Here is a 57,671-nt window from a genome sequence, read left to right on the forward strand (position 1 = left end):
GGATAACCAAAGGATCTTTCGGTTGAATGAGGTAATACTGCATGATTATTCAGCGCCTCCAATATCAGTTGCGGTTTTAGCGCTCAGCCAGCGAGCTAAGATAAGTTGATTAGCGAGTTCGTCTAGTGAATGACGCGAGGCTTGTGAACAAAGTTGAGATTTGAGTGTATTGACGGTCTTTTTTTCTATTTCAGTGATTTCTTGAGGCGTTTTTCCTGGCTCTTCGCAAGTGACGGCAAAATTTGCCCGCGCTAACATCCGATTAAGCTCACTGTCGCGAATACCACTAAGATCGTTCTCGCTATAAGTCCACTGTAATCGCTGCGCCATTTCACGTACCTCTTGCATAATGCGAGTCGGCATCCGGCCTTTGGCAAAGGCATCGGTGAAATCGTCAAGGGCCTTTAACGTCTCGTCATCATCCCAACGGCAACGCCATGTGATCTCATAACCAGAGCGAATCCCCAAATGTATGGCTAGTGCATTACGTGGTTTTTGCTCTTTATTGCCTTTAGCATGTTTTTCCGCATTAATGGCTCGCTGGCGCAATTGACGCATCGGTTGTACAAAATGACCAATCGCTAAACCAACGGATAAGGTTGGATAGGGCGTTTCATTCAGTTTCAACTCTTTTGCGATAACCTCCATCCTTTCTTTAAAATCATCGGATAACTGTTTAGCACACTTCATTGCTTGAGCTAACGGCACAAAGGCCAATACATCATCACCACCAGCATAGATGCCATGGCCACCGTGATCTTGTAGCGTCTTACGCACACTGGTAGCAAATTTATGCAGTGCTTTAGAAATCGCTCTCGACTGCTCTTGGTCTTTAGCCTTAGAGAGTAATTCGCCCATCCGATCGCCATCGGCTTTAAGCAAAACGCCATAAGGCACCGGGGAAGATGTAATGTCCTTGAGTTGTTGTTGCAGCTTCTCTTTCACCTCTTGATCAATATCCGCTTGTTCCAGACGGCTTAAAAAGAGGTATTCCCCATCGAAAGGAAAGTCCTGGTAAAGTCCATCATTGCCATTAACCGGAGTAACATGGCCAGATGCTAATAGCGGTTCATAAACAGAACGTAATGCTTGAAGCTGCTCTGGGTTTAAGCTTACAAGCCAGCTATGGGCAACAATGCGGCTAAAAGGGGTAAACTGCTCCAAATTACCCGCTCGGCGTTTTACCACGCCTAATGCGTCTAGCTCTTCTTCATTGGTCAGGCCCAGGTAGCGTTTTTTTCGTTTTACTTCCTGCTCACTGATTTTTAACTCTTTTTCGGCATTCCACGCGGTGAGTTTGTCAGTGACGGTATTATTGGCACCATCCAAAGTGGATTTGTGCAAGGCTCCGGCTTGGTCTTGCATGGAGCAAAAATTGCGTGTCAACTTGCGAGCGTGCAACAGTTGACCAAGGCGTGTTGAGGCATCCTGATAGCAGTGATTATCGAGCGATACCCAGGCGGAAAAGATTTCCAGCGCATCTTCTTGCTGTTGCAGCCAGCGGTTTCTGTCAATGCCTAGGTTTTGCAATTCGTCTTGGTTTAATACGTCAGTAAAAATACCCTTGAGACGAGCAAAAGCGGCCTCTTTAACCTCTTCAATCTGTTGCTTTAATTGTGTTTCAGAGTCGGCAGAGATGACCGCCCGAATCACATTGGCAATATTGGCTTTAGGCGTGTCATCCTCATCAGATTGAGGCTGTAGTTCTCTCTCTGGGTTTTCAGGGTTGGGAAATATCAAACAACCATTTTGCGTTTGATGCAGCTTAAGTGCCACGGCACGGGCCACTTCGGATAATAACCATGAGCCACACCAAAGATCCTGCGCTCGCCTGCCTGCTTCTATCAAACTTTGTACCGGGCCAATACTGATGGCCACTAAATAATCCGTCATTATTGTCCCTTCTCAAAAAAATCTAAAAATGCCGAAAGCGGATCGTTAGCTCTTATCTGACCATCCTGCTTTATCATCGGTTTGATGGTTTTTGCGAGTCTATTTCTTTCGTCTTTAGCACTGGGCCAGTGGCTTAGAGGTTGAGAGTAATTATTGCTTTTATGCTTAGGTAGTTTTTCAAGGTTTTTAATCTCTAGCTGCTGTGTTAATGCACTCTCCCATTCGGGTAAGAGCAACGCTGCTGAGAGCCATTTACCGGATTCGTCTAGATATGGACGAAGAATCAGTGGACTGGCCATTCGTTCATTATTCTTACCCAAAACACCTATTGTGTGATCTTCTGGCTCAGTCGAATCTGTAGAATCTTTAGAGTTTTGAAAGTGAAAAATAATCGGAAGCCCAAAAGCCGCACGTGGAAATAAATTGGTATTTGTACTCCTAGGTTTATGTCTTTCAGAATAGCACCCTGACAAGTTACGAATAGAATCAGCTTCTGGCCAACGACTTTGACCCACTGGTGACTTAGAATCATCAGCCTTTGGATTACGGCCAATATTTTTTTCTTGGCGAAAATCTCGTAATTTATCGCACCCTAAACGCCAACAGGCTATGGCATCATCAGATCTCGACTCAGCAAGCAGGACCAACTTTCCACCTTTATCTTCAACTTCATTAGGGTTGACAGGGGTAACTTTATTGCTTTTGTCATTAGCGGTTACTTTAATCGCTCCTAACCCGCGTCGAGTTCGCGAGCCTACACCACCAAAGCTTGCCCACCAGCGGATGGCTTTTTTTACCTCACAGATTTGTTTTTGGCTTAAAGGTTTTCTAGCATAGGTGTTAAAGCGAACCTCTAAATCAAAACGCAAACCAGGTTTCGCTATCTTGTTAGGTTCCTCTGCTATTTCCTTTCCACGATTAATTAACTTCCCTTGAGCAGAAAAAAGCGCATAAGCATGGCAAAACTGGCGATTAGGCGTAGGTACACTTTTGTATTTGCTTGGATCTGTACGATTCCGTTCGTATTCAAAAGCAGGTATTTCACCATTGAACTTAACATTGGTGATCCTAATTTCCACTCCACTGGCTATCGCACCTTTCTCACCAATGCCACCCCAAATTGCTTCTTCTTCTTTACGCATATCTTTAGGATTAGCGAACGGACCATTAGCAATCCGCCACCAAAAACGTAACTGCCCACGAATGGCACTCGCACGGATCGGCATATCTGTATCAACTTCGCCAGCAATTACACCGCCGCCATACATGGGAGTGACCAGTTGACATGAATAGCTTTCCCATTCGTCTATAACCTCACTATTTGAACCATCAAGTTTTTCTTTCAAACTTTGCAGATCAATCGTTGTATTTTGTCTTCGCATTGCATGATTCCATTCTGCTGGATTAAAAACCAAAGGTGATAATTGATATCCTTTAGGCAGCCTTATACCGAACGTAACATTGATTAATAAAATAATAGTTGTTTATCAATAAACTACATTGCATCAAAAATACCCCTCCTTATCTAGCTGCCTGAGTAATGGTTCGAGGGTTAAATTGATATTGATCTGAGGCCATTTTATGCCGTCGTTCTTGAACGGGGTACATGGACAAACTCCATATGCCGATGGATTAAAAATAAGCACAGAGTAGCACAACCAATAAGATTGGTTCATGTGTTTCGTGAGCTGCCTATGCGGCAGTGAACTTATATTGCTCAAGGTGGAAATGATTATGATGGTTTCTAAGCTGCCTGTGTGGCAGTGAACCAATACCGCCGTCCGGTAACACAGCCCAAAGCTTTCTAAGCTGCCTGTGCGGCAGTGAACAAGAAACACCCTGTTATCAGTCGTTTGATGCATTTCTAAGCTGCCTGTGCGGCAGTGAACGCAAAGCTGCCCTCCTCGTTGTATACCCCGTATTTCTAAGCTGCCTGTGCGGCAGTGAACATAAATCACCCCTGGCTGTATTGTCAGGTATTTTTCTAAGCTGCCTGTGCGGCAGTGAACCGCAACTTATCCAGATTCCGCACTTTGGATAATTTCTAAGCTGCCTGTGCGGCAGTGAACGATACCATCGGTAATGTGTTTAGTGGGTTATGTTTCTAAGCTGCCTGTGTGGCAGTGAACTCCACGTTTGCCCCTCTTGTGGTCGCGGTGAATTTCTAAGCTGCCTGTGTGGCAGTGAACGTATGGGAATTGATACCGGAAGATATTCGTAATTTCTAAGCTGCCTGTGTGGCAGTGAACGAAAATCGAGACGTTTTGCATCTTCCCGTAGCTTTCTAAGCTGCCTGTGTGGCAGTGAACAGCGCACCGCATAACTGCCGCTTTGCTTTGACTTTCTAAGCTGCCTGTGTGGCAGTGAACTAATCGTTGACCATGTCGATAAATGGCTGGCTTTTCTAAGCTGCCTGTGTGGCAGTGAACGAAATAAAAATTAGGGCCAGGGTGGTTAGCTTTTTCTAAGCTGCCTGTGTGGCAGTGAACTCCATTATAGGTAGGGACAAAGATAGCGCTATTTTCTAAGCTGCCTGTGTGGCAGTGAACAAGAGGCTGGAGTTTTCTTTTCCAATCATTGTTTTCTAAGCTGCCTGTGTGGCAGTGAACGAGCACTTATTATGCTTTGTGCTGTGGTGTCTTTTCTAAGCTGCCTGTGTGGCAGTGAACGCCGTGGCATTAGCATTTAAACGCGAAGATGCTTTCTAAGCTGCCTGTGCGGCAGTGAACATTCCGCTTGATGACCATGAAGGGCTTCACCTTTTCTAAGCTGCCTGTGCGGCAGTGAACGAAAACGGCAAACCTTTGCCGGTATCCGGAGATTTCTAAGCTGCCTGTGCGGCAGTGAACTTTGCGACGCTATGCCAACGACGCCTTCGATATTTCTAAGCTGCCTGTGCGGCAGTGAACAGAAAGGCTTTCAAAAAGCTTGTCACCTCGTATTTCTAAGCTGCCTGTGCGGCAGTGAACAAGTCGGCGTTATTCTCTGCATTCACTTCATATTTCTAAGCTGCCTGTGCGGCAGTGAACGTAATCATACTTGTTACCGCCTGCAGGGGGACTTTCTAAGCTGCCTGTGCGGCAGTGAACATGAAATTTGTCGCTACCTTGCTGACTTTGAAGTTTCTAAGCTGCCTGTGCGGCAGTGAACAAAGAGTTGGCGGCGTTATTTTCTTCCAGTCATTTCTAAGCTGCCTGTGCGGCAGTGAACATTGCAAAAACCAACATTCAACAAGGCTTTATTTTCTAAGCTGCCTGTGCGGCAGTGAACGAGATGGAAATAAATATTGATTTTGATGCACTTTTCTAAGCTGCCTGTGCGGCAGTGAACCAAAAGCTCATTTGCGCATTGATGAGGACTACTTTCTAAGCTGCCTGTGCGGCAGTGAACTCCCCCCGGTTGTAACCTACTCTTACTCTGGTTTTCTAAGCTGCCTGTGCGGCAGTGAACAAGCACATCCGTGTAATGATCCCACCTAATGATTTTCTAAGCTGCCTGTGCGGCAGTGAACAAAGTCGAAGATCCTGCCATGTCCCAACATCGTTTCTAAGCTGCCTGTGCGGCAGTGAACCTCCGCGCTATCTGTCGTCGTGATGACATGCCTTTCTAAGCTGCCTGTGCGGCAGTGAACCGACTTAAAGAGCCATCAACTTGGCGCGGCTTTTTCTAAGCTGCCTGTGCGGCAGTGAACTTCTTTGCACTGTCAGGCCTTGCTCTTACACATTTCTAAGCTGCCTGTGCGGCAGTGAACGCAGACGCCCGGTAGATGCTAAGGTGCCTGGTTTTCTAAGCTGCCTGTGCGGCAGTGAACATCTATGGAAACGTTGCTGGGCAGCGTTAACCTTTCTAAGCTGCCTGTGTGGCAGTGAACTTATGGGCGGATACACACCCGGAGTTTAAAAATTTCTAAGCTGCCTGTGTGGCAGTGAACCTACACAATAAATATAACCGATTACCGGTTAGTTTCTAAGCTGCCTGTGTGGCAGTGAACGTGTTTAGCGCCGGGTAAATGTTTGCTTCCCATTTCTAAGCTGCCTGTGTGGCAGTGAACGAGTTGTGGCCGTGTTTTTCCCCCGCACGTCCTTTCTAAGCTGCCTGTGTGGCAGTGAACCTGGGGGTGCACGTATCAACGCTGGGTTTATGTTTCTAAGCTGCCTGTGTGGCAGTTAACTATCTGACCGAACGATCCGCAATTGGGTATCTTTTCTAAGCTGCCTGTGTGGCAGTGAACGCGCTGATAGTACGAATGTGGCAAGAAATATTTTTCTAAGCTGCCTGTGTGGCAGTGAACTTCTGCGCACTCATGGCTTTGATCTGATACGTTTTCTAAGCTGCCTGTGTGGCAGTGAACAGACTACGCGAGCTTGAGCGACAGATCGAGGCTTTCTAAGCTGCCTGTGTGGCAGTGAACGCTGTGTTCCAATCGTGGCGCTGTGATATGTTTTTCTAAGCTGCCTGTGTGGCAGTGAACCTGATCGCAGAGATGCGGCAGAACCCCATTGATTTCTAAGCTGCCTGTGTGGCAGTGAACGCGTCCCGTGCTGCGGAAAGATCTTCGTCACTTTTCTAAGCTGCCTGTGTGGCAGTGAACTAAGCACAAGGGAAATAGCGCCATTGGCATGGTTTCTAAGCTGCCTGTGTGGCAGTGAACACGTCACCGGCGGAAGCCTGGGGCGCAACCAATTTCTAAGCTGCCTGTGTGGCAGTGAACTTCGCTTGACGCTACCCCACCGGACACGGGAGTTTCTAAGCTGCCTGTGTGGCAGTGAACCTTCACGGGGAGAAGGTGGAGACGTTCGGTACTTTCTAAGCTGCCTGTGTGGCAGTGAACGTGGTAGTAGCCGCGGGCCAGGTTTTGAGGCTTTTCTAAGCTGCCTGTGTGGCAGTGAACATCCTGGCCTTAATAGCGTTGATGTTTGCCATTTTCTAAGCTGCCTGTGTGGCAGTGAACAAGACCAAGGCCCAACAGCACCAAGCCCAGCATTTCTAAGCTGCCTGTGTGGCAGTGAACAATGACCCGCGCCGCCTGGATAAGTTCGGCGGTTTCTAAGCTGCCTGTGTGGCAGTGAACCCTAGCCCAAGGGCCCATAGATGCTCACACGTTTTCTAAGCTGCCTGTGTGGCAGTGAACTAAGCCCAAAGGACCATGCTTGCCCTCGTCACTTTCTAAGCTGCCTGTGTGGCAGTGAACGCCGCAGTTGTGCGGCTCTCGTGTATCCGCCGTTTCTAAGCTGCCTGTGTGGCAGTGAACTCCGCGAATTCGTCAATGCCGCCACCGGTCCATTTCTAAGCTGCCTGTGTGGCAGTGAACTCCGTGCCGACGGCGATGCGTTCGGTGGCGCATTTCTAAGCTGCCTGTGTGGCAGTGAACAAAGCGTAATCGTCCACCTTAGCGCCTGTTTTTTTCTAAGCTGCCTGTGTGGCAGTGAACCAACTTATGGCGCAAAGGCTCGGCATATCGTTTTTCTAAGCTGCCTGTGTGGCAGTGAACTGCTTAACTTCAAATCGTCGTTTGAATTAGTATTTCTAAGCTGCCTGTGTGGCAGTGAACTCAAAGCGGGCGACGGAATCAAAGCGGGCGACTTTCTAAGCTGCCTGTGTGGCAGTGAACATAACCTGCATGACTATCAGATTATTTTAAATTTTCTAAGCTGCCTGTGTGGCAGTGAACTTTTATCTCCTGGGGCAAATGGCTTGCGTTGCTTTCTAAGCTGCCTGTGTGGCAGTGAACATGACCCGCGATGAAAGTTTTACGACATTATCTTTCTAAGCTGCCTGTGTGGCAGTGAACCCGCTATATATCGCCGGTAGCAACTGATTAATTTTCTAAGCTGCCTGTGTGGCAGTGAACGAATTTTAAAACAAAAGCCGGCGCAATTCGTTTTTCTAAGCTGCCTGTGTGGCAGTGAACCACTACTATAAAGCCGAGTAGTTTACTGTAAATTTCTAAGCTGCCTGTGTGGCAGTGAACTGCCGGTATTAGAACAAGCGATATTAGAATCATTTCTAAGCTGCCTGTGTGGCAGTGAACTGGCAAGAGCAAGGGCACCACGTCCGGCGCTTTTTCTAAGCTGCCTGTGTGGCAGTGAACTTTGCGCGTGGCTGAAAGATAAGGGCATCGGATTTCTAAGCTGCCTGTGTGGCAGTGAACCCGCCGCAGCGGTGATTGGCTCTCGTTATGCTTTTCTAAGCTGCCTGTGTGGCAGTGAACATTATGTCAAATACAGCGAATTGGTCATATACTTTCTAAGCTGCCTGTGTGGCAGTGAACACCATGATTTTTTCGGGCAACTCAATCTCAGTTTTCTAAGCTGCCTGTGTGGCAGTGAACTCAAGCGCAAGAAAATCGGCCTGTGGCTTAGTTTTCTAAGCTGCCTGTGTGGCAGTGAACATGAGCCCGATCAACTGTACTATTTCCAACGTTTTCTAAGCTGCCTGTGTGGCAGTGAACGCATCTCTCAATCTCCAAATTAACGCCCGAAGTTTCTAAGCTGCCTGTGTGGCAGTGAACAGATGCAAACAGAAAAATATACCGATCAGCACTTTCTAAGCTGCCTGTGTGGCAGTGAACAACCGTGTTGATCGGCTTTCCGCTGATGGCCTTTTCTAAGCTGCCTGTGTGGCAGTGAACAGGTTTCAAAAGAAAACGGACTTACTAATCCGTTTCTAAGCTGCCTGTGTGGCAGTGAACTAATCTCTCCGCACTTAAAACATTTTTTCATTGTTTCTAAGCTGCCTGTGTGGCAGTGAACGGCGTGAGAAGCCAGAGGAAAATATGGGTGAATTTCTAAGCTGCCTGTGTGGCAGTGAACGAAATGAAAATCAACAAATCAGCATTGCGCGATTTCTAAGCTGCCTGTGTGGCAGTGAACCTGATAACCGGGTTTTGGATTCTTCTTCCACCTTTCTAAGCTGCCTGTGTGGCAGTGAACGAAGTTAATGCTGTACAGCCCCTATTCGAGGCTTTCTAAGCTGCCTGTGTGGCAGTGAACGATTCCTGACAACCACTGCCTATGGCTTTACTTTTCTAAGCTGCCTGTGTGGCAGTGAACTTTATTAAAACTCCGAGATTGGGGTTGAGTCTTTTCTAAGCTGCCTGTGTGGCAGTGAACGAATCGAAAACGATTACGAACCCATTAGCGACTTTCTAAGCTGCCTGTGTGGCAGTGAACGAGTACGAACATTTACCGGAACGTTTACAGGCTTTCTAAGCTGCCTGTGTGGCAGTGAACATGAAGGTGAATCCGGGGTTTGCCCTGAGTGCTTTCTAAGCTGCCTGTGTGGCAGTGAACCCACAACCCCATTAACTTTGCGAAAGCACGTATTTCTAAGCTGCCTGTGTGGCAGTGAACAATAGAATAAATCAATAAAAATAAGTTACAACAGGCGGTTAGGATAAAAATCGTCTTTTTACCTTGTTAAAAACCACCCATTGCAACCCATTGTATTTAAATCATATTTTTAAAGAGCAAAAATAAAGGGTTAAAACTTACCCTTTATAGCTGAGTTTAAAAGTGCGGTACGGTGGCAAATGCTGACTTACCATTCGCTTTGGCACTTAAGCCATAGCAATCGAACTGCCCATCCAACAATGCGCTTTGCGGATGCATTTCAATAAACAGCGGGAATTTGCTGTTTTTATCTGGCGAGCGCTGCTTGGTTTGCTGGCTGTGCAAGTAAATAAATGGCAAACGACATAGCTCTGTCGGTTTGCTTTTTTCAAGCTCAATTACGCATTCCGCTAGTGGTTTACCTGATTTGGCTGCCCATAATGCCGCTTTTTGCTGCATATCGCGTTCAATCCGCTCTGGCGATTTCACCTGTTTGCGCACAAAGCCCACATAGGTGACCTCACTGGGTACGGGTTTGATCCCTTTAACATGCACATAGTCATCCAACCGACTCAGCCATTGGTGAATGGCTAACTTTTCCAGTGCGGCTTGATCCTTGGCAAACAGCCGCAGCTTACTGCCGAGCGGAAACTGCGCTTGGCAATAATCAGGAAAACCCACAGCAACGGCAGACTGATTCACATCCACTTTGTGCTCAACCAGGGCAATGTGCACCTGTTGAAAAACATTTTGCCAAAGAAAGCCAAGCGAGATATCAGCATCCGGCAGTAAAGTGATTTCTTGGTAGTAGTTCATCACCGCCACCTATTTGTCACTTTCGCCAAATACACCACCACGCACTAACACAGCCATCACGTAATGCTCATCTTCTTCACGAGGTAAGGTTTCACCACGCGCCCACTTATCAAAGAAGGTGTAAAAATCCTGCTTGTCTTTCGGAGTACGGAACGCTTTCCCTAAATTGGTCACCGCGCCATAAGGCTCAATGGCAATCGCCCCTGCACTTTGCTCTGCTAGAGCATATTCAGGGTACCAAGTATCAATGGAACGCAGCGCGTTACCGATTTTTTGTGAGTGCATCGCCGCATGGTCATGAACAGCATAGAGAATTTTACTTTTCTTAGTTTTGCTATTGCCTTTATCCAGCACTAACTCTTCGCTCGGATAGACTTCTTGTGCTTTGCCAATTTTAGCGTAGCAATCAATTTGTAGCATCAGGTGATCAGATTCACTGGCCAGCGCCTTAGCAATGCGATCCGCCAAGCTATTGATCAGCGCATCATTATGATCAAAGTGACGTGTACTGAACTGTTTGGCATCAAACGTCCACGTTTGCTCCGCCCCTTTGTTGAGTGCTTTGACTTGCACTTCAATTTCCTCTGCACCAACTCGGTTACGCCATAAAAAACGTGCATTGGCAAGGTTGGTGGCGTAACGCTTCGCCAATTCAGAACAGCCATGTTTGGCAATGTACTGCTCAACGGCGGCACTATAGCTCTGTTTAAACAGCGCATTATTGCAAGCAGATGGTTGAGCTAAGCCACCTAAAATTTTCAGCGTGAAACGCAGTTTAAGGGTATCTTGATCTTGCCCCAGCGCACAGGCATCTACTCGCTGTAAGTTCGCCTTTTCGACTTCGGCATTTAGCTTAAGTGGGTCATTTTGTACTGCCGCTTTTAAACGATTAGAAATAGTGCCACGTACTGATTTCTCTTGCAGTGCTAGCGGGGTCGCTTGTTCTTTCGTCTCCCAGTTTGTGCCAAATAGGTAGCCATCCGATGTGACTAGTTTTTTTTCAAATGCCAATACAGATGCAGTGTCGTTATTTTTAGCCATGAGGTTGTTCCTTATTGATATTCGTTGATAGCGTTAACTTGCTGACAAAGGTAAAGATCGTTTTCTAAATCGGGGTGGTAATGCCAAAGTACGTCGTCGAGATGCTGAATTTTGTGTGTCATAACAAATTCACCGAGTGTGACCACGCTTTCGGCGAAGCGATGCGGCACAGAAGGATCACGCTGATTTTTCGCCTCACCTAATGGCGAAATGCCCTGAAAACCGGTTGCGATCGGCACAATCCAACCACTGGTTTTGCGCTGGCTACGCCAGACCACGCTCTCATCTTCAATTTGCTCACAACTGTGGTTAACGGTGAGATAACCAAGGAGTGCATCTAACGCATCAGCGCCTTGCTGCATCGCCTCAATCATTAAATCGCGTCGTTCGATCAACACATAGCCAGGCATTAATTTACGCAGCAATGCTCTGGTTTCTTGCGGGTTATCAATATCGACGGATTGATTAAAGGGTCGATCCATGCTCAGTACATCGCCCCCCGCCACTTTCATGGTGGCGATCACCGTTTGCAGTTGTTCTGCAAAATCTGCGTGCTGCACTTGAGCCTCATTGCCACTCCACTCAATCACTAATGAGATATCTAAGTGACAACGCGCTTCTTCAATAAATGCCGAGCGTGAACCATCCTTATCGAGTGGGTTCCCTGTCCCAATAATCGAATGGACAAAGTCACCCTCACCTTTGTGAGTTTGCATATCACAGCGGTGGCTGACGACGGCTGCGCTTTCTAGCATTAATTCTGGCAAACCTGTCTGATTCAATTTGCGCTCTAGAGCATGGACAAAGCCTAACCATGCGGTCATTGCCGGAAAGCCAATGGTAAAAGGGCTTGAGAGTGCATTAGCGTTGTGAATGTTAATATGCCGTAAAATCAACACATTCATCGCAAGTTCTCCTTATTGCTGGCAACGACTTTCTCTATTGCCAGCAGTTCTTGGTCTGCCAGCACCACAGGGTTGGTGATAACTTTGCTGCGGCTGTAGTGGTTTCTTAAGCTACGCGCAATGTGGAAGGTAATGTTGTTTAACCACTCATCCTCTTGCTCTCGCTGCTGCTCAAACTCAGGGTACAGCCAGATTCTTTGCTCCAATGGCAATTCGTTTGGCAATTCACCTTGGTACTCGGCAAGAAGCAGACGCACTTGCCACATTTTTTCAACCACCAGATCAATATATTGCTGAATGCGGTAATCGCGTCCATCACGGATATTGATGTTGTTGTAGTCAGTGTTATAGAGCCGATGCAATGCCTCCAATACCTCTTTAGCTTGCCAAGGAGTAAAACAGTCTTTGAAAAAATCGGTTTTCGGTAGCCGAATCTCTCTGGGTTTTAGATCCGGCGGAATAGATGCAAGTAGATGCGCTTTTCCGGCATTTTGGTTGTTGAGTACGCTAATGTTTTGAGGTTTTGTACCACCGAATCCTATGGTGGTTAGACCAAATATTTCTTGGTAACCAGCCGGATAAAATTGATTGGATTTTTTACACTCTCTCGCCTCTTTCACTTCTTCACCAAATCGAAGTGCATCAAGTCGTTTGCGCAATTCGAAAAGATGACCGGAATGAGTCAATAACGACAACAAGTGATATTCACCATCGGCTATCGGAAAATAGATTTGCTTAATCTTCGAGCTTGATACCGAGACTTGATCGGTACCGACCATTTTTAAAAAACCGTCGCGTAGAGTCTGGTAATCACAGGCGGGCACATTCAGCAACTGACACGATAACTCACTCTCCTGCTCAATATGGACGAGCAAAGAACGTTTATCACTCATTTCCAAGTTCAGGAACTTGTACACATCTAACGCAGCTGCGTTACCAAGTGCATCGGGCTCTACACTCACATTGCCAGAGCGAAGAAAACCATCGGTTCGCGGTTTGTTCTTGGCAATAATCGAGGAAACATAACCATTTTTATTTTTCCGAGCACTCGGGTGGCTGAATGTGCAGGGATGTGAGGCCACTGAGATTTGCCCTGCCCTTTTGGCTGCATCGGGGAGCCAATTGGCTAACAAAAAGTTCTGCTCACACTCCTGTTGTTTTTCATGCACTTCTGACTCTTGCATCTCTGCACTGACGTTTTTCTTAAGCCAAGCTTCTTTGCGCTCAGCAAAAAAGGCGGCTATTGCTGGATCTAACACGCTAATCTCCTCCATTATTTGACCTTAACCAACCCTAGCTGGTCGTTGTAACTGTATTGCTGACTTCCTTCACGGTAGATAAAACTAATTTCTCCGTATCGCACTGAAGTCGCAAACTCCTCTTCGGCACTTGGACTGTATTGACTAACTAGTTCGCTGTAATCTCGTTGTAACCAGAGTTTCTGCTGTTGCTCCGGCACAAGCGGCTGATGCTGAATCTTCAACGTGAGCTCAATCGGGCATAAACCGCCCTGCTCTTCACGCAGACAAAACTCGATACTGCGTGTTTTTTTGACTAAGTAGATCTGCACCGTTGGTTCACTTTTCCGAAAGCGTTTGAAGTATTGCGGCAATGCAGTGAGCCACCAGTAACCATGAATATGGCCGTGTAAATGCTCACACCAATAACGTTGAGGTTGGCTATCACGGCGGTTGCGGCTATATCTATCTTGGCGGCTAACAGTGCTTACCTCTGGTTTGCCAATTTGATCGGTCCCGAGTGTTTTTGCGGTGGCAAAGTGCTCTAAATCCGCCAAGTTTTTTTGTGGTTCTAAAGTCGCTCGCTTTTGAATGCGAGCAATGGCATTGACCGATTGCAACAGTGGTTTCTCATCGACCAACTGGGTTAAATCATGGGTGACTAGCTGGGTTGTTCGGTCTGTTTCATAGCCAGGGTGGTTAAATACTCGCTCTTCTTCCCCTTTAAAGCCTTTGACGTTGTACTGCATTAACCCAATGTTGGGCGCAATAATCTCCCCGTCACGATGCCTGCGCACACGGCCTGCCATCTGGATAATTGATCGGAAAGAAGAAGGCTCAATCACTGCCCAATCAAAGTCATGGTCGCGCCCCACTTCTTCCACAGGCGTCGCCACCAGTATAAAAATCAGATTTTTTGCACCACAGGCATCCAAATGGCCGCGAATAGTAGGATGGGCAAAGGCAACGGGTAATTCCCCCACTTTTTCTTTGCGCTTGAGAACCTCGTCAAGGTGCTTTTCTTGCTCATGGCGCAGCAACAGCACTTGCTGGCTGTGATAAGCCATACAACGAACTTCAATATCTTGTGGCCAATCACAACCGAGTAAATACTTGGTTAATTCGACGCAAGGCTGAATGTTGGCCACCCGTACCACACCAAAAGAAACCTGAGTTTGGCTTTCGGGATCTAACGTGAAATGATTCTGGTGCTTATCCAAAACCGCTTGTTTTACCGTTTCAAAATACTGCTTCTCAAGTGGCAAATCTGACTGTTTGAGGCAGGGAATAATCTCGGCTTTGCGTTTGGCGGTTTGCTGCTTGAGTTTCTCGACTCGCTTACTAATAAAGCCTTGTTGAAAAGCCTGGTAGGTTTCTAAGTCACTATCGCTGCTGCCCACCAACTCGGTATGCGTAGCAAACTCATCGATATAAACACAATTAATGCTGCTGGCTCGGTCGCGACTGGCCGCAAACACCGCCCAGCCCTGCCGATAAGCATTGTACAAACCTAGCGCCAAATCAGGCGGAATGGTTGCAGAGGAAATCATTACTTTGCGGCCAAGCATCGCCGCTAAGTGGACTAAGCGACCAATCGCGATCAGATCGTCGCCCGTAAAGTCGTCGATTTCATCAATTACCAAGTCCGACGACATTAAACGCAAGCAAGGCAGAATATAACGCCCACCCCGTTTGGTTTCGGTAGCAGCCATAATGTGATCAATGGTGCAAGCCAGTACTGGCGCATACAGCAGTTTCCGATCTTTCTCTTTGGTTAAAACAGTGGTGAGCTCTTCTTCAGGTAATGCACCTTGCCAATGCAGTTCATCTGTCTCTTCTTGCAAACTTTCCATCGACTCGGAGCCAAGCTCCGCTTGATTCAGTTCGATTTCCTCTTTATCAACTTGTTTACCCGTTTGATGTAATTCATAAATCGCTTTAGAACCGATTAGCACAGCCAAGTCGCAGTCTTGCAGTTTAAGTCGGTCTTTATATTCATCTCCGGTTTGCAAAGTCAGGGTGCGCAACCCAAGCGCGAGAATAAAACGCAGACTTTCGCGATCCTCGGACAATGCTTGCATAATTTTGGCGTTAGCCATGGTTTTCCCGCAGCCTGTACTTGCCATGTTGACGACAAAATAGCCTTGGCTTTTATCTTCGGTATGCTCACGCCACTCGATAATTTTACGCACTGCTTTGTCTTGCCAAAGAAACGCTTTGGGGGTGTTGGCCTTCGGTGCCAGCTCATTGAGTTCGATCGCTTTAAATGGCTCAGATTCAAAAAACGGCAGCAATTTCACCGTATTTACCGTCACTTTGGCGACATTGACTAAGTGTTCATCCAGCTTTTGTTTCCGTTTTTTAGTGCTGGGATAGGTATTCGCGTATAACTCACTGGCACTGTGCCACTGTGGATCATTGTCTTTTGAAGAGTAATAGTGATCGCCAAGCATCAAGCACAACCGAGCATGGTGCAAAATCACGCGCCAACTGCCGTCATTCATGGCATGGTCTAACAAAGGCAGGTGATGCAATAAATCTTTCGCACGGCGTTTAAGTTCAGTAAGCCAAGTTGGGGAGTTAGAAAGTAGCCCCAACGGAAATTCAAAGCACTTGGGGAGCAGCCTGTTGTATTCATCGAAGCGGTTTTCATAACCCCAAGCTGGGGTTATTTTTGCCAGTAAGTCGGCAAACGAAGCGTTACTCTTCTCACGCTGTTGAAAACACAGCTCTTGTTCTTTAGGTAGAGGTAGTCGGTGGTGAGAGACAATCAGCCAAGCAATCACCGCTGCTGCGGAGGGTAATTCGGCAAGCGCTTTCTCTCTTAGTAAAGAGAGGGGGTTAAAACTCGACTCCTCAATGCCTTGGTTAATCAGTGAATTCAACCAAACTTGGTCATGATTTTCGTTAGTGTGATTCGTCACAAACTGATGAAACAGCAAGCAAGATACCCACTCATGCCGCAGAGGATCGCCTTTATGCTTGGTTTTAATTTCTGGGTCTAATTTTTCCTGAAACAGTAAAGAAGCTTTACCCCAATCGTGTAGCAAAGCGGCCATGGCCGCGAGCGCTTTAATCAGTGGTAAATATTTCCAGTCACTTTCATATTCGCTGTTGAGCAAATCTTTCTCCGTGCTATTTACCGGCACCACACCCTCCGCATTAAATTTTCGCTTATTACCCACCACCCATAAAAACTGGCTGCGGGAGCGCGAGCGGATCCAGTGGCAACTAACGGCGGTGCTGCGGCTAGCGGTTTGGCGCAGCATTTTCTTCACTGTCAGCAGCCCTTCTTCGGTGATCAGGGTTTGCCAGGTGTTATCGCCAATCCGGTTGGCAAACGCATCCAACACACGGCGGGTTTTCTTCAGTGCGTTTTTTTCACACTGAGAGATGAAAGTGACCATCATAACGGGCTTACCTCGCACTCTTGCTCGCTTTGGCCTTGCAGCGCGACGCGTTTCACCGTGTCAAACATAAAATCCAGCGCTTTGTGTTCGATAAAGGCTTGTAGGATTTGTTGGCGAAACTCTTGTTCGCTGGCGTTTTCTTTGGCACAAACAAATGCCCACGGCAGCACGATGGCATCTTTGATTAAGTCAGCCACATCAAATACCAAAGCGCCACGGCGGGTTTTACCATGCATCACCGCAAAGCCATGGGGAATGCCCAGCACCCACAAACAGCTTGCCGCTAGGCCATAGGCTAAGTAGTTACCGTGGTTCAAAAAGTCGTTGGCTTTATCGGTGGATTTTTTGTCGGGTTGATGCTGGCGAGAAAAGCCCTCTTTACCTGTGTTGTTGGCCGCGTATTTGTATAACGCTTTGGTCAGTTGCGCTTCTGTAAGCAGTAAATCGGCAGGTTTGCTGGCAGCATCGGTGCGTTGGTGGAAGGTATCTAGCGATTTTTGGATCACCTCATCCTGAATATTGAACTTTTCTACAGCCAGCTCACGATCCGAGCGCCACACTTGTTGAAGATACTCTATCCGCGCGTTTTGAAATTGCTTAGCGGCGGCTAAGCGTTTTTCATCATCAAACCAAAAAGAGAGCCAGCCTTGCAGGTATTCGGTGGGGCGATATTCGCTTTGCGGCGTGAACCATTCCACTTCGGTCGCCATGTGCAGTGGTGTTCCGCCACCGCCGCAAAAACCCACCAACACCCCCGCGTGCGAGAGCATGCGCATCGCGGCTTGAGTGATCGAGGTGCCATTGCCCAGCATCAGCACGGTGGTATTGGCAATCGGAATATTGAAGTAGAGGTTTTCTTTGTCGGCTTCGGTTAAATACAGTACACGGCCATCTTTTTGCATCACGCGGCAATACTCCAAGTAATACATATTGGCGCGCTTTGAGTGCAGGATCACTTTGAGGTCTGAGGGGGATAAATCGTCCATTGATTGCTCCGTGCTTAGTGGTTATCCGTCTACTTTATGTACTTGTACCCAAAGCTCAATGCTGCACATTTATTCAGGTAAAGTGACTTTACCTCAACGCGGCTTATCTTTGCGTTAGCGCTCAAATAACCAGGGTTTGATGTCACGTGGGTTGACCAAAATCAGTTGCTGCGCTTCTGGAGTCCCTTCAAGATATTGGGTTTTGACTTGCATCTCTTTCAGTAGGTAATCGACTAATGCAGCACGGGTGGTAATGTGCAGTTGCCCGTTTTCCATTTGGTAGTCATGGACAATCACTTCCCTTTGCGCCTCACTCAAGCGAGGGTCGGGGGCAAAGATCAAATCAACCTGCGTATGCCAAACCCGATCATCGTCTTTAGTGTTCCCGGAAGCATCAAGCAATTCAGCGTCTCCACGACAACGGCTCAGCACCAAATCTCGGTAGTCCTGCGATTTTTCGCAGTAACCCCGTACATGCCAACGTAAGCCGGTTTTAACAACCGTATGCGGGTGAAAAATTCGCCCTTGCCACTCGGGATTAGAGAGTGAGACATACCCCAGTTCAACGCGTTTCTGCTGACGAATCGCTTCGGTTAAAGTGGCAACCACTTGTGGAGCAACATAACGCTGTGGGACGAAGCACTGTTCACCTAATACAGCGTTGAGTGATGGCTGAGGCGCATAGAATTGACCTGTGCTCAACCACTGCAAGTAGTGCTCTAGTGAATGCTTCGGGGCTTGGGAGAGATATTGCGCGGTAAATTGATAGGGTCCTGAGGCCATCTTATTTAAGCGTTCAGGATAACGCTCTTGGTAAACTCGAATATCCTGATAGGCCTGTTGACGAGTAATGGCAAACTGATCAACGAGATCCTTGTTGCGGATATAGCCTTGCCACAAGGCAAGCATTTCTAAGAATAGATGCCGTTCTTGAAGGGTGTGCATAGCCAAACTCAATCTGCCTATGGATTAAATATGAGCACAGAGTAGCATAATCAATAAGATTGGCTCATGTATTTCTAAGCTGCCTGTACGGCAGTGAACCCTGTCGCGCCCTGCTTCTGCTCATCCCTGTTGGCCTAACACACACGTCACCCTGCAATTTTAGATTGTAGAAGACACGACAAGATTCAGGCGTAGATTTGCCCAGCATAGGGATGCGATGTATTACTGGAAACGCGGGTTTAGGCGGTAGCCCTGCGGGCAAGTGGCGCGGCACTTGCCCGTGGGTATTATTGTGGCGAATTGTTTACTGTGGCGATTTGTTTATTGTGGTGAATTGTCTTCTGGCACTTTACGTGTCTTTAGTTTGAAACCAATCCAAAATACCAGTGCTACGCAGAGAATAGAGGGGATAAAGTTGGAACCTATCTGTGGAAATTGCACACGTATCATGGTGCTGTAGCCGAAAATACCTAACAGAAAACAAGCGGCAGCCAGTTTGGGCATTCCCTCCAACATCGGCTGGTTCAGATAGCGCTGATGCAGGCAATACACCGCCAGCACTAACGCAATCAATGGGAAGAGAGAAAACGGCACCACCGAACTAAATAGTGCAGCAAAAGAGCCGTTCATCGACAAACCAGTAATTAAAGCCAGCAATAATGTGCCATTCTCACAGTTTGGTTTTTCCATCGTTTTCACCTTGTTAATCTTGGGATACAGAGACTTTTTCCTGTTCGCGGCGATTCCAGTAACAGGCGCCTTTTGAAATCATCCGCAATTGCAACACTAATCGTTCTTCAAGCTGACGCCGTTGGCCACTATCAATATCCAACGCTTCCGCACCGGCACTGAACACAATGGTAACCATCGCTTCTGCCTGTGCTTCGGTAAAACTACGGGGCATATGGTTTTCCAGCTCAAGGTAATCGGCCAGTTCAGCAATAAAATGTTGAATTTCTCGTGCCACCGCAGCACGGAATGCCGCCGATGTCCCCGAGCGCTCACGCAGCAATAGTCGGAATGCATTAGGATTATTGCCAATAAATTCCATAAAAGTAGACACCGAGGTGCGGATAACGCTGCCACCTTTGGCAATACGCTGGCGTGCCTGGCGCATTAACTGGCGCAGCATCAGGCCGCTTTCATCCACCATGGTCAGCCCCAGCTCATCCACATCACGAAAATGGCGATAAAACGAGGTGGGGGCAATACCCGCCTCTCGTGAGACCTCGCGCAGGCTTAGACTAGCAAAACTACGTTCGGCACTGAGCTGGCTAAAGGCAGCCTCGATGAGCGACCGACGCGTCCGTTCTTTTTGTTGTGCTCTGATGCCTATATGCATATCCGAATACTTCCATTCTCTAAATCTCACCCTGCTGAACTGGCAATATAGCAAATTTATCATCGGCGCATTTAACAAACGCGCTTTATGCCCGCTAGATCCCAAGTTGCAACCTGCACTCAATCTGAATCAACTTGGGGATAGCCGCTCACAATGTTAAGATAAGGTTGTTTTTTTGTATAGACAGGTCACGCTAACATGCAACAAAACTATCAATTTGATGCCATTGTTATTGGCTCAGGCCCTGGCGGTGAAGGTGCCGCAATGGGGCTGGTGAAGCAAGGTGCCCACGTAGCGGTGGTGGAGCGATACAGTAACGTCGGTGGCGGCTGCACTCACTGGGGAACCATCCCCTCGAAAGCCCTGCGCCACGCAGTCAGTCGCATTATCGAATTCAACCAGAACCCACTTTACAACAACGCCCGCACACTCAGTGCCACCTTTCCTGATATTTTGCACCACGCAGACAACGTGATTAACCAGCAAACACGCATGCGCCAAGGGTTTTACGAACGTAACCAATGCAAACTGTTTGCCGGTGATGCTTACTTTATCGATGCCAATACCATCAGCGTAAAATATCAGGATGGCTCACAAGATATCCTTCGCGCTGACCATATCGTGATTGCCAGTGGTTCACGCCCTTACCACCCCAGCAACGTCGATTTTAAGCACCCCCGTATTTACGACAGCGATTCCATTCTGGAGCTGAACCACGAACCGCGCCATATCATTATCTATGGTGCCGGCGTGATTGGCTGTGAATACGCTTCAATTTTCCGTGGATTGAACGTAAAAGTGGACCTGATCAATACCCGTGATCGCCTGCTAGCCTTTCTCGATCAGGAAATGTCGGACTCTCTTTCTTATCACTTCTGGAATAACGGCGTGGTGATCCGCCACAACGAAGAGTTCGATCAGATCGAAGGTACCGATAACGGCGTGGTTGTTCATCTCAAATCCGGCAAAAAAGTGAAAGCGGATTGTCTGCTCTACGCCAATGGCCGCACCGGCAATACCCACTCACTGAAGTTGGAGAACGTGGGGTTAACATCCGATAGCCGTGGCCTGCTGAAGGTCAATAACCAGTATCAAACCGCAGTGCCCCATATTTACGCCGTAGGTGACGTCATCGGTTATCCCAGCCTGGCCTCTGCTGCTTACGATCAAGGCCGCATTGCCGCACAAGCCATTTCTGGTGGCGAAGGGCACGGGCATTTGATCGAAGATATCCCCACCGGCATTTACACCATTCCTGAAATCAGCTCTGTCGGGAAAACCGAGCAACAACTCACCGCCATGAAAGTCCCGTATGAAGTCGGTCGGGCACAATTCAAACATTTGGCGCGTGCACAAATTGCCGGGATGAATGTGGGTAGCCTAAAGATTCTGTTCCACCGGGAAACACTACAAATCCTCGGCATCCACTGCTTTGGCGAACGAGCGGCAGAGATCATTCATATCGGCCAGGCCATCATGGAACAGAAAGGTGAAGGTAATACCATTGCGTATTTTGTTAACACCACCTTCAACTATCCCACCATGGCTGAAGCCTATCGCGTGGCCGCACTCAACGGTTTAAATCGTCTGTTCTAAAACCGTGCTGAGATAGTGCTGCATATGCTCGCGAATCGCCTCGGCTAACTGTTCGTAGCGGCTACGTAACGGGGAGCCCGGGCGATACACCAGCGCAATGGTACGTTGCGGCTTCGGTTGGTCGCAATCCAGGTAACAAACACCATCACGTTCACGCTCGCGCGGCACCGCCAATGCGGGTAGCAAGGTAATGCCACTGCCTGCCGCCACCATATTACGCAACGTCTCTAGGCTGGTAGCGCGAAAGTGGGTATCTTCATCAGCCCCCGCCTGAAAGCAAAAGCCTAACGCCTGATCACGCAAACAGTGGCCATCTTCCAGCATCAGCAGTTTCTCCCCCGCCAAATCGGCCATCGCAACACGGTCACGCCCTGCCCAGGGGTGATCAGCATAGATAGCCAACTTCATTTGTTCATCAAATAAGGGGACTTCGATAAATGCTTCGGTCTCTTTTACCGACGCCAGAATGGCGCAATCCAACTTGCCGCTGTCAAGTTGCGCCAGCAATTGGTGGGTTTGCGCTTCATGCAGATACATTTCCAGCTTGGGAAAGGTTTTATGCAACAACGGAATAATGTGTGGTAACAGATACGGCCCCACGGTGGGGATCAAGCCAATATGTATTGGCCCGGACATCGCTTCACCCTGCTGGCTGGCCATTTCTTTCAGCACTTTCACTTCCCGCAGGATAGTACGCGCCTGTTCCACCAGCAGTAACCCCGACTGTGTGAATAACACTTTGCGACTGGTCCGCTCAAGTAGCATCACACCCAGTTCATCTTCCAGTTTACGGATCTGCCCACTCAACGTGGGTTGGCTGACATGGCACGAATCCGCCGCCCGCCGGAAGTGGCGGTACTCAGCCAAAGCGATCAGATACTCCAAATCACGAATATTCATGGTTTCCCCGCGAGTGATAGTTAATAGCGATAAATAGAATGATAACAAATGATTTTAACTATCAAAAGAGCGAGGCGAAAATCAAGAAGAACACGGGTGAGAATTCTCTCGCCTTAATACCAGGCCCCCACCACGCGTTTTTTTGCGTAATACGCAGCAGATTAATTGCCCAGCCGTTGCCGAACGCTTATTCAGCCGTCATTTTTATCCGTAGACTTTTATTGTGATACTAATATTGATACTATAATAAGGGTGTAAGGATGAAAGAACTTAGCAACATCATAGAGAGTCTTCGCCAACGGCAGGCCAATATCAAATTTCATGAATTGGTAAAAATCTGCAACCGTTGGTTTGGCGCTCCACGGATGAGTAGTGGTAGTCACAAGGTTTACAGCATGCCATGGCCGGGGGATCCTCGAGTTAACATCCAACGTGCGGACAGCGGTATGGCAAAGGTTTATCAAGTCAGGCAGGTGATAGCTGCATTAGTCAGATTGGAGGAACAACATGGAAATACATGAGCATTATACTTACCGGATCACCTGGTCAGCAGAAGACGGCGAATACGTTGGGTTATGTACAGAATTCCCTTCTCTGTCTTGGTTGGCTTCAACCCGCACCGCCGCGCTGGATGGTATTGAACAGCTAGTGGCACAGGTGATAACAGACATGGCCACCAACGGCGAAACACCACCGCAAGCGCTAGCAGAGAAAAATTTCAGTGGCAAACTGGTACTGCGCCTGACGCCGGAACAGCACCGGCGCTTGGCCACCAGCGCCATGGAAGAAGGCGTTAGTCTAAATCGCTATCTGTGCGCACGGCTTGCCGGATGAATCCCTCAAGGCAGCAATAGGCTGCCTCAACTCAGTTTAAAACAAACGCTTTTTAGCTTCGCTAATGGCACTGGCAACCTGTAAAGGAGAAACGCCGCCTTTGGCTGCTCGTTTATCCAAGCAGGATTGCAGCGACAGAATCGGATAAACATCATCGCCAATAACATTGCTGAATTTTTGCAAGTCAGCCAGCGGCAAATCTTCCAGCGGTTTCCCCTGACGAATCGCTTCTACCACTGCTTCACCAACAATATGGTGCGCTTCGCGGAACGGCACACCTTTGGCAACCAGATAATCAGCCAACTCGGTGGCATTGGCATAACCTTGCTGTGCCGCTTCCTGGCAACGAGCGCGTTTTACCTGAATACCATCCAGCACTAACGCCGCCATCTGCAAACAGTCCATCCAGGTGTCGAGCGCATCAAACAGCCCTTCTTTATCTTCCTGCATGTCTTTGTTATAAGCCAGCGGTAAGCCTTTGAACGTCATCATCATGCCCGTCAAAGCACCTTGCACACGGCCAGATTTACCACGGATCAGCTCCAACGCATCCGGGTTTTTCTTCTGTGGCATTAAGGATGAACCCGAGGTCACACGATCTGAAAGCTCGACAAATGCCGCTTCACCGCTATTAAAGAAGATCAAGTCTTCAGCAAAGCGCGACAGATGCACCATACTGATGGCCGCATTAGACAGCAACTCCAGGACATGATCACGGTCAGAAACACTATCCAGGCTGTTACGGGTAGCAGAAGCAAAACCCAGCCAACCCGCAAGCTGTTCACGGTCGATGGGATAGGCAGTTCCGGCCAAAGCGCCACTACCTAATGGGCTGACATCAAGACGTTTCAGGCAATCCTGCAGGCGAGTTTCATCGCGCGCCAACATCTCAACATAAGCCAGGCACCAATGGGCAAAAGTCACCGGTTGTGCACGCTGCAAGTGGGTATAGCCCGGCATCACGGCATCCTGGTTGGCTTCCGCCGTCATCACCAGCGCTTGTTGCAGCTGTATAATCGCCTGATGCAACTCACTGACCTGATGTTTACACCATAGTTTCAGATCCGTCGCTACCTGGTCATTACGGCTACGCCCGGTGTGCAGTTTTTTGCCCAGATCACCGACTTGCTCGATCAGCTTCTGCTCTACCCAGCTGTGAATGTCTTCAGCATCGCTGTTGAGGATCACTAACGGGTCGGCCTGTACTTCCTTCAATAGCACCTGCAGTGCCTGTTCAAGTTGCTGTTGTTCTGCTGCCGTCAGTACGTTGACGGTCACCAACGCCTTTGACCAGGCAACGGAACCCACAATATCCTGTTCCGCCAGGCGATAGTCGAAGCGCAGAGAATCATTGAGTTGTTTAAACCGCAGGTCTGCCGCCTGACTGAACCGTCCGCCCCAAAGTGCCATAATCTTGCCCCTGTTTAAGTCTGCGCAAGGGCGCAGCCTGTGCGCCCCTGATATTGCTATTAATGTGATTCTTTATAACCTGACGCACCAGTGACGAATACCGCCCATCGGTGCGCCCTTCTCATCGCAGATTAGCGTTTGTTCTCGTTCAACGCGCGAATACGTGAAGAGAGAGAGAATAAACGGATAAAACCGCCCGCATGGCTGTGATCGTAAACTTCGTCTTCACCAAAGGTCGCGAACTCTTCCGAGTATAGGCTGTTGGCTGATTTTTTCTGAATTGCCGTGACTTGGCCTTTATACAGTTGCAGCACCACTTCACCATTCACTTCTTCCGCTAACGCCTGTGCAGAAGCCTGAATGGAGCGACGCAACGGAGCAAACCAGCGGCCATCGTAAACCACATAGGACATTTCCAGGCCCAGCTGTTCACGCCACTTAAAGCTGTCACGATCCAGAACCAACTGCTCGATGCCACGCAGGGCCGCCACCATAATGGTGCCCCCTGGGGTTTCATAGCAACCACGGGATTTAATGCCCACCAAGCGGTTTTCAACGATATCAATACGGCCAATACCGTGTTTGGCACCCACTACATTGAGGGTTTCCAAACATTTGTATGGGCTCATCGCCACGCCGTTGACCGCCACTACGCAACCTTTTTCAACCGTCACCGTCACCTGCTCCGGTTGATCTGGTGCCTCCTGTGGGTCCACAGTCCATACCCAGCAATCCTTATTCGCGGCATTCCATGGGCTTTCCAGCACGCCCCCTTCCGTAGAGATATGCCAGGCGTTTTCGTCACGACTGTAGATTTTCTCCAGTGAGGCGGTAGTCGGGATATTACGCTCTTTCAGGTAATCCAGCAGCGCTTCACGGGAACGCAGGTTCCATTCACGCCACGGTGCCACCACTTTCAGTTGAGGTGCCAAGGCGGTATAGGTGGTTTCGAAACGCACCTGGTCGTTACCTTTACCGGTTGCACCATGGCACAGCGCATCTGCACCCACTTTCAACGCCAGTTCGACCTGAGCTTTAGCAATGATCGGGCGCGCCATTGAGGTACCCAGCAAATAGCTGCCCTCATACAGTGCCCCGGTCTGCAATACCGGATAAACATAATCACGGATAAACTCTTCACGCAGATCAGCCACATAGCACGCTGAAGCACCAGACTGTAACGCTTTCTGCTCAACACCTTCCAGATCACCACGCTCCTGGCCAATATCCGCCACAAAAGCGATCACTTCACAACCACCGTAGTTCTCTTTCAGCCATGGAATGATCGCTGAAGTATCCAGACCACCGGAGTACGCCAGAACAATTTTCTTGATACCTTGGTTTTGCATTGTGTTATTCCCTTTCAATTCTAAATTTAAGCGAGGATCCGGGTGCCAATCGACACACCATTAAACAAAGCTGGAAGTTGTTCAGCATTGCGCCAACTAGCGATATCCACAGGGCGGCCAAGTGTTCGTGCCGCGTCCAGAGCCGCATTGACCTTCACCACCATGCCATCGGTGATAATGCCTTCATCAATCAGTTGTTCAGCTTTTTGCGCCGTCATTTCTGCGATGCGCTGCCCTTTACCATCAAGAATGCCACTGACATCTGACAGCAGGATTAAATCAGCCCCTAGCGTGGCCGCCAGAGCGGTCGCCGCCTGATCAGCGTTCACATTCATCAGTTGGCCTTCGGCAGTAATACCGATAGAGCTGATCACTGGCAGGTAACCCGCAGTGAGCAACATATTGAGCAGCACCGGTGAACCCGGTAACGCTTGCCCCACATGGCCCAACTCAGGATCCAACTGCGTAACCGCCACACTGCCACCGTCTGCCAGGCTCAAGCCCACCGCGTTGATTTTGTGCTTCAGCGCCCATGCCAGCAGGGTTTTGTTGGCAGTACCTGCCAGCGCACCGGTAATAATATCGATTTGTTCAGGCGGTGTAACGCGCAAACCGTTCTTCTTCACCACCGGCAAAGAGAGCTGTTTCATTAGCTCATCCACCAGGCAACCACCGCCATGGACAATCACCAGCGGGCGCTGATGCTCCTGACGGTAGGTATCCAGCGCAGTAAACAAACGCTCCAGCGCTTCTTCACTGTCTAATAGCACACCACCTAATTTGATAATCAATGGATTCATTGCTGTGTACTCACGCTTATACTCTCTCTTACAAGTTGCCACGCGGTGTCACTGCCGTCAAAATTTCGGCGCCACGGTTAACGTGGCGACTTGGCGACAACTGAACGCCTATGGGGTAAATATTAGATTAATGACTGGGTTTCCGGGAACCCAAAACGGATATTAAGGCACTGCACCGCCTGCGCCGCAGCCCCTTTCAACAGGTTATCCTCTGCTGCCACGGTAATCAGATGTTCACCCTGAACAGCAAAACCGATATCACAGAACGGTAGCCCCACCACAGATTTCAGCGCTGGCATGCCTTGGTCATACAACCGTACCAGCGGTTTATCGTCGTAGGCCCCATGGTAAACCGCCGCCACATCTTGTGCGGTGACACCGGCTTTCAAGCGGCAGGTGATGGTGGCCAAAATTCCGCGCGGGAAACTCCCTAAATGGGGGGTAAAAATCACCGGCACCCCGAGATGAGTTGCTATCTCTGGCTGATGACGATGGTTAAACAGGCCATAAGGCTGAAGGCTCACTTCGCAGAAACTGGTGGCAACACTGGCTTTACGGCCCGCACCGCTCACGCCGCTGACGGCATTGATCACCGGCCATTGGGTCAGATCCAGCAGTTGTTTATCAATGAGCGGTTTTAAGGCCAATTGTGCTGCGGTCGGGTAGCAGCCAGGCACTGCAATCAGCTGTGCCTGTTTGAGTTTTTCACCCTGCCACTCCGCCAGACCGTAAACTGCCTGAGACAGCCACTGTTCATGCTGGTGTTGAAAACCATAATATTGACTATAGAATTGGCTATCCTGTATACGGAATGCACCGGAGAGATCGAACACTACGCAACCCGCTGCCAGAAAGATGGGGGCGATGTCATGGCTCACCTCATGGGCGGTAGCCAGGAAAACCACATCAATGTCTTTTGCGGCAGCAGCAGGGTCAACCAGGGGTTGCAATGGCAGGTCAACGATACCTTTTAATTGAGGATGCAGGTCAGAAAGTAATTTTCCTGCATCTGCACTTTGCGCTGAAACCGCTAAAGCGGTTATGTTCATATGTGGATGACGATTCAGGTAAGCCGTAAGCTCCGCTCCGGCATAACCGCTGGCACCAACAATCAGCGTATTCAACATGTGGCCTTTCACCTTCTTGGCTAACAGTAAGAGTCATGGGTGACTCTGGTCGCAGGGTTTAAGCGCATTATTGTGCCGGTCACCCCGATGGTTGAGCGTTGATGTTTTGAACAACATCCAGGCGTCGTTTCCTTTACGCTCTTATTTAATGTATTTTTATTCAGAATAAATGCATGAATATTGATACTACCCTAACCAAAGGCTGTCAACAGTGAAGATGAAATTACCCTCATTTATTGAGTTGTACCGGGCACTGATAAGCACAGAATCGATCAGTGCCACCGATGCTGACCTTGATCAGAGTAATGAAACATTAATCAACTTACTGGCCAGTTGGTTTAGCGATCTGGGTTTCCGTGTCGATGTACAACCGGTGCCAGACACCCGCAACAAGTTCAACCTGTTGGCAAGTATGGGGGAAGGCCCCGGTGGGTTGCTGCTGGCCGGTCATACCGACACCGTACCCTATGACCAGGGCCGCTGGACACGCGACCCCTTTACCTTAACCGAACACGACAACAAGCTTTATGGGCTGGGTACTGCCGATATGAAAGGCTTCTTTGCCTTTGTGCTCGATACAGTACGCGATATTGACCCCGGAAAACTGACTAAGCCGCTGTATATTCTGGCTACGGCGGATGAAGAAACCACCATGGCCGGGGCCCGTTATTTTGCCGCCTCGAGCAAAATCCGCCCAGACTTTGCCATTATTGGCGAGCCGACATCTCTGCAGCCAGTACGTGCCCATAAAGGCCATATTTCCAATGCGATCCGCATCGTGGGTCAATCTGGTCATTCAAGCGACCCGGCTCGTGGCGTGAATGCCATCGACCTGATGCATGAGTCCATCGGGCATCTGATGACATTACGCAAGACACTGCAGGAGCGCTACCACAATCCCGCCTTTGCCGTGCCCTATCCAACCATGAACTTCGGTCATATCAACGGCGGAGATGCGGCCAACCGTATTTGTGCCTGTTGCGAATTACATATGGATATTCGCCCATTACCCGGTATGACACTGGATAACATCAACGAGCTGCTGCACCAGGCACTGGCTCCCGTCATCCAACGCTGGCCGGGCCGTTTAACCATTGATGAACTGCATCCGCCCATTCCGGGTTATGAATGCCCTACCGACCACCACATGGTCGCGGTCATTGAGAAGTTGCTCGGCTCCCGTACCGAAGTGGTTAACTACTGTACCGAAGCGCCGTTTATCCAAAATGTGTGCCCAACGCTGGTGTTAGGGCCGGGTTCGATCAACCAGGCGCATCAACCTGACGAATATCTTGATATGGCGTTTATTGAGCCAACCCGTAGGTTGCTAGCAGAATTGGTCGACCATTTTTGCCAACAATAACTGATGGATAAACAGCAAGTAACAGTCCATTATTTACCTCCAAAGAGGTAGTTCATCGGGGTGATAAGCCAAACTGATAACCGATGGGCTGTAATTAAATTTCAGAAAATACGCTGATTTTTATGTTTTTTTGCTAAAAATAGTGTCAATTAATGATTAGGCCAGCACGTGGCACGATGAAGTGAGTTGTCTTCACCAGACACGTGAAGTTTACTTACAAGATGAAAATTATGTACTCAATACTTTCAGGCGGCAGGCAGTAACGCCATAGCCAGGAGATGATGAGTTTACAGAGGAGTGGGTCAGGGTCATATGAACGAACAATATTCGGCAATGCGCAGTAATGTCAGTATGCTCGGCAAATTGCTCGGCGATACGATTAAAGAAGCGCTGGGTGAACATATTCTCGATCGGGTTGAAACTATCCGTAAGCTGTCCAAATCTTCACGTGCAGGTAGTGAAGTCCATCGTCAGGAGCTGTTATCGACGCTACAAAACCTGTCTAATGATGAACTGCTACCCGTTGCTCGTGCCTTCAGCCAATTCCTGAATCTGACTAACGTTGCTGAGCAATATCATAGTATTTCGCCCCATGGTGAAGCCCTCAGCAACCCAGAAGCCTTGGCTCAACTGTTTGTTCGGCTGAAAGACAAAAAAATCAGCGACAAAGAATTACAGAATGCGGTGGATGATCTCTCCATCGAATTGGTGTTGACCGCTCACCCAACCGAAATTACCCGTCGTACCCTGATCCACAAACTGGTTGAGGTTAACACCTGTCTCAGTCAGTTGGACCATAACGATTTGGCCGACTATCAGCGCAATAAAATCATGCGCCGCCTGCGCCAGTTGGTGGCACAGTCCTGGCATACCGATGAAATGCGTAAAAATCGCCCATCACCGATTGATGAAGCCAAATGGGGCTTTGCTGTGGTGGAAAACAGTCTGTGGGAAGGCGTACCCGCTTTCTTGCGCGAGTTTAACGAACAGTTGGAAAAATCCATTGATTACCGCTTGCCAGTAGAAGCGGTTCCCATCAGATTCACTTCTTGGATGGGGGGAGACCGCGATGGTAACCCCAATGTTACTGCTGAAATCACTCGCCATGTGCTGTTATTAAGCCGCTGGAAAGCCTGTGACCTGTTTACTCGTGATATTCAGGTATTGGTTTCCGAGCTATCAATGACCGAATGTACGCCAGAGTTGCGTGCACTGGCGGGTGGTGACGAGGTACAAGAACCTTACCGCGAATTAATGAAGCAACTACGCAGCCAGTTGATGAGCACTCAGGACTACCTTGAAGAGTGCCTGAAAGGGCAACGTGTTCTGCGCCCGCACAACCTGCTGGAAAACAATGAGCAATTGTGGGAACCGTTATATGCCTGTTATCGCTCATTGGTCGCCTGTGGCATGGGCATCATTGCCAACGGCCAACTGTTGGATACGCTACGCCGCGTGCGCTGCTTCGGTGTCCCGCTGGTTCGTATCGATGTTCGCCAGGAAAGCACTCGCCACACTGAAGCCCTCGCCGAACTGACACGCTATTTGGGGCTAGGGGATTATGAAAGCTGGTCAGAAGCCGATAAGCAGGCATTTTTGATCCGTGAGTTAAGCTCCAAGCGCCCGTTGATTCCTTTGAAATGGGAACCCAGCAGCGAAACCAAGGAGGTTCTGGAAACCTGCAAAGTGATCGCCGAAGCACCACAAGGTTCCATTGCCGCTTATGTCATTTCGATGGCGCGCACCCCGTCTGATGTATTAGCGGTGCATCTGCTGCTGAAAGAGGCCGGTTGTCCATTCGCTCTGCCCGTCGCGCCACTGTTTGAAACGCTTGACGATCTGAACAATGCCGACGATGTCATGACACAGTTGCTGAATATTGACTGGTATCGTGGCTTTATTCAGGGCAAGCAAATGGTGATGATCGGTTATTCCGACTCCGCGAAAGATGCCGGGGTAATGGCCGCCTCTTGGGCGCAATACCGGGCACAGGATGCGCTGATCAAAACCTGTGAAAAAGCAGGCGTCGCCCTGACGTTGTTCCATGGTCGCGGTGGCTCCATTGGCCGTGGCGGTGCGCCGGCTCATGCTGCACTGCTATCGCAACCACCAGGCAGCCTGAAAGGTGGCTTACGTGTTACCGAACAAGGGGAGATGATCCGCTTTAAATTCGGTCTGCCTGAAGTCACCATCAGTAGTCTGGCGCTGTATACCAGCGCGATTCTGGAAGCCAACCTACTGCCGCCACCGGAACCCAAGCCAGAATGGCGCACATTAATGGACGAACTGTCCGAGACTTCATGCAAAATGTACCGGGGTTATGTGCGTGAAAATCCGGATTTTGTCCCCTATTTCCGTGCGGCGACACCAGAACAGGAGCTAGCTAAGCTGCCCCTGGGTTCGCGCCCGGCCAAACGGCGCCCGAACGGCGGCGTAGAAAGCCTGCGTGCTATTCCATGGATCTTCGCCTGGACCCAGAATCGCCTGATGCTGCCAGCCTGGCTGGGTGCAGGTGCGGGTTTGCAAGAAGCAGTGAAAGCGGGCAAGCAAGACCAGTTAGAAGCCATGTGCCGCGACTGGCCGTTCTTTTCTACCCGCATTGCTATGCTGGAAATGGTGTTCTCCAAGACCGATCTCTGGTTGACGGAATACTATGATCAGCGCTTGGTGGATAAGTCGTTGTGGCCATTGGGCAAACAGTTACGTGATCAGTTGGAGAGCGATATCAAGGCTGTCCTGACCATCGCCAATGACGATCATCTGATGGAAGCGCTACCGTGGATCGCTGAATCTATCGCCTTGCGTAATGTTTATACCGATCCGCTCAACGTTCTACAGGCAGAGCTGCTGTACCGCTCACGCCAGTTGGAACAACCGGATCCCCAAGTTGAACAGGCGCTGATGGTCACTATCGCCGGTGTTGCTGCCGGGATGCGTAACACTGGCTAGGTGATACTCAATCTCAACCCAAGGTACTGCCATTACAGTACCTTGGGTATTCTTAGTGTTATATCCGCGTTGATTTAAACCGCCGGGCGAACCCCTAACGTATGGCAGATGGCATAGCTCATTTCCGCACGGTTAAGCGTGTAGAAGTGGAAATCTTTTACCCCTTCGCGGCTTAATATCTTCACCATATCCATCGCAATATTAGCACCAACCATCTTGCGCGTTTCCGGGTCATCATCCAACCCGGCAAACATACTGCTCATCCAGTTTGGCACCCGCACGTTAGTCATGGTGGCAAAGCGCTGTAGTTGTTTGAAATTGGAGACGGGCAGAATACCCGGCACAATTTCCACATCAATTCCGGTCGCCACGCAACGGTCACGAAAACGCAGATAGCTTTCTACATCAAAGAAAAATTGGGTTATAGCACGGTTAGCACCCGCATCAATTTTGTGTTTAAGGTTGATCAAATCTGCCTGGGCACTTTTTGCTTCTGGATGAACTTCTGGATAAGCCGCTACCGAAATATCAAAATCGCCAACACTTTTCAGCAGCGTGACCAAGTCGGCAGCATACATTTCAGGTTTGCCACTATCCGGGGGTAAATCACCGCGCAGAGCGACAATATGACGAATACCGCTATTCCAGTAATCAGTGGCAATATCAATAAGCTGTGATGGAGTAGCATCAATACAGGTTAAGTGCGGGGCGGCAACCAGGCCAGTGCGCTCTTTAATCCCTTTGATGATGCTATGGGTGCGATCACGTTCACCTGAGTTGGCCCCGTAAGTAACGGAAACAAATTTGGGTTTGAGGCTGCTCAGGCGATCAATCGATTGCCACAAGGTCTCTTCCATCTCGCTGGTACGCGGAGGGAAAAACTCGAACGACACATTAATCTGGCCATTTAACTCTGCCAAACTCTGATTCAGCGCTTCCCGCTGGTTTGCGTGAAAAAAACTCATTCCCTGCCCGCCTCTTATCTCAATATTGCCAAATAAGCGTCTATACGTTTAGACGTCTAAAGAGAAAATGCCGGATGTTGCCTGAAGAGTCAACAGGAAAGTAAGCGTAAGACGATGATTAATCCTCACGCTATGTGAAAAAACTTCATGTTCGGGGTCACAAGCGCCATCATTCAAGCGGCGAGGATAGCCCTGGCAGCTTGAATAACGACGGATAGGGCGACTTAAAGTAACTGTGCCAAACGGTTAAGATCAGACTGAATGGCCCCGGCGGTAACATCGCGCCCAGCCCCTGGGCCACGGATCACCAGTGGGTTATCCCGATACCAACGGCTTTCAATGGCAAACACGTTGTCACAAGGCAACAGCGAAGCCAGTGGATGTTCTGGCCGCACCGCCTCAACCCCCACACGCGCTTTACCATTGGCATCGAAACGTGCCACGTGACGCAGCACCAAGCCCATTTCGTTGGCGGCTTCATAACGCTGCAACATTTGCTGATTCAGGGTATCGCCGTTTTCAAAAAACTGATCGATAGAACCTTGCTCGGCACCTGTTGGCACCAACGATTCAACACGAACCTGGTTAGGCTCCAGGTCATAACCCGCTTCCCGCGCCAAGATCACCAGTTTGCGCATCACATCCTGCCCCGACAAATCAGCCCGCGGGTCCGGTTCCGTCAGTCCTTGCTGCCAGGCCTGATCCACCAGTTCAGTAAAGGGCACCGTGCCGTCAAACTGCAGGAATAACCAAGAGAGGGTACCGGAGAAAACACCACTGATCGCCAAGATACTGTCACCGCTGTCGCGTAGATCGCGTACCGCATAATTCACCGGCAACCCGGCACCCACCGTGGCGTTATACAACCAGTGACGCCCGGTCTTGGCAAACGCATCACGCACCTGACGGTAATTGGCACCACTGGATGCACCGGCAAGTTTATTGGCGCTGATCACATGAAAACCATAACTGGCAAAATCCAGATACTGATCCGCCAGATTGCCACTGGCAGTGACATCAAGAACCACCAAATCGTCAAACGGGTGTGCTCGCATCCACAAGAACAGGGATTCTTCATCCAACTGCTGGGCTTCTTCGTCAAAGAACGCTAACGCACGGCTAGCATCCAGCCCCTGGTAATCCAGTAAACTGCGACTGCTATCCACCACCCCCGCCAGGATAAATTCAAAGCCACTGCGCGCAGAGAGGTTGGTCTGTTCACGAGCAAACAATTCCAACCAACGCGAGCCGATATTACCCTTGCCAAACAACACCAGCCCAATGCGCTTTTCCGCTCGGAACAGCGTCTGGTGCAAGCCCTGAATCAACAGACTGGTGGGCCCCTGGCGTAATACAGCTACCAGGCTGATGCCATCTTCTGCTTGCCAGATAAATTCTACCGGTTGATCTTTCAATTGCTGATAGAAGCGATGGCTATGCAGCGGATTCTTACCAACGCCAGCGCCGACCAACGCCACCAGCGCCAAGCCTTCACGCAGTTGCAACGTACCGGGCAACCCCGCAGCTTTTAAGATGTCCAGCGCACTCCCCGCCACTTCCGAGGTATAGCACAATTGGATCAGACTGCGATCGGGGTGCAGCCCCACCGCCAAGGGTTTTATCTGTGCACGCTTGAGCACCAGTTCCAGCTCTTGCCGCCCCAGCTTGAAGTCACGCTGCGGAGCGACACTGAACTCAATCAGGCAAACATCATCATGGCTGGTGACTATCTTGGCACCGGTACCAGAGGCCAACACACGTTCAATACGTGTCGAGCCCTGCTCAGGTTGGTAGCTACAACGTAGTTGTAAATCAATATCGCTGCCAGATACCGGCTGCAATGTCCGGGTATGCAGAACCGGTGCTGCCAAACGTGCCAATTCGCTGGCTTCATCCAGACGCAACAGCGGCAACAGGCAAGCATCTTTCACTTTGCGCGGATCAGCACTGTAAACACCCGCGACATCGCTCCAGATAGTGACCCGCTCTACGCCCGCCAATGCACCAACTTGCGTTGCAGAATAGTCACTACCATTACGCCCGAGCAACACCGTTTCACCGGCGTCATTACGCGAGATAAAGCCAGTCACCACCAGGCGCTTGCCAGGGTGCTGTGCCAACAGTTGCTGCAACAGTGGATAAGAGCGGCCTTCATCCACCTGCGGTTGTGCAGCACGTTCAGCGCGCAGGAAATCACGGGCATCTAGCCATATCGCCTGCATATCCTGCTGGTTCAATACGGCGGCCATCAGCCGGGCAGACCAGATTTCCCCATGCCCCACCACTTCGGCATAGGCAGCATCGTCAACGTGACCATCCAGCAAAACGGCCAAGCGCTCAAGATCGCGGATAAACTCGTCAACCAATGGCTGCGAACGCTCAGACGGTAATAAACCCCTGATCAGTTCACTGTGATAATGGCGCAGCGTCTGCTGCACCTGATGTGCCGCCAAACGATCACTCTGGCTTAGTTTTAACCAGTTGATCAGTTGATTCGTCGTGCTACCGGCAGCCGAAACCACCATCAGGTCGCCAGGTCGGCTATATTCCGCCATAATCCCGGCAACCCGTGAATAACACTTCACATCAGCCAGACTACTGCCACCAAATTTATGTAGCTGCCGCCCACTCACCGGTCCTGCTACCGCAATTGCATTCATGCTTACCTCGTTGCCGCTGCCTGGAAGGCTTGTTCCAGGTCACTAATCAAATCTTCGCTGTCTTCAATACCCACAGAAACACGCAACAAACTGTCAGAAATGCCAGCAGCGGCGCGCGCTTCTGGTGCCATCCCGGCATGGGTCATGGTCGCCGCATGTGAGATCAGGCTTTCTACCCCACCCAGTGATTCCGCCAAAGTAAACAGTTGCAGCGCAGAGAGAAAACGGCGTAACAACGCCTCATCACCATCAAGCTCAAAGCTGAGCATGGCACCAAACCCGCGCTGCTGGCGGCAGGCAATCTCATGGCCTGGGTTTTCCGGCAAGGAAGGATGATACAACTTTTTAACCAGGGGTTGCTGTTGCAGATAACTGACAATTGCTTCGGCATTATGCTGTGCGGCTTTGATTCGTGGTGATAAAGTCCTTATGCCACGCAATAACAGATAGCTATCGAATGCCGCCCCGGTCACGCCGATATTGTTCGCCCACCAAGCCAGTTCCACCGCCAGCTCCGGATCCTTGGCAATCACCGCGCCGGCCACCACATCGGAGTGACCATTCAGGTACTTGGTACAAGAATGCACCACCAGATCGGCTCCCAGTGCCAGTGGCTGTTGCAAGGCAGGGCTGAGGAAAGTGTTGTCGACAACCGCCAATGCCCCCACCTGGTGTGCGGCTTGGCAGATTGCCGCGATATCCACCACACGTAATAACGGGTTACTGGGCGTTTCGATTAATACCATTTTCGGTTTTTGTGCCAATGCCTGCTGCAATGCAACGGGGTTGCTCTGATCAACAAACAACACCTGATACGCACCACGTTTGCTGAGGCTATCAAACAGACGGTAACTGCCACCATAGCAGTCATGAGGTGCCACCAGCAGGTCACCAGGCTTAAGCAATACCGTCGTCACCAAATGGATCGCCGACATACCGCTTCCCGTCATCACCGCACCGGCGCCCCCTTCCAGTTCTGCCAGCGCACGTTGCACCACATCACGGGTCGGATTTCCACGGCGTGAATAATCATGAGCACGAGGTTGGTTGAAGTCGATGAAATTGTAAGTACTTGAAAGATGGATCGGTGGGACAACACAACCGTACTGCTCATCATCGTTCAGGCCGCTACGCACGGCAATCGTGGCTGGTTTATGTGTCATAGGGTATCTCGGCTCTCGGAAAGTGGGAGAATGAAGCCTAAAGATTAACCCCAGCAGAAATAGACGTCAATACATCTAGCCATCTAAACTTCTTTGCGTATAGATTGAGCAAAAAGAAAATACCCGCTAACATTGTACTTCTATTCGGATATTGTACTTCTATTCGGATTTATTCAGGTTGCAGAACAGAAGCGCAATCGGTTTTTAAACTGTACTGCCGCTCCCCCGCGAGGGATGAGCCAGATAACGCAACCAACACCACGACCCCTTGCAGTATGAAGGGTATCGGTGGGATAGAGATTTCATCGATACTATTCAATGACCTTTGTCGTGTAAAATTGATATTTATTGAGTGAGAACAACGAAAATCGGGCATAATTGGCTGGTTTTTAGAATTTTGTAATTTCCAAACAAATCTTAAGGTGTCCCATGGCTGAGTGGAACGGCGAGTATGTCAGCCCTTACGCTGAACACGGTAAAAAAAGCGAGCAAGTAAAAAAAATCACGGTATCCATTCCGCTGAAGGTCTTGAAGATCCTGACTGATGAACGGACCCGCCGCCAGGTCAACAATCTGCGCCACGCGACAAACAGCGAATTGCTATGCGAAGCATTTCTACATGCTTTTACTGGTCAGCCATTACCCGATGATGAAGATCTGCGTAAAGAGCGGAGTGATGAAATCCCGGAAGTCGCAAAAGTGCTGATGCGTGAATTAGGGGTAGATCCTGATACCTGGGAATATTGATAGCCTAGCCAACAGACAAAAATGCAAAAGGCGCCAAAGGCGCCTTTTGTCTGACTGCAAGAAAACTTACTTCTTGCTGCCTGGTACGCTGAAACGCTTGTTGAAACGGTCAACGCGACCACCGGAAGCAACATCACGCTGCTTACCAGTATAGAACGGGTGGCATTCGCCACAAACGTCCAGGTTCAGATTATGACCCACAGTAGAGCGGATCTTGATCACATTACCGCAAGAGCAGTTCGCAGTAACTTCTTCGTATTTTGGGTGAATACCTTTTTGCATGGGGGAACCTCAGTTAAGGCCGTGTCGCTATCCAGCCGTGTTCCGCCAGACACCACACGTAGTTAATCATCATATTTGATATGGAATTATATCAAAGGCGGCAAATTATACAGAATAAAATATACTGCGCAATCGGATCCGTACATTTGGCGGCCTACAGTGTAAACTAGCCCGCATCTTTTTCCCTCTGGATAGCCACATGCCTGTTGTACACGTTGCTCTGCCGGTTCCTCTTGCCCGCACCTTTGATTATCTGCTGCCAGCAGGCCAGCAGCCAGTCTGTGGCGCGCGGGTCAGTGTCCCTTGGGGAAAACAACGGGCAATAGGCATTATCACCGGTTATAGCGAAAGCAGCCAACTGCCCTTGGAGAAGCTCAAATCTATCGACACGCTGTTGGACAACGATTCGCTGTTCTCTGCCAGCCTGTGGCATATCTTACTCTGGGCCAGTGAATACTATCATTACCCCATTGGTGAAGTGCTGTTCCATGCATTACCCATTCTGCTGCGCCAGGGCAAACCGGCAGAAAGCGAGCCGCTATGGCAATGGATCGCCACTGAACAAGGGCGAGCCACACCACTGGATAGCCTCAAGCGCGCCCCGAAACAGCAACAAGCACTGGCGGCACTGCTGCAACAGCCGATATATCGCCACCAAGTCAATGAATTGGCACTGACAGAAAGCGCACTTCAAGCGCTACGGGTCAAAGACTTGGCGGTGCTACGTGCGCAAGTGATACCGAAACAAGATTGGCGGCCAAACTTTAAAGTCCTGGGGGAGCGGCTTAGGCTCAATACCGAGCAAGCCACCGCCGTAGGGGCGATTCGCAGTGAAGATGATCAATTTGCCGCCTGGTTGTTGGCGGGGATCACCGGCTCCGGTAAAACTGAGGTTTACCTCAGCGTGTTGGAAAACATCCTGGCGAAAGGCAGGCAGGCTCTGGTACTGGTTCCTGAGATCGGCCTGACACCGCAGACCATTGCCCGCTTTCGTGAACGCTTTAACGCACCGGTGGACGTACTGCATTCCGGGTTGAACGACAGCGAACGACTGGCAGTGTGGTTAAGGGCGCGCAGCGGCGAAACCGCCATCGTTATTGGCACTCGCTCGGCGTTGTTCACCCCCTTTTCTCAGCTTGGCATCGTTATCATCGACGAAGAACACGACAGCTCTTATAAACAGCAAGAGGGCTGGCGCTATCACGCGCGTGATCTCGCCGTATTCCGTGCTCGGGAAGAGGGCATCCCCATCGTGATGGGCACGGCAACACCGGCGTTGGAAACACTGCACAATGTACAATTAGGCAAATATCGCCAACTCAAATTGACCCAGCGAGCGGGGAATGCCAAAGCCGCTAACCAGCATCTGATCGATTTGAAAGGCCTGCCACTGAAAGTCGGGCTTTCTCAACCGCTGTTGAAAAGCATGCAGCACCATCTGAAGAACGGTAATCAGGTGATGCTGTTTCTTAACCGGCGCGGATATGCCCCGGCGTTATTGTGTCATGAATGCGGCTGGATCGCTGAATGCCAGCGCTGTGACCATTACTACACCCTCCACCAGAATCATCGCCAATTACGCTGCCACCACTGCGATAGCCAACGCCCAGTACCACACCAATGCCCACAATGTGGCTCAACCCATCTGGTCGCCATCGGTGTGGGTACGGAACAGTTGGAACACGAGCTAGTCGCACTGTTCCCGGAAACCGCCATCACCCGTATCGATCGCGATACCACCAGCCGTAAAGGCTCACTGGAACAGCATCTGGCGGATATTCAACGCGGTGGTCCGCGCATCCTGATCGGAACGCAAATGCTGGCAAAAGGTCACCACTTTCCCGATGTCACACTGGTTGCGCTGCTGGACGTTGATGGTGCGCTATTCTCGGCTGACTTCCGTTCCGCCGAGCGTTTCGCCCAACTTTATACTCAAGTTTCCGGCCGCGCCGGGCGAGCAGGCAAGCAGGGTGAAGTGCTGCTGCAAACCCACCACCCGGAACATCCGTTACTGCAGACTCTGCTGCAACAAGGTTACGATGCTTTTGCCAAGCAAGCGTTGGCTGAACGCCAAAGTGTCTTCCTGCCCCCCTATACCAACCACATCATCGTGCGTTCGGAAGATCACGACAATCAACAGGCACCACTGTTCCTGCAACAATTACGCAATCTGCTGGAAGCCAGCCCACTGAAAGATAACTCGTTGTGGGTGATGGGCCCGGTTCCTGCATTGCAAGCCAAACGTGGGGGCCGTTTCCGTTGGCAATTACTGTTACAACACCCTTCCCGACGTCTGTTACAGCAGTTGTTCAAAAACACCTTGCCGTTGATTGATACGTTGCCACAAGCACGTAAAGTGAAATGGACGTTGGACGTTGACCCCAGCGATAGTTGAGTTGAAAACAACCTGGTTGAGCGGGGTAAGGCAGAGGTTAATCTTACCAATTTGCGATCTAACACGGGAAAACCTTCCCGTATCACACTTTTTATGCAAATTAAGCAATAAAAGCAGACCGTAATCTGTTTATACTCAAGTTTATTCAAGTAACCTATAGCAGTAATGCAAGGAGGGGATGAATCACTGAAGGCCCCCAGCGTAGATGGCGCGACCAAACCGTCACACCACCAAACGCCTGCTTGATGAAATAGCTGAAGTAACTGCGTTGACTTAGGGATAATGCAAGGAGAGAGGCGTTGCAACACAAGAAAGAATTGCCCATGGCCACCATGAAGGACGTTGCCGATATGGCCGGTGTTTCAACTGCAACCGTATCGCGTGCGCTGATGAACCCGGAAAAGGTCTCAACATCAACACGCCAGAAAGTAGAACAGGCTGTGTTAGCCGTAGGTTACTCCCCTCACACTCTGTCACGTAATATCAAACGCAATGAGTCCCGCACCATTCTGGTCATCGTCCCTGATATCTGCGATCCGTTTTTTGCCGATGTGATCCAGGGAATCGAACAGACTGCGGTGCAACAGGGCTATCTGGTACTGATCGGCGATTGTGCCCAACAGAACCAACAGGAAAGAACCTTCGTCAATCTGATCATCACCAAACAGATTGATGGCATGTTGCTGCTTGGCTCCAATCTCCCTTTTGATGCGGGCAAAGAAGAGCAGCGCAATCTCCCACCGATGGTGATGGCCAATGAATTTGCACCGGAACTGGAACTGCCCACCGTTCATATCGACAACCTGACCGCCGCCTTTGAAGCGGTACATTATCTACAGCAATTGGGCCATCAGCAGATAGCTTGCATCGCCGGGCCAGAGCAGATGCCACTCAGCCATTATCGGCTACAGGGCTATATCCAGGCATTACGCCGCAATGGCATTAATATCGAAAGTAGTTATATTACCCGTGGTGATTTTACTTATGAGGCAGGTGCACAGGCATTAGCCTCGTTGATGGCACTGCCAAAACCACCCACGGCAATCTTTTGCCATAATGATGTCATGGCCATTGGTGCGCTCTCCCAGGCTAAAAAAATGGGTCTGCGGGTACCACAAGACTTGTCCATTATCGGCTTCGACGATATAAAACAGGCACAATATTGTGACCCCCCTCTGACGACAGTGGCACAGCCTCGTTTTCAGATTGGTCAGCAGGCCATGCTGCTCCTGTTGGAACAATTGCATGGGCAGGTGGTTAACAGCGGTTCCCGGCTTTTAGACAGTGAATTGATCATCAGAGGCAGCACCGCCGCTCTTAAATGCTAGTCAAATATTTTTGAGTTAAGTAACATGACTAATCAGACGCCTGTCTGACCGGCGTCTGAATGATTTAAGCATGATTGTTGTGGTCATTTTATCAGCGCAGCCCTGTGGGACAAACCCGCAGAATGTCGCCTTTTAGTGACCGAAAAATAGCCTATACTCAAGCAATTGGAAGTAGAACGGGTACATACACAGCCCATTGAAGTTGCAGGTCGGTGGTAAACAAACAGACGCGGAACCCGCTACTCTGGTGAGTAGTCAAGGGCATAAACCCAGTCACCGCGCGACAGCCTGCAAGATAACGGTAAACCAATAGGCCTTAACTTTAATCAGGATACAGCGGAATTATAGTGGCACAAAGAGACTATGTAGGCCGAGGGCGCTCAGGACCCGCGCGACGCAAGGCCCCCAGCCGTAAAAGACGCAATTCCCCGGGAGTATCTAAAACCATGGTGACGCTGGCGGTTGCCCTGCTGGTTGTCTTTATCAGTGGCCTCTATTTTATTACCCATAACAAACCAGGGGATGCGCCACTGATTCCTGCGCATGGGAATCACCCGGCGAATAGCCTGCCACCAAAACCGGAAGAGCGCTGGCGTTACATCAAAGAACTGGAGAATCGCCAGATTGGTGTCCAGTCACCCACCCAGCCAACCGCCGGTGGTGAAGTGAATTCCAAAACTCAAATAACCAATGAACAACGCCAACTGCTCGAGCAAATGCAAGCTGATATGCAGCAGCGGCCAACGCAGTTGTCTGAAGTGCCTTACAATGCCCCATCCCAGGTGCGCAACACTGAACATCCGCAGTCAGCGCCACAACAGTCAGCACCACAACAACAGGTAACACAGCAACCCCGTAACCCATTCAACAATGGCGATAGTGCGGTTCAGCCACAGCCTGTGCAGCAGCCAAAACCAGTGGTGACGCAACCTAAGCCGGTTACCCCACCGGCTCAAACCCGACAGGTGGAACCGAAGCCACAACCGAAACCAGAAACCAAGCCACAAGAAACCGCCAAGCAGGACACCAAGCCTGAGTCGAAGCAGAAGTGGATGATACAGTGTGGCTCATTCCACGCCACTGAGCAGGCGGAATCGGTACGAGCGCAATTAGCGTTTAGCGGTGTCGAAAGTCGTATCACTGCTGGTGGTGGCTGGAACCGTGTGATGCTTGGGCCATACAGTACCCGTGCCGCAGCAGACAAAGCCCTGGCTCGTTTAAAAGGCATGGGGATGTCAGATTGTATTCCTCTTGCGGTTGGGGGTTGAAAAATGTCAACCATCCCCCATCTCTATTCGGTGGTCGTCTCCCTTTATTACCCGTGAACAGCACGGTTAACCAAGAGGTACGGCCGGGTTCATTCAACTAGTAGACAGGTGGCAACTCGGTAGTCAATGGTTCAAGACGGATTAGAACCCCACTGGCACCACAGCGGCCCCGCCACTTGAATGACAGCGAGTCTATACTCTCAATATTATTCCCCGTCGCTTCTGCTCCCACAGAGCGACGGGGGCTTTTTTCCCTCGGCAATAAGGGTTTGCTCGTGACAACAATTGTAAGTGTACGCCGCAATGGCCAGGTAGTGATCGGGGGCGATGGTCAGGCCACTCTGGGCAATACCGTGATGAAAGGTAATGTCAAAAAAGTTCGCCGCCTATATAACGATAAAGTGATTGCTGGTTTCGCTGGCGGAACAGCTGATGCCTTCACCCTGTTCGAACTGTTCGAGCGCAAGCTGGAGATGCACCAGGGCCATCTGGTGAAAGCCGCTGTTGAACTGGCAAAAGACTGGCGTACTGACCGTATGCTGCGCAAACTGGAAGCGCTGTTAGCGGTTGCAGATGAAAATGCTTCATTGATCATTACCGGCAACGGTGATGTGATTCAGCCAGAAAATGATTTGATTGCAATCGGTTCCGGTGGCCCCTATGCCCAGTCGGCTGCTCGCGCACTGTTGGAAAATACTGAATTGAACGCCCGCGAAATTGTAGAGAAATCTCTCTGTATCGCTGGAGACATCTGTATTTACACCAACCATTTCCACACTATTGAAGAATTACCTTCCAAAGCGTAAGGATCGAATAACATGTCTGAAATGACCCCGCGCGAGATCGTCAGTGAACTGGACAGTCACATTATTGGCCAGAAACAAGCCAAACGTGCTGTTGCCATTGCCCTGCGTAATCGCTGGCGCCGTATGCAACTGAATGAAATGTTGCGTCATGAAGTGACCCCGAAAAATATCCTGATGATCGGCCCAACGGGTGTCGGTAAAACCGAAATCGCCCGTCGCCTGGCCAAATTGGCTAATGCGCCGTTCCTCAAAGTAGAAGCGACCAAATTCACTGAAGTAGGTTATGTGGGTAAGGAAGTTGACTCTATCATCCGCGATCTCACCGATGCTGCGGTAAAAATGGTACGTCTGCAATCCATCGAAAAAAACCGCATTCGCGCCGAAGAACTGGCTGAAGAACGCATTCTCGATGTCCTGATCCCACCTGCGAAAAACAACTGGGGTCAGTCAGAAGAGCAAAGTGAACCCTCTGCCGCACGCCAGGTATTTCGTAAGAAACTGCGTGAAGGTCAGTTGGACGATAAAGAGATCGACATTGACCTGGCGAGCGCCCCTATCGGGGTAGAAATCATGGCACCGCCGGGTATGGAAGAGATGACCAACCAACTGCAATCCATGTTCCAGAATCTCGGTGGGCAGAAGCAAAAACCACGCAAGCTGAAGATCAAGGATGCTTTAAAACTGTTGGTGGAAGAAGAAGCCGCCAAGTTGGTCAGCCCGGAAGAATTAAAACAGCAAGCGATAGAAGCCGTTGAGCAACATGGTATTGTCTTTATCGACGAGATCGACAAAATCTGTAAGCGCAGCGGCCAGAGCTCCGGCCCTGACGTCTCCCGTGAAGGAGTACAACGTGACCTGCTGCCACTGGTGGAAGGTTGTACCGTGTCAACCAAGCACGGTATGGTGAAAACAGACCATATTCTGTTTATTGCCTCCGGTGCATTCCAAACTGCCAGCCCTGCCGATCTGATCCCGGAATTACAAGGGCGCCTGCCGATCCGTGTGGAGTTGCAAGCGCTGACCAGCGAAGATTTTGAACGCATCCTGACGGAACCGAGCGCATCGCTGACGGAACAATATAAAGCCTTAATGGCAACCGAAGGTGTCACCATCGAGTTCACCACCGATGGCATCCGCCGTATCGCTGAAGCAGCCTGGCAGGTGAACGAAAGCACCGAAAATATCGGCGCACGTCGTCTACACACGGTACTAGAGCGGTTGATGGAAGATATTTCTTTCGATGCCAGTGAAAGTAATGGCCAATCGTTTACCATTGATGCCGATTATGTGCGTAGTCACCTGGATGAACTGGTCGCGGATGAAGATCTGAGTCGTTTTATCCTGTAATCAGTTTGCTGTATTATTGCACTGCTAGTTATCTATGTGGGAGGTCTAACCTCCCACATCTGTTTTTATCAGGCATCATCTGTTGACTTACTGAAGTGAAAAATGAGCTTATTAACCACTACATCGGCCAAAGCCTGGCTGGAAAGTTTGCGGCCACGAACATTACCCTTGGCCTTTGCCTCCATCGTTGTTGGTTCTGCTATCGCGGCTTGGCAAGATAGCCTGAAACCGGTCGTGGCATTGTTGGCTCTACTCACCGCCGGTCTACTGCAGATACTCTCCAATCTGGCCAATGACTATGGTGATGCGATTAAGGGTAGTGATAAAGAAGACCGCATTGGTCCATTACGCGGTATGCAAAAAGGCATCATTAGCCAAAGTCAGATGAAGCGAGCATTGGTGCTGACGGTAATTATGGTGGTTATTTCAGGCAGTTGGCTGATTGCCGTTGCCTGCGATACGCTGAGTGATGTAGTGGGATTCCTGATCCTGGGTGGGTTGGCGATCATTGCTGCCATTGCCTATACCGTTGGTAACAAGCCCTACGGTTATATGGGATTGGGGGATATTTCAGTATTGATATTCTTCGGCTGGCTCAGTGTGGCTGGCAGTTACTATCTGCAAACGCACACCTTCGATAGCATCGTTATGCTGCCAGCCACCGCCTGCGGACTATTAGCCACAGCGGTACTGAACATCAATAATCTACGGGATATCGAAAGCGACCGTGCCAACGGTAAAAATACCCTGGCCGTCCACCTTGGCCCACAGAAAGCACGTTACTATTATGTCTCGCTATTAGTGGGTGCCATGCTGTGCTTTGCTTTGTTTGCTCTGTTTAATTTGCACAGCTTATGGGGCTGGCTGTTTATATTTGCTATTCCGGCTCTATTCCGACACGGCCTACGCGTGCTACGTGACCCTACGACCACAGGTATGCGCCCACTTATGGGGCAGATAGTCAAAATCGCCTTGTTCGCCAATGTGCTATTTGCCATCGGGGTGGTTCTCAGTTAACGGGTATTCACCTGAATGCCGTGATGATTTTGCCAACAGGGCGAATAAAGGGATATACTGATTATTCCAGCGGCAAACCGACGTAAAATACGATGAAATACGATACTTCCGAACTTTGTGATATCTACCAGGAAGAGGTCAACGTAGTTGAGCCTCTGTTCTCTAATTTTGGCGGGCGTACTTCATTTGGCGGTCAAATTACTACCGTGAAATGCTTTGAGGATAACGGCCTGTTGTTTGAACTGCTCGAAGAAAATGGTCTTGGTCGTGTGTTGTTGATTGATGGTGGCGGCTCAGTACGCCGTGCATTAATCAATGCGGAATTGGCTCGTCTGGCGGTTCAGAACGCCTGGGAAGGTATCGTGGTTTATGGTGCGGTACGCCAGGTGGACGACTTATCCGAGTTGGACATTGGTATTCAAGCCATGGCCGCTATTCCTGCCGGTGCAGCCAGTGATGGCATTGGTGAGAGCGATATCCGCGTTAACTTTGGCGGTGTCACTTTCTTCTCTGGCGACCATCTCTACGCTGATAATACCGGCATCATCCTTTCTGAAGATCCGCTCGATATCGAGTAACCAACGCAGGGTGGTTAGTACCATGCTGGCCAGGTTCATTACACTCACTCAAGTTGCTGGCAAATGGCAACTTGAGTCATAGTGGCTATTAAACCTATCACGCCAGACCTTGCCTTCAATATCCTACTTCACCATAGCGATCTCGGTGCTCTTTCGGCGTCATGTCATAGCCTTTCTTAAATACAGAATAGAAATACTGTAGCGAAGGGTAACCGCACATTTGTGAAATTTCGTTGATAGACAACGAGGTGGCGGTGAGCAAATTGCGGGCGCGATCCAGTTTCTCTTCATGAATCACATTATGGATGGTTTGGCCGGTTTCATCTTTGAAGCGTTTTTCCAGATTAGAGCGCGACATGCCCACGGCATCCAGCACCTGTTCTACCTTGATCCCTTTGCAGGCGTGGTAACGAATATAGTGCATCGCCTGGATCACCGCCGGGTCACGCAAGGAGCGGAAATCGGTAGAACGCCGCGCGATAACCTTCACCGGTGGCACCAGGATCCGTTGCAATGGCAGTTGCCGCTGATCAAGGAGCTGATGCAATAACTTGGCAGCCCGGTAACCCATCTGCCGGGTTCCCTGCACCACCGAAGAGAGTGCCACCCGTGAGAGGTAACGGGTCAACTCTTCGTTATCGATACCAATCACACAGAGTTTTTCTGGCACCGGTATATCCAAATGCTCACACACCTGCAGCAGATGGCGTGCGCGTGCATCGGTCACTGCAATAATCCCGGTTTGCTGAGGCAGTGTTTGTAGCCAGTCCGCCAACCGGTTCTGCGCGTATTGCCAGTTTTCAGGGGCCGTTTCCATCCCTTGATACACCACCCCTTGATACTGTTCTGCCGCTACCAACTGGCGGAAGGCATACTCACGCTCTTGTGCCCAACGTTTGCCCACGGCGACCGGCAAACCATAGAAGGCGAAGCGGTTCAACCCCTTCTCTTTCAGATGCATAAACGCCGCTTCCACCAGGGCGTAGTTATCGGTGGCAATATAATGCACTGGCGGGTAATCCTGTTGGCGGTAGTAAGACCCGCCAACACCGACAATCGGCACATTGACGTTGTGTAACGATTGCTCAATCTTCCGATCATCAAAATCAGCGATGACGCCATCTCCTAAGCAATCTTTGATATTATCGATACGGCAACGAAAATCCTCTTCGATAAAAATATCCCAGTCACTTTGTGATGCCTGCAAATACTCCCCAACCCCCTCCACCACCTGGCGGTCATACACTTTATTGGCATTGAACAGCAGAGTAATACGGTAGCGTTTCTTGAACATGGGTTTCCCTAAGTATCAACACCGCTCTCTCCATGGCGCAACCTGACAAAGAGCAGGAAAAATGCCACCACAATCGTGAAGTAGCCGCTATACCCGACGTTTAGTGGCCGAATCCATCCAGACCGCCAGTAACAGAATTGCCCCCTTGACGATGTACTGCCAGAACGTCGGTACATCCAGCATACTCATACCATTATCGAGAGAAGCCATAATAAATGCCCCCATCACCGCCCCGGCCACACTGCCGACGCCCCCGGCCAAGCTGGTCCCCCCGATCACGCAGGCGGCGATGGCATCCAATTCGGCAATGTTGCCCGCAGAAGGGGAACCGGCCCCCAAACGTGAACTGAGGATCAACCCGGCAATCGCCACCATCAGGCCATTAATCGCAAATACGGCCAGTTTGGTGCGCTCTACGTTAACACCAGAAAGCCGCGCCGCATCAATATTGCCGCCGATGGCATAAATCCGCCGGCCAAAAGCAGTACGCGTTGCCATAAAAATCCCCGCCAGCATCAGAGCCACCAGGATCAGCACTGGCGTTGGCACACCGCGGTAATCATTTAGCAGATAGATAGCCCCTAGCACCAATACAGCCATGATGCTCTGCCAAGTCACATCGCCATTGACGGTGGTGACCGGTAAACCCAACTGTGCGCGTTTACTGCGCCGCCGCCACTGCCAGGTAACAAACAGCATCAGCCCGACAGCACCGATACCAAACCCTACCCCATTGGGTAAATAGCTCTGACCAATCTGCGACATGGCATTGCTGGTGGGGGAGACCGTAGTGCCATTGGTAATCCCAATCAGGATGCCCCGAAAAGCCAGCATCCCCGCCAGCGTGACAATAAACGACGGTACCTTGCGATAGGCCACCCACCAGCCATTCCAGGCCCCCAGCAGCACCCCAGCCAACAGCGTAACCACAATGGTCAATGGCAATGGCCAACCGAACCAAACGTCAAATATCGCCGCCGCCCCACCCAATAGCCCCATCATTGAACCCACGGAAAGGTCAATCTCTGCCGAAATAATCACAAATACCATGCCCACCGCCAGAATGCCGGTGATCGCCGTCTGGCGTAGCAAGTTAGAGATATTACGGGCACTGAGATAGGCCCCTTCGGTGGTAAAGGTAAAAAACAACATGATGACGACCATCGCCGCCAACATCACGAACACTTGCAGATTGACGCTTTTTAGCCCCAGCAAAGGCTTTTTCTGCACCCTATTTTCCTGCACCATCGGCGGTAAACTTGCTTCAGATTGCGTGCTTTTCGACATGTGTTTCACTCCTCAAGGCCGCTTCCATGACTTGTTCCTGGGTCAGATTTCGGTTCACCAAATCGGCTTTGATCTGCCCTTGGTGCATCACCAGCACCCGATCGCTTAATCCCAATACTTCCGGTAATTCGGAAGAAACCACAATCACGGCAATCCCTTGTTGTACCAGTTGATTGATTAACTTATAAATCTCCTGCTTGGCACCAATATCAATGCCACGCGTCGGCTCATCCAAAATGAGGATTTTCGGGTTCAGCAACAGGCACTTCGCCAAAATCGCTTTTTGCTGATTGCCCCCGCTCAACCGGGCAATGGCCAATTCCGGGGATGAAGTTTTTACCCGTAATCGTGCTAATGATTGCTGAATGGTGGCCTGTTCCTGCGCATCATCGAGCACCGTCAAGGCCCCGCTAAAATCATTCAGTGCCGCCAATGTCATGTTGGCGCCCACCCCCATCACCGGTACAATGCCATCACGTTTGCGATCTTCCGGCACCATCGCGATGCCATAACCCATCGCCTGACGGCAGTGATTAATGGTCGCCACTTGCCCCTCAATGGTGATGCTGCCCTGCCAACGCCCAGGGTAAACACCAAACAGACACTGCATGGTTTCAGTACGCCCAGACCCCACCAACCCGGCCACACCGAGGATCTCGCCACGCCGCAGAGTGAAGGACACATTGTCTACCCGGCGAATATGTCGGTTAACCGGATGCCAGGCGGTCAGGTTTTCCACCTGCAGGACCACCTCACCAATGGTATGGGGCTCCTGTGGATAGAGTTCGGTCAGCTCACGGCCCACCATCATGGCAATGATCTCGTCTTCACTCATTCCAACCGCTTGCCGAGTACCGATATGCTTGCCATCCCGGATCACACAGATAGCGTCGGAGATGGCTTTCACTTCGTTAAGTTTGTGCGAGATATAAATGCAGGCAATACCGTGATCACGCAGGTCGGCAATGATCGTCAGCAATGTGGCGGTTTCACTTTCGGTTAATGACGCGGTGGGTTCATCCAGCACCAGCAAACGCACCTGCTTGTTCAAGGCTTTGGCAATCTCCACCAGTTGCTGCTGCCCTAACCCCAGCTCACCCACCCGGGTATTGGGATCAACCTCCAACTTGACCTGCGCCAACATGCGTTGACAACGCAGATACATCCCGTCGTAATCCATCAACCCAAAACGGCCCCACTCGTTACCGAGAAACATGTTCTCCAACACCGTCATCTGTTTCACCAAGGCCAACTCCTGATGAATGATGGCAATCCCTTTCTGCTCGGTGTCACGAATGGTTTTCGCGGTGATAAGGTCGCCGGAAAAATAAATGTCCCCTTGATAACTGCCGTGCGGATATATTCCGCACAGCACTTTCATCAACGTTGATTTTCCTGAGCCATTTTCACCACATAAAGATAATACCTGGCCTGCCTCTAATTGCAGGCTGATATTATCTACCGCTTTCACTGCACCGAATTGTTTAGTGATATTTCTCATTTCTAACAGGCAGGGCATTATTTACTCCCCCCACGACGGGTTTGCCAGGAACTAATTAATATCGGATTTCTTATGAAAGCCATCGGCAATAATAGTGCTGTCAATATTAGATTTATCCACCTGAACCGGTGTTAATAACCAGGCAGGGACCTCTTTATTGCCATTATTTAATTGGGCGTTGGATTTAGGTTGTTCCCCTTTACCCAGTTGTACCGCGATATCTGCCGCCTCATTCGCCAATTTGCTGATCGGTTTATACACCGTCATCGTTTGTGTGCCTGCCACAATACGTTTTACCGCCGCCAAATCAGCATCCTGACCAGAAATAGCCACCTTACCTGCCAACCCTTGTGCAGCCAGAGCCTGAATAGCACCACCGGCCGTCGCATCGTTAGAAGCAACCACCGCATCAATATGATTATTGTTAGCGGTCAGGGCGTTTTCCATAATCTTCAGCGCATTTTCTGGCAGCCAGCCGTCGGCCCACTGATCACCGACAACTTTGATTTTCCCACTGTCGATTAAAGGTTGTAGTACCGTCATTTGCCCCTTGCGGAACAGCTTGGCGTTATTGTCTACCGGCGAACCGCCCATCAGGAAATAGTTACCCTGCGGTACCCGTTGCACCAGACTTTGAGCCTGCATCTCGCCCACTTTTTCATTATCGAACGAGATATAAAAATCGATATCCGCGTTGTTAATCATGTGGTCATAAGCCAGAACCTTGATCCCTTCACGCTTTGCCTCACTGATCACATTACTCAACACCTGGCCGTTATAAGGAATAATCACCAGTACATCGACACCACGGTTGATCATATTTTCGATCTGCGCCATCTGGGTCTCTTCATTGCCATTGGCAGATTGGACAAATACATTCGCCCCCAGCGACTCGGCTTTTTTTACAAAAATATCGCGATCTTTTTGCCAGCGCTCTAAACGTAGATCATCAATGGACATACCGATTTTAATCTCTTTGCTGTATCCCGTTTGGCTGGCTAACAGCAGAAGTGTACAAGCAGAAAGAAGAAGTGATTTGAATTTCATCTTATAACCCTTTAGTTGTGTAGGGAAATAGTGTTCCGCTCACTTTCAGACAACATAAATTGAAAGGAAACGGGATAAATTACGAAACTTCCCATGGATTGTTATCACTTATGGTGTATTCAGCAATTACAGATTTTTATCGGCCAATTATGATTTTTGGTTTAATGTTAAATTTATGATAGCGATCATGTTTTATACTCATGCAAACTACAAGCCGTCAGTGACAAACCCATCAAGCTCTATGCGGTGAAATAACGATGCAGCCAGCCCCAAGGGTTAATAGCACCAATTGAAGCAATAATGAGATCCGGCGCACATTTAATAATTCTGTGAATTTAAGTGTGAAATAACGTAATTGAGCATTGCATTAATTACTCTGAAGATTAACGCATCCCGCCCCTTTTATACCGGGCATTGTTAGCGAGGAGTCACTCATGCAATCCTATTTTGATCAGCTTGAACAAGTTCGTTACGAAGGTACCAATAGCACCAATCCATTAGCATTCCGCCACTACAATCCCGACGAAATCATCTTGGGTAAACGCATGGCTGACCATCTGCGATTTGCTGCTTGCTACTGGCATACTTTCTGCTGGAATGGTGTAGACATGTTTGGTAAAGGAACTTTTGATCGCCCCTGGCAGCAATCCGGGGAGGCCTTGGCGCTAGCCAAACGCAAAGCTGATGTCGCTTTTGAGTTTTTCCATAAGCTGAATGTGCCTTACTACTGCTTCCATGATATCGACGTTTCACCGGAAGGGGCGACACTGAAAGAGTACCTGAACAACTTTGCCATTATGACCGACGTGTTGGCGGAGAAACAGCAAAGTAGTGGGGTGAAACTGCTCTGGGGCACCGCTAACTGCTTCACCCATCCGCGCTATGGTGCAGGTGCCGCGACCAATCCAGACCCTGAAGTCTTCAGTTGGGCGGCGACCCAGGTATTCACCGCCATGAACGCCACTCAGCGTTTGGGGGGGGAAAACTATGTGCTGTGGGGAGGGCGTGAAGGCTATGAAACATTACTCAATACCGATCTGCGCCAGGAGCGCGAACAGATTGGCCGCTTTATGCAGATGGTGGTTGAGCATAAGCATAAAATCGGCTTCCAAGGCACACTGTTGATCGAACCTAAACCCCAGGAGCCAACCAAGCATCAATATGATTATGATGTCGCTACCGTCTACGGCTTCCTCAAGCAGTTCGGTTTGGAAAAAGAGATCAAAGTGAACATTGAAGCCAACCACGCCACGCTGGCAGGTCACTCTTTCCACCACGAAATAGCAACTGCCATCGCATTGGGGATTTTTGGCTCGGTGGATGCCAACCGTGGCGACGCACAACTGGGTTGGGACACCGACCAGTTCCCAAATAGCGTAGAAGAGAATGCGCTAGTGATGTTTGAAATCCTCAAAGCGGGCGGCTTTACCACCGGGGGACTCAACTTTGATGCCAAAGTGCGCCGTCAAAGCACCGATAAATATGACCTGTTCTATGGTCATATTGGGGCAATGGATACCATGGCACTGGCATTGAAGGTGGCAGCCCGGATGATCGAAGACGGCAAGCTACACCAGTTGGTGGCAAAACGTTATGCGGGTTGGAATGGCGAATTGGGCCAGCAAATCTTGCAAGGTAAGTTGTCACTTGCTGAGTTGGCACAGTACGCTGAACAACAGACCTTGGCCCCCCAGCATGCCAGTGGGCAGCAGGAAAAACTGGAGAACCTGGTGAACCGTTACTTGTTCGGCTAATTCACTGTTGCGCGGTGGCCTCAATCGCCGCGCCTTAAAGGACTTGTGCTTATGTATATTGGTATCGATCTCGGCACTTCCGGCGTAAAAGTCATCCTGCTCGGGGAACAAGGCCAGTTGCTGGCCAGCCATAGTGAACCCTTACCTATTTCACGCCCTCACCCCTTATGGTCTGAACAATCCCCTGAAGATTGGTGGCAGGCCACTGACCGCGCCATGCTGGCATTAGGCAAGCAACATAATCTGCAAGCAGTTAAAGCCATTGGCCTGACCGGCCAAATGCATGGCGCAACCTTATTAGATAAGCAACAACAGGTACTGCGTCCGGCGATCCTGTGGAACGATGGTCGTAGCTTTGCCCAATGCCAAACTCTGGAGCAAGCGGTTCCTAATTCGCGCGACATTACCGGTAATTTGATGATGCCGGGGTTTACCGCTCCGAAGCTCCTATGGGTAAAAGAAAACGAGCCACAACTCTTCAACCAAATCGACAAGGTGTTATTGCCGAAAGATTATCTGCGTTGGTGCATCACTGGCGAGTTTGCCAGCGATATGTCCGATGCGGCTGGCACCCTGTGGTTGAACGTCGCCCAACGTGACTGGGACGATACGATGCTCAATGCCTGTGGGTTAACCCGCAGACAAATGCCCATACTGTTTGAAGGTAACCAGATCACTGGCCGGGTACATAGCCAACTGGCTCAGCGTTGGGGCATACCATCGGTACCGGTGGTGGCGGGTGGCGGTGACAATGCGGCCGGTGCTGTGGGTGTCGGTTTATATCAAGCCGGGCAAGCCATGTTGTCACTGGGAACCTCTGGGGTTTATTTTGCCGTTAGTGACGGTTTTCTCAGTAATCCAGCGCGCGCAGTACACAGTTTTTGTCATGCCTTACCGCAAACCTGGCATCTGATGTCAGTGATACTCAGCGCCGCCGCTTGTCTGGATTGGGCTTGCCAGCTCACCAATGTGGACAGTGTCGCCACTTTACTACGCAACGTTGAGCAGGCGACACCAGCGGCCGCGCCACTGTGGTTCTTGCCCTATTTGTCCGGTGAACGTACCCCCCATAACAACCCCAATGCCAAAGGTGCCTTCTGGGGGTTGACTCACCAACACGGTCCCAATGACTTGGCGCGTGCGGTGCTGGAAGGAGTGGGATTTGCCCTGGCTGACGGTATGGACGTGCTGCATGCCAGTGGTCTGCAACCTTCATCAATCACCTTGATTGGTGGTGGGGCACGTAGCCCATTCTGGCGGCAGATGCTGGCGGATATCAGCGGTCAACAGCTGGAATACCGTACCGGGGGGGATGTCGGCCCAGCGTTAGGGGCCGCTCGCCTGGCCCAGATTGCCCTCAACCCCGAGCAGCCATTAAGCGCACTATTACCGCAATTACCACTGGAGCAGGTACATAAACCCAATGCAGAGCGACACCAGTACTATACCGAGCAACGGGCTACCTTCCGTGAGTTGTATCGCTGCCTGCAACCGCTAATGTAATCTCTTACCGCTAAAACCCTTGGCGTTGTCACCGCAACGCCAAGTTATTAACCTATCCGTCCTTTCCTGGCACATCACAATTGCGTTCCCATACTTTAATAATACATTGATTTTTATGTTAATTTATTATTTTATTGATTTGAATTTACTGACTTTCTATAGTGTGCTCTTTTTTTCATATGTTGTTTTTCCCATCGCCAACCGTTTCTCTTTGTTTTAGAAGGCATACCATGCTGACAACTTTGCGCTACACACTCACCATCGGCCTTGTTTTACTGTGTTTGAACACCCCAGCTTTAGCCAATTACCAACAAGGGGCGGCGGCGTACAGTAGGGAGAATGACACCGCAGCATTGCCTTTAGCACAACAAGGCGATGCAAAAGCCCAATATCAGCTAGGTTTGATGTACAGCAACGGTCAGGGAGAGCAAAATCTTGCGCAAGCGGTGAAATCATTTCGTAAAGCCGCAGAACAAGGGAATGCCAATGCTCAGTTTGAGCTAGGCCAGGCATATGCAGATGGCCGAGGTGTAGAAAAAGATAGTCAGCAAGCCATAGCTTGGTTGCGCAAAGCAGCGGAACAAGGGCATACCGAGGCCCAAAACTCACTGGGTAATATCTACAGGTTAGCGGGAGATTATACCCAAGGCCTCACTTGGTATCAAAAAGCGGCAGAGCAAGGGGATGTGCTTGCCCAAGTCACGATAGCTGACCTGTACAAGTACGGTAAAGGGGTGGCAAAAGATCCCGCGCAAGCCATCCTGTGGTATCGAAAAGCTGCAGAGCAGAACGATAGAGAGGCTCAATTAGAGCTGGGTCTGATGTATCAAACCGGCCAAGGTGTCGCAAAAAATGATGCGTTGGCGCTAGAGTGGCTGCGCAAAGCCGCAGAACAGGATTTAATGCAAGCTCAGTACCAATTGGGCCTCACCTACCTACAAGGCGTGAATGGCGTAAAAGATTATACTCAGGCCGCGCAGTGGTTTGAAAAAGCCGCCAACCAAGGGTCGGGTGATGCGCAATACCAGCGCGGTATGATGTACTTACAAGGGCTAGGGGTAGAACAAGATGAGGGCGAGGCGTTGGTGTGGTTTAACATGGCCGCAGAATCATTCAATGTGGATGCTTACCTGCAACTCGCTTACCTATCCGAACGTGGTAATGCCTTAGAATATGACTGCGAAGAATGCGATATCATCGAACAAATAGAACTAGATGATAAAACCTCCTTAGCGTGGTTGCGCAAGGCAGAGGAGAGGGGTAATGCTGAGGCCCAACTACAACTCGGCTACAGATATGAAAGAGGCCAGGGAGTAAAAAAAGAGCATCAATGGGCCATAACGTTGTTTCGCGCCGCAGCGGAAAAAGGCAGTGCAGAAGCGAAACAACAGCTAGAATACGAAGCCCAAGGCATCGGTGAGGAAAAAGCACAAGCGGCAGCCTGGTTTATGAAGGCAGCAGAACAAGGCGATGTCTACGAACAACTTAAACTCGCCTATCGCTACCAACAAGGCCTAGGCGTACCACAAAGTGATACGCAAGCGGTCGCCTGGTTCCATAAAGCCGCAGAACTGGGTGATATGGAAGCCCAATACCAACTGGGTTATCACTACCAGAAAGGCCAAGGGGTAAAGCAGGATAAAGCTCAAGCGGCGGTATGGTTTCATAAAGCTGCAGAGCAGGATTATATGGCCGCTCAAGTGAGTCTTGCCAATATGTATCGTCATGGTGATGGTGTGCCAGAAGACAATAAGCAAGATTTTATATGGACTCAACGGGCCGCAGAACAGGGCGATGGCGATTCTCAATATGATTTGGCGTTCATGTACCTGGAAGGTAACGGGGTCGAAAAAAATGAAGTGGAAGCAGCCAAATGGTTCCTTGCCGCCGCCGAGCAAGAGGACCCTTCCCCCGATGCTCAATATCAACTGGGAATTATGTACCGTGATGGCGTGGGTGTAGCCCAAGATAAAGAACAGGCCCTTTTTTGGTTGCGGGCGGCGGCGGCCATTGAAGCCCCTAATGACCAGGCCGCTGAGGCCTTGAAAGCGCTGGAAAGTGATTCACCAAGCGCTAAAAAACAAGCGAAAGGTAAGCAGTAACTGACAAAATCCGCATTACCACGCCTTAAACAATCATTGCCAAGGTGAATAATTGGCGGCAGAATAGCCGCCATAACTCGCTCTGATGGCTTATCCTTGCCTTGGCAAGTTCCTAATTTCCCCTTGTTGTCAGTAAAATAAAAATGAAAAAGTCATTACCTTCTGCGGTGCGTCTTGGCCGACAGGCGCTGTTATTCCCACTCTGTCTGGTGCTGTTCGAATTCACCACCTATATTGCCAACGATATGATCCAACCGGGCATGTTGACGGTGGTTGCCGAGCTCAATGCCAGTGCTGAGTGGGTTCCCACGTCAATGACCGCTTATCTGGCTGGGGGTATTTTCCTGCAGTGGCTGCTTGGCCCGCTATCGGATCGCCGTGGTCGCCGCCCG

The 57,671-nt window shown here is 50.0% G+C and carries 41 protein-coding genes and 1 CRISPR repeat array (1 of these 42 running past the window's edge); of the genes, 17 read left to right on the forward strand and 24 right to left on the reverse strand.

Features of this window, described 5'->3' with window-relative positions; translation table 11 throughout:
* Positions 1-45: 45 nt before the first annotated feature.
* The 11 genes from cas10 to fabR form a co-directional block, all read right to left on the reverse strand.
* On the reverse strand, positions 46-1,893 hold the full coding sequence (cas10, locus tag AC2A06_RS13185) for a type III-B CRISPR-associated protein Cas10/Cmr2 (protein WP_484380588.1): 1,848 nt from the start codon (positions 1,891-1,893) through the stop codon (positions 46-48).
* Complete coding sequence (gene cmr1 / locus AC2A06_RS13190; protein ID WP_484380589.1) at positions 1,893-3,275, reverse strand: type III-B CRISPR module RAMP protein Cmr1; 1,383 nt, start codon at positions 3,273-3,275, stop codon at positions 1,893-1,895. Before cmr1 ends, cas10 begins: the two co-directional genes overlap by 1 nt.
* Positions 3,276-3,573: 298 nt before the next feature.
* Positions 3,574-9,245: a CRISPR direct-repeat array (repeat unit 28 nt; unit sequence TTTCTAAGCTGCCTGTGTGGCAGTGAAC).
* A 156-nt stretch (positions 9,246-9,401) separates the two neighbouring features.
* A complete protein-coding gene (gene cas6f, locus AC2A06_RS13195) occupies positions 9,402-10,040 on the reverse strand; it encodes a type I-F CRISPR-associated endoribonuclease Cas6/Csy4 (protein WP_484380590.1) in 639 nt (212 codons plus the stop codon).
* Between the two features lie 9 nt (positions 10,041-10,049).
* Positions 10,050-11,081, reverse strand: coding sequence for a type I-F CRISPR-associated protein Csy3 (gene csy3, locus AC2A06_RS13200; protein WP_484380591.1), 1,032 nt, complete (start codon positions 11,079-11,081; stop codon positions 10,050-10,052).
* 11 nt (positions 11,082-11,092) lie between these two features.
* A complete protein-coding gene (gene csy2 / locus AC2A06_RS13205; RefSeq protein ID WP_484380592.1) occupies positions 11,093-11,986 on the reverse strand; it encodes a type I-F CRISPR-associated protein Csy2 in 894 nt (297 codons plus the stop codon).
* Entirely contained in the window at positions 11,983-13,245 is a 1,263-nt protein-coding gene (locus AC2A06_RS13210) for a type I-F CRISPR-associated protein Csy1 (RefSeq protein ID WP_484380593.1), read from the reverse strand. Before AC2A06_RS13210 ends, csy2 begins: the two co-directional genes overlap by 4 nt.
* 14 nt (positions 13,246-13,259) lie before the next feature.
* Entirely contained in the window at positions 13,260-16,634 is a 3,375-nt protein-coding gene (cas3f, locus tag AC2A06_RS13215) for a type I-F CRISPR-associated helicase Cas3f (protein WP_484380594.1), read from the reverse strand.
* Positions 16,631-17,620 carry a type I-F CRISPR-associated endonuclease Cas1f gene (gene cas1f, locus AC2A06_RS13220; protein WP_484380595.1) on the reverse strand — a complete coding sequence of 330 codons (990 nt, stop codon included), beginning with the start codon at positions 17,618-17,620 and terminating at the stop codon, positions 16,631-16,633. Before cas1f ends, cas3f begins: the two co-directional genes overlap by 4 nt.
* 114 nt (positions 17,621-17,734) lie before the next feature.
* Entirely contained in the window at positions 17,735-18,565 is an 831-nt protein-coding gene (locus AC2A06_RS13225) for a BrxR family transcriptional regulator (protein ID WP_484380596.1), read from the reverse strand.
* Between the two features lie 321 nt (positions 18,566-18,886).
* Complete coding sequence (locus AC2A06_RS13230) at positions 18,887-19,255, reverse strand: YijD family membrane protein (RefSeq protein ID WP_023490864.1); 369 nt, start codon at positions 19,253-19,255, stop codon at positions 18,887-18,889.
* A gap of 13 nt (positions 19,256-19,268) precedes the next feature.
* Positions 19,269-19,901 carry an HTH-type transcriptional repressor FabR gene (gene fabR / locus AC2A06_RS13235; protein WP_037386761.1) on the reverse strand — a complete coding sequence of 211 codons (633 nt, stop codon included), beginning with the start codon at positions 19,899-19,901 and terminating at the stop codon, positions 19,269-19,271.
* Between the two features lie 204 nt (positions 19,902-20,105).
* Between fabR and sthA the strand changes: the two genes are divergently transcribed.
* On the forward strand, positions 20,106-21,503 hold the full coding sequence (gene sthA, locus AC2A06_RS13240; RefSeq protein WP_484380597.1) for a Si-specific NAD(P)(+) transhydrogenase: 1,398 nt from the start codon (positions 20,106-20,108) through the stop codon (positions 21,501-21,503).
* Here sthA and oxyR read toward each other — a convergent pair.
* Positions 21,486-22,403, reverse strand: a complete 918-nt coding sequence (oxyR, locus tag AC2A06_RS13245; protein WP_484380598.1) for a DNA-binding transcriptional regulator OxyR — start codon at positions 22,401-22,403, stop codon at positions 21,486-21,488. The two genes, sthA and oxyR, sit on opposite strands and share 18 nt — an antisense overlap.
* 260 nt (positions 22,404-22,663) lie before the next feature.
* On the opposite strand from oxyR, the gene AC2A06_RS13250 reads away from it, so the two are divergent.
* Together AC2A06_RS13250 and AC2A06_RS13255 are read left to right on the forward strand one after the other, a co-directional pair.
* Positions 22,664-22,924 (forward strand): toxin HicA, encoded by a 261-nt coding sequence (locus tag AC2A06_RS13250; protein ID WP_484380599.1) that lies wholly within the window; start codon positions 22,664-22,666, stop codon positions 22,922-22,924.
* Positions 22,911-23,237 carry a type II toxin-antitoxin system HicB family antitoxin gene (locus tag AC2A06_RS13255; protein ID WP_023490860.1) on the forward strand — a complete coding sequence of 109 codons (327 nt, stop codon included), beginning with the start codon at positions 22,911-22,913 and terminating at the stop codon, positions 23,235-23,237. Before AC2A06_RS13250 ends, AC2A06_RS13255 begins: the two co-directional genes overlap by 14 nt.
* Positions 23,238-23,273: 36 nt before the next feature.
* On the opposite strand, the gene argH is transcribed toward AC2A06_RS13255, so the two are convergent.
* The 4 genes from argH to argC form a co-directional block, all read right to left on the reverse strand.
* Positions 23,274-24,647, reverse strand: coding sequence for an argininosuccinate lyase (gene argH, locus AC2A06_RS13260; RefSeq protein ID WP_484380600.1), 1,374 nt, complete (start codon positions 24,645-24,647; stop codon positions 23,274-23,276).
* A gap of 131 nt (positions 24,648-24,778) precedes the next feature.
* Positions 24,779-25,996, reverse strand: coding sequence for an argininosuccinate synthase (locus AC2A06_RS13265; protein WP_484380601.1), 1,218 nt, complete (start codon positions 25,994-25,996; stop codon positions 24,779-24,781).
* Between the two features lie 26 nt (positions 25,997-26,022).
* A complete protein-coding gene (gene argB / locus AC2A06_RS13270) occupies positions 26,023-26,796 on the reverse strand; it encodes an acetylglutamate kinase (protein WP_484380602.1) in 774 nt (257 codons plus the stop codon).
* 122 nt (positions 26,797-26,918) lie between these two features.
* On the reverse strand, positions 26,919-27,923 hold the full coding sequence (gene argC / locus AC2A06_RS13275) for an N-acetyl-gamma-glutamyl-phosphate reductase (protein ID WP_023490856.1): 1,005 nt from the start codon (positions 27,921-27,923) through the stop codon (positions 26,919-26,921).
* A gap of 217 nt (positions 27,924-28,140) precedes the next feature.
* Here argC and argE point away from each other — a divergent pair, with 217 nt between their 5' ends.
* Together argE and ppc are read left to right on the forward strand one after the other, a co-directional pair.
* On the forward strand, positions 28,141-29,286 hold the full coding sequence (gene argE / locus AC2A06_RS13280) for an acetylornithine deacetylase (protein ID WP_023490855.1): 1,146 nt from the start codon (positions 28,141-28,143) through the stop codon (positions 29,284-29,286).
* A gap of 312 nt (positions 29,287-29,598) precedes the next feature.
* Positions 29,599-32,235: a phosphoenolpyruvate carboxylase gene (gene ppc, locus AC2A06_RS13285; RefSeq protein ID WP_484380603.1), complete on the forward strand. Its 2,637-nt coding sequence runs from the start codon at positions 29,599-29,601 to the stop codon at positions 32,233-32,235.
* A 74-nt stretch (positions 32,236-32,309) separates the two neighbouring features.
* On the opposite strand, the gene metF is transcribed toward ppc, so the two are convergent.
* The 3 genes from metF to metB form a co-directional block, all read right to left on the reverse strand.
* The gene (gene metF, locus AC2A06_RS13290; RefSeq protein ID WP_023490853.1) at positions 32,310-33,200 is read right to left on the reverse strand and encodes a methylenetetrahydrofolate reductase; all 891 of its coding nucleotides are present in this window, start codon (positions 33,198-33,200) and stop codon (positions 32,310-32,312) included.
* 224 nt (positions 33,201-33,424) lie between these two features.
* Complete coding sequence (locus AC2A06_RS13295) at positions 33,425-35,860, reverse strand: bifunctional aspartate kinase/homoserine dehydrogenase II (protein WP_484380604.1); 2,436 nt, start codon at positions 35,858-35,860, stop codon at positions 33,425-33,427.
* A gap of 2 nt (positions 35,861-35,862) precedes the next feature.
* Positions 35,863-37,023 carry a cystathionine gamma-synthase gene (gene metB, locus AC2A06_RS13300; RefSeq protein WP_023490851.1) on the reverse strand — a complete coding sequence of 387 codons (1,161 nt, stop codon included), beginning with the start codon at positions 37,021-37,023 and terminating at the stop codon, positions 35,863-35,865.
* A 429-nt stretch (positions 37,024-37,452) separates the two neighbouring features.
* On the opposite strand from metB, the gene metJ reads away from it, so the two are divergent.
* Positions 37,453-37,770 (forward strand): met regulon transcriptional regulator MetJ, encoded by a 318-nt coding sequence (metJ, locus tag AC2A06_RS13305; RefSeq protein ID WP_023490850.1) that lies wholly within the window; start codon positions 37,453-37,455, stop codon positions 37,768-37,770.
* Between the two features lie 66 nt (positions 37,771-37,836).
* On the opposite strand, the gene rpmE is transcribed toward metJ, so the two are convergent.
* Entirely contained in the window at positions 37,837-38,052 is a 216-nt protein-coding gene (gene rpmE / locus AC2A06_RS13310; RefSeq protein WP_023490849.1) for a 50S ribosomal protein L31, read from the reverse strand.
* 199 nt (positions 38,053-38,251) lie between these two features.
* Here rpmE and priA point away from each other — a divergent pair, with 199 nt between their 5' ends.
* From priA to rraA, 7 genes are all read left to right on the forward strand, one after another.
* Positions 38,252-40,447, forward strand: a complete 2,196-nt coding sequence (gene priA / locus AC2A06_RS13315; RefSeq protein WP_484380605.1) for a primosomal protein N' — start codon at positions 38,252-38,254, stop codon at positions 40,445-40,447.
* 299 nt (positions 40,448-40,746) lie between these two features.
* Positions 40,747-41,775 (forward strand): DNA-binding transcriptional regulator CytR, encoded by a 1,029-nt coding sequence (gene cytR, locus AC2A06_RS13320; RefSeq protein ID WP_484380606.1) that lies wholly within the window; start codon positions 40,747-40,749, stop codon positions 41,773-41,775.
* A gap of 347 nt (positions 41,776-42,122) precedes the next feature.
* Positions 42,123-43,043: a cell division protein FtsN gene (gene ftsN / locus AC2A06_RS13325; protein WP_484380607.1), complete on the forward strand. Its 921-nt coding sequence runs from the start codon at positions 42,123-42,125 to the stop codon at positions 43,041-43,043.
* A 275-nt stretch (positions 43,044-43,318) separates the two neighbouring features.
* Positions 43,319-43,849 carry an ATP-dependent protease subunit HslV gene (hslV, locus tag AC2A06_RS13330; protein WP_023490845.1) on the forward strand — a complete coding sequence of 177 codons (531 nt, stop codon included), beginning with the start codon at positions 43,319-43,321 and terminating at the stop codon, positions 43,847-43,849.
* 12 nt (positions 43,850-43,861) lie between these two features.
* Positions 43,862-45,196, forward strand: coding sequence for an ATP-dependent protease ATPase subunit HslU (gene hslU, locus AC2A06_RS13335; RefSeq protein ID WP_473196496.1), 1,335 nt, complete (start codon positions 43,862-43,864; stop codon positions 45,194-45,196).
* Between the two features lie 102 nt (positions 45,197-45,298).
* A complete protein-coding gene (locus tag AC2A06_RS13340) occupies positions 45,299-46,213 on the forward strand; it encodes a 1,4-dihydroxy-2-naphthoate polyprenyltransferase (protein WP_484380608.1) in 915 nt (304 codons plus the stop codon).
* 92 nt (positions 46,214-46,305) lie between these two features.
* Positions 46,306-46,791, forward strand: a complete 486-nt coding sequence (rraA, locus tag AC2A06_RS13345; RefSeq protein WP_023490842.1) for a ribonuclease E activity regulator RraA — start codon at positions 46,306-46,308, stop codon at positions 46,789-46,791.
* Positions 46,792-46,906: 115 nt separating this feature from the next.
* Here rraA and xylR read toward each other — a convergent pair whose 3' ends face one another.
* The 4 genes from xylR to xylF all read right to left on the reverse strand — a co-directional run bounded on the left by xylR (position 46,907) and on the right by xylF (position 51,920).
* Positions 46,907-48,085 (reverse strand): D-xylose utilization transcriptional activator XylR, encoded by a 1,179-nt coding sequence (gene xylR / locus AC2A06_RS13350; RefSeq protein ID WP_484380609.1) that lies wholly within the window; start codon positions 48,083-48,085, stop codon positions 46,907-46,909.
* A gap of 87 nt (positions 48,086-48,172) precedes the next feature.
* A complete protein-coding gene (xylH, locus tag AC2A06_RS13355; RefSeq protein ID WP_484380610.1) occupies positions 48,173-49,372 on the reverse strand; it encodes a xylose ABC transporter permease XylH in 1,200 nt (399 codons plus the stop codon).
* Entirely contained in the window at positions 49,350-50,891 is a 1,542-nt protein-coding gene (locus AC2A06_RS13360; RefSeq protein ID WP_484380611.1) for a xylose ABC transporter ATP-binding protein, read from the reverse strand. Before AC2A06_RS13360 ends, xylH begins: the two co-directional genes overlap by 23 nt.
* 33 nt (positions 50,892-50,924) lie before the next feature.
* Entirely contained in the window at positions 50,925-51,920 is a 996-nt protein-coding gene (gene xylF / locus AC2A06_RS13365; RefSeq protein ID WP_484380612.1) for a D-xylose ABC transporter substrate-binding protein, read from the reverse strand.
* A 434-nt stretch (positions 51,921-52,354) separates the two neighbouring features.
* Here xylF and xylA point away from each other — a divergent pair, with 434 nt between their 5' ends.
* The 4 genes from xylA to AC2A06_RS13385 form a co-directional block, all read left to right on the forward strand.
* On the forward strand, positions 52,355-53,674 hold the full coding sequence (xylA, locus tag AC2A06_RS13370; protein WP_023489564.1) for a xylose isomerase: 1,320 nt from the start codon (positions 52,355-52,357) through the stop codon (positions 53,672-53,674).
* Between the two features lie 51 nt (positions 53,675-53,725).
* Entirely contained in the window at positions 53,726-55,177 is a 1,452-nt protein-coding gene (xylB, locus tag AC2A06_RS13375) for a xylulokinase (protein WP_484380613.1), read from the forward strand.
* Between the two features lie 230 nt (positions 55,178-55,407).
* The gene (locus tag AC2A06_RS13380; protein ID WP_484380614.1) at positions 55,408-57,279 is read left to right on the forward strand and encodes an SEL1-like repeat protein; all 1,872 of its coding nucleotides are present in this window, start codon (positions 55,408-55,410) and stop codon (positions 57,277-57,279) included.
* Positions 57,280-57,422: 143 nt separating this feature from the next.
* Positions 57,423-57,671, forward strand: partial view of an MdfA family multidrug efflux MFS transporter gene (locus AC2A06_RS13385; protein WP_484380615.1) — the beginning only. Its footprint extends 981 nt past the window's final position; the window shows 249 of its 1,230 coding nt (coding positions 1-249); its start codon is at positions 57,423-57,425; its stop codon lies off the right edge, out of view.

This window comes from Serratia sp. HNCC26DJ244, assembly GCF_057180565.1.

What these genes read in the sequence shown, in the direction of transcription:
- AC2A06_RS13360 (WP_484380611.1), bottom strand. Translation starts at nt 50,891, where the DNA reads ATGCCCTGCCTGTTAGAAATGAGAAATATCACTAAACAATTCGGTGCA.
- AC2A06_RS13380 (WP_484380614.1), top strand. Translation starts at nt 55,408, where the DNA reads ATGCTGACAACTTTGCGCTACACACTCACCATCGGCCTTGTTTTACTG.
- cas10 (WP_484380588.1), bottom strand. Translation starts at nt 1,893, where the DNA reads ATGACGGATTATTTAGTGGCCATCAGTATTGGCCCGGTACAAAGTTTG.
- metF (WP_023490853.1), bottom strand. Translation starts at nt 33,200, where the DNA reads ATGAGTTTTTTTCACGCAAACCAGCGGGAAGCGCTGAATCAGAGTTTG.
- xylF (WP_484380612.1), bottom strand. Translation starts at nt 51,920, where the DNA reads ATGAAATTCAAATCACTTCTTCTTTCTGCTTGTACACTTCTGCTGTTA.
- ppc (WP_484380603.1), top strand. Translation starts at nt 29,599, where the DNA reads ATGAACGAACAATATTCGGCAATGCGCAGTAATGTCAGTATGCTCGGC.
- xylR (WP_484380609.1), bottom strand. Translation starts at nt 48,085, where the DNA reads ATGTTCAAGAAACGCTACCGTATTACTCTGCTGTTCAATGCCAATAAA.
- AC2A06_RS13295 (WP_484380604.1), bottom strand. Translation starts at nt 35,860, where the DNA reads ATGAATGCAATTGCGGTAGCAGGACCGGTGAGTGGGCGGCAGCTACAT.
- argH (WP_484380600.1), bottom strand. Translation starts at nt 24,647, where the DNA reads ATGGCACTTTGGGGCGGACGGTTCAGTCAGGCGGCAGACCTGCGGTTT.
- AC2A06_RS13255 (WP_023490860.1), top strand. Translation starts at nt 22,911, where the DNA reads ATGGAAATACATGAGCATTATACTTACCGGATCACCTGGTCAGCAGAA.
- cas3f (WP_484380594.1), bottom strand. Translation starts at nt 16,634, where the DNA reads ATGATGGTCACTTTCATCTCTCAGTGTGAAAAAAACGCACTGAAGAAA.
- xylH (WP_484380610.1), bottom strand. Translation starts at nt 49,372, where the DNA reads ATGTCGAAAAGCACGCAATCTGAAGCAAGTTTACCGCCGATGGTGCAG.
- argB (WP_484380602.1), bottom strand. Translation starts at nt 26,796, where the DNA reads ATGAATCCATTGATTATCAAATTAGGTGGTGTGCTATTAGACAGTGAA.
- metJ (WP_023490850.1), top strand. Translation starts at nt 37,453, where the DNA reads ATGGCTGAGTGGAACGGCGAGTATGTCAGCCCTTACGCTGAACACGGT.
- cas6f (WP_484380590.1), bottom strand. Translation starts at nt 10,040, where the DNA reads ATGAACTACTACCAAGAAATCACTTTACTGCCGGATGCTGATATCTCG.
- AC2A06_RS13265 (WP_484380601.1), bottom strand. Translation starts at nt 25,996, where the DNA reads ATGCAAAACCAAGGTATCAAGAAAATTGTTCTGGCGTACTCCGGTGGT.
- oxyR (WP_484380598.1), bottom strand. Translation starts at nt 22,403, where the DNA reads ATGAATATTCGTGATTTGGAGTATCTGATCGCTTTGGCTGAGTACCGC.
- argE (WP_023490855.1), top strand. Translation starts at nt 28,141, where the DNA reads ATGAAATTACCCTCATTTATTGAGTTGTACCGGGCACTGATAAGCACA.
- priA (WP_484380605.1), top strand. Translation starts at nt 38,252, where the DNA reads ATGCCTGTTGTACACGTTGCTCTGCCGGTTCCTCTTGCCCGCACCTTT.
- hslU (WP_473196496.1), top strand. Translation starts at nt 43,862, where the DNA reads ATGTCTGAAATGACCCCGCGCGAGATCGTCAGTGAACTGGACAGTCAC.
- cmr1 (WP_484380589.1), bottom strand. Translation starts at nt 3,275, where the DNA reads ATGCGAAGACAAAATACAACGATTGATCTGCAAAGTTTGAAAGAAAAA.
- AC2A06_RS13340 (WP_484380608.1), top strand. Translation starts at nt 45,299, where the DNA reads ATGAGCTTATTAACCACTACATCGGCCAAAGCCTGGCTGGAAAGTTTG.
- AC2A06_RS13230 (WP_023490864.1), bottom strand. Translation starts at nt 19,255, where the DNA reads ATGGAAAAACCAAACTGTGAGAATGGCACATTATTGCTGGCTTTAATT.
- metB (WP_023490851.1), bottom strand. Translation starts at nt 37,023, where the DNA reads ATGACACATAAACCAGCCACGATTGCCGTGCGTAGCGGCCTGAACGAT.
- rraA (WP_023490842.1), top strand. Translation starts at nt 46,306, where the DNA reads ATGAAATACGATACTTCCGAACTTTGTGATATCTACCAGGAAGAGGTC.
- cas1f (WP_484380595.1), bottom strand. Translation starts at nt 17,620, where the DNA reads ATGGACGATTTATCCCCCTCAGACCTCAAAGTGATCCTGCACTCAAAG.
- csy2 (WP_484380592.1), bottom strand. Translation starts at nt 11,986, where the DNA reads ATGAATGTGTTGATTTTACGGCATATTAACATTCACAACGCTAATGCA.
- argC (WP_023490856.1), bottom strand. Translation starts at nt 27,923, where the DNA reads ATGTTGAATACGCTGATTGTTGGTGCCAGCGGTTATGCCGGAGCGGAG.
- rpmE (WP_023490849.1), bottom strand. Translation starts at nt 38,052, where the DNA reads ATGCAAAAAGGTATTCACCCAAAATACGAAGAAGTTACTGCGAACTGC.
- AC2A06_RS13250 (WP_484380599.1), top strand. Translation starts at nt 22,664, where the DNA reads ATGAAAGAACTTAGCAACATCATAGAGAGTCTTCGCCAACGGCAGGCC.
- xylB (WP_484380613.1), top strand. Translation starts at nt 53,726, where the DNA reads ATGTATATTGGTATCGATCTCGGCACTTCCGGCGTAAAAGTCATCCTG.
- csy3 (WP_484380591.1), bottom strand. Translation starts at nt 11,081, where the DNA reads ATGGCTAAAAATAACGACACTGCATCTGTATTGGCATTTGAAAAAAAA.
- AC2A06_RS13225 (WP_484380596.1), bottom strand. Translation starts at nt 18,565, where the DNA reads ATGCACACCCTTCAAGAACGGCATCTATTCTTAGAAATGCTTGCCTTG.
- xylA (WP_023489564.1), top strand. Translation starts at nt 52,355, where the DNA reads ATGCAATCCTATTTTGATCAGCTTGAACAAGTTCGTTACGAAGGTACC.
- sthA (WP_484380597.1), top strand. Translation starts at nt 20,106, where the DNA reads ATGCAACAAAACTATCAATTTGATGCCATTGTTATTGGCTCAGGCCCT.